We start from the raw sequence: 57,671 nt of genomic DNA, 5'->3' as shown, positions 1-57,671 counted from the left end.
CCAAGAACGCACCCGCGCTGGACGGCTCTTACGATTACAACCTCAAGGCGGCGCGCCTGGCCGAGGATATCGGCCTGGATTTCATCATGGCGATGGCCAAGTATCGGGGCTACGGCGGAGAAACCCAGCACTGGCGCTCGTCGCTGGATTCCCCGATGATGATGGCAGGGTTAGCCCAGGCGACCAGCCGGGTGAAGGTGTGGGCCACCGTGCACACCATCCTGCAGAACCCCGCCGTCACCGCCAAGATGATGGCCACGCTTGACCAGATCAGCCACGGCCGCGCCGGGCTCAATGTGGTGACGGGCGCGTACCGGGGTGAGTTTGCGCAGATGGGGGCATGGCCCGAAGGCGTGGACCATGATGAGCGCTATGTGCTAGCCACCGAATGGATTCAGGCGATCAAGGCCTTGTGGACGCAGGACTCCGTCACGTTCGATGGCAAGTATTTCACCCTCGATGACTGCATGTCCGACCCCAAGCCTTCCACGCCGCCATTTCTGGTGTGTGCCGGCACCTCAAAAGTCGGCATCGAATTCACCGCGAACGAGATGGACGCGCTGTTCCTTTCGGGCGGCGATGTGGACGAACTTGCCGCCGCCAGCGCCAAGGCCAAAGAGGGTGCCGCCGCGCTGGGCGCAAAGATCCGCACCTATTCGATGATGACCGTCGTGTTCGGGGAAACGGACGCGGCGGCGGAAGAAACCGCTGCGCATTTTCGCGCCGGACTGGACGAAGGCGCATTGCACGGCATGATGCGCGCGTACGGCTTTCTCGATAGCGAAATCGGCAAAGAAAACGCCTTTACGCAAAAGGCGCGCTCCACGTTCATGACGCCGCACGTCCTTGGCACCCCCGAGACCGTAATCGCGCGGTTGAGCGAGATCTTTGAAAAGACCTCGCTTGACGGGCTGATGCTGATCTTCCCGGATTATCTCGCATCCCTGCCCATTTTCGGTGAAAAGGTGCTGCCAGTGCTGCGTGAACGCTTTCCCGCGCAGGCAGCGGCGCTGGCGCATGGGTGAACCCTTGCCGCACATCGCCGATCCCGCCGGCATGATCGCGCCTGAATGCACCGCGCTTATAGTGGTGGACGTGCAGGTGGATTTTGCGGCGGCGCACGGGGTGATCGGCCGCTACGGCACGGACATGAGCCCGGCGGAACGCGCGATAGACCGGATCGAAGCGCTGATCGCCGCTGCGCGCAAAGCCGGCGCCACGGTCGGGTTCATGCGGGTCATGACCTCGCCAGAAACCGATTCGAACACCCTCAAGACCTGGATGAAGCGGCGCGGAAGCTCCGGCAGCGAAGCGATCTGCCGCATCGGCAGCGGCGGCGAGGACTATTACCGCGTTGCGCCTGAACCCGGCGACATTGAAATCAGCAAGCTGGCTTATTCCAGCTTTCATGGCACCGATCTGGAAACGCAGTTGCGCGCACGCGGCATCGACACGCTGGTCGTTACCGGGCTGACCACCGAATGCTGCGTGGATGCCACCACGCGCGATGCCTTCCACCGCGATTTCCATACGTTCGTGGTGTCCGATGCCTGCGCCAGCTTCGATGAAGCCGTGCATCACCATACCCTCAAGGTCCTGTCCGAAAACACCTCACTGCTGGTAACGAGCGAGGCCGTGGTGGCGGCATGGGCCCGTGCCAGCCAGGACGCCCAGCGATGAACAGCAAACCGCTCGTATTCGTCGGGTTTCTGACGTTGTGCCTGATGTATTTCCTGCTGTCCGCCGGCACGTTCAATTCGCTGGGCATGGTCATCCCGTCCATGGTCAAGGAATTCGGGATGACCTGGGCGCAGGCGGGGTTCGGCTTCACCTTGCTGGGCACCGCATGCGGCATCATCAGCCTTGCCCCGGCCCTGACCATCCGCAAGCTGGGAGTTGGCCGCACCTTGCTGGCCGGCATCGCGCTGCTGTTTCTGGGCTTCGGGCTGCTATATCGTTCACAAGGCGTGGAAACCTATTACCTGGCCACCACGCTGCTGGGCATCGGCTACTGCTTTTGCGGCACGGTGCCTGCCGTCCACGTCCTGTCCAGTACCTTCCAGCGGCGCTCCACGGTGCTGGGGCTCTATTTCACTATCGGCAACCTGGGCGCCGTGGCGGGCCCACTGCTGTGGGCCGGCACGCAAACGGCGGGGATGGGCTGGCGTTCGTACTGGCTGATCTTCACGATCGCCGTCGTGATCGTCGGAGGCCTGTGCACGCTGACCGCAGGCCGCCTGCGCCTCGAACGCCCGCCGCAGGATCCGCTCATCGGTGGCTTGCACGCGGAATGGACCGTGCGCCGCGCCCTGGGCTCGGTGCAGTTCTGGATCGTCGTGGGCGCCTATACCGCGTGTCTTGCCATCAACACCACGACGCACAGCTTTGCCTACCAGCACCTGATGGAACACGGCATCGCCGCTACCCGCGCCTCGCAGCTCATCAGCTTGTCAGCGCTGGTGTGCGCGATCGGGTCGGCGCTGGCGGGTTTTGCCGGCGAAAAAGCTTCGCCGCGGGCCTTGACGATGTTCTCGCTGGGCTGCCTTGCGGTGTCCGCCGCCACCCTCGCGCTGGCGAACGGACCCTGGACGCTGGTGCTGTGGATGGTGACATTCGGCGGCGGCCTGGGCTTCAGCTATGTCGCCACCGCGATGCTGCTACAGTCCTATTTCGGGCAGCGCGCCTCGCTCGAACTGTATTCGATCATGATGGCCGTATCGACCTCTGCCGCCGTAGGGCCTGCACTTGGCGGGGCGATCAAGGACAGCACCGGCAGTTTTTCCGGTATCTTCATCGGCCTTGCAGCGGTGAGCGCAGTGCTGCTGTGCGCGGTGGCCTTGATGCGCAAACCAGGCGAAGCAATGGAGACGCACGCCCCTCGGCTGGCCGAAGCCGCCGAGGTCTGACGCCGGCCATCACCGCGTGGCGTTATAGGCCAGCTGCGCTTCGTTGAGCTGGAAACCCACCAGCACTTCGAACGAAGAGCGTGCGATGGCCGCTTTCACCTGCGGATCGGCGAGCGGATCGACCGCGGCATCGGCATCGCCCGCCTTGCGCTTGCGGGTGATGCGATCGCGCACGTCCTGCGGCAGCGTGGCTGCGGCGCGATCCACGAACGCGTTGACTTTCGCGGTTGCCTGCGCCCGCTCCTGCCCGTTAGCGAACGTGAGCGTGACCGTGCCCACCCGCTTGCTGATCACGGCGCTGCCGCCCTGCAGCACGCTGACAAAATACGGCAGCGTGATGGTGCGCGCGCCAGCCGTGTCATAGCGGCGGGCGAGAACCTGGAACGACACTTGCGCCGTCACTTTGGGATCAAGGCTCGCCTCGTCGCACGCGCTGCGCACGTCGGTCATCGCGGCCACGACATCAAGGTTGCTGGCGGTGCGATCACCGGCTGCACGGAAAAGCGTCATGTCGCCGGTGTAGTCGGGAATGCCCACAGCGGGGCATTTGGAGCGCACGGCGGTGATACCAACGCTCTGGTCAACCACGATCTCACCTTTGGTCTTGCACCCGCTGAGCCCGCTTGCGGCCACGGCGGAGCACAGGAGGGTCGTGGTCAGGCGGCGTGCATTCATCGTCACTTCCTCGAATGGGGTGCGCTTGCCCTAGCGGCGCACGCGGCAAAGCGCTAGAGGGCCATGCATGAACGCGCCCTTTCCGTCCACGACGACGCCGCTTGCTCAGCCGCTCCAGCCGCTGCGCCTTCTGATCGCAGCCCCGCGCGGGTTTTGCGCCGGGGTGGACCGGGCCATCGAAATCGTCGAGCGGGCGATCGAGATCTACGGCGCACCGGTCTATGTGCGCCATGAGATCGTGCACAACAAGTTCGTGGTCGATACCCTGAAGGCCAAGGGCGCGGTGTTCGTGGAAGAGCTGGACGAAGTGCCCGATGGCGTGCCGGTGATCTTCAGCGCGCACGGTGTGCCCAAGGCGGTGCCGGCTGCGGCCACCGCACGCGGCCTGGAATGGCTGGATGCCACCTGCCCGCTGGTCAGCAAGGTCCACCGCCAGGCCGAACGGCAGATCGATGCCGGGCGCCATATCCTGTTCATCGGCCACGCCGGCCATCCCGAAGTGATCGGCACGTTCGGACAGGTTCCCGAAGGTGCGATGACGCTGGTGCAGACCGTGGAAGATGTTGGCACGGTGCGCGTGCCGGACGGGGTGGAGCTGTGCTACCTGTCGCAGACCACGCTGTCGGTGGACGATACGGCGGCCATCATTCAGGCGATCCAGACCCGGTTTCCCGATGTCATCGCGCCCAAGGCCGAAGACATCTGCTATGCCACGTCCAACCGCCAGGCCGCCGTGAAGCAGATCGCGCCGCAGTGCCAGCTGGTGCTGGTAATCGGCTCGCCCAAAAGCTCGAACTCGCTGCGGCTGGTGGAAGTGGCGCAGCGCGAAGGCGTGCCCGCGCAGATGATCCAGCGCGCCGCCGAAATCGATCCGGCATGGCTGGACGGCATCGATGTGGTGGGGCTGACGGCCGGCGCCTCCGCGCCGGAGGAACTGGTCAACGAAGTGGTCGCGCGCATCAAGGAACTGCGCGAAGTGGGCACCGAAGAGATCGTCACCACGCGTGAGCACATGACTTTCAAGCTGCCCCGCCAGCTGGTGCGCTGAACCGATGGCAGTCTACACCCGGCTGGGTGCCGAGGAGATGGCCGACATCATCGCCGCCTTCAACGTCGGCACGCTGGTTTCGGCAAAGGGCATCGCGGAAGGCGTTTCCAACAGCAACTGGCTGATCGAGACCGAGGCAAGCGGCACGGCGCGGCGGTTCATCCTGACGATCTACGAAACGCGCACCGAGATCGCGGACCTGCCGTTCTTCCTGAACCTGCTGGATCATCTTGCCGCCAAGGGCTGCCCGGTGCCGCGCACGATGCATGATGCGCACGGCGCCAGCTATCGCCTTCACCCCACGCCCGAAGGCGACAAGGCGCTGGCGCTGATCGAATTCCTGCCCGGCGTATCGGTGTCCGAGCCCATGCCCGGCCAGGCGCGCGCGGTGGGCGGGGCGCTGGCGCAGATCCATCTGGCCGCGGCAGACTTTCCCGATTCGCGGGTAAACGCGCTGGCGCTGCCGGCCTGGCGGCGGTTGCTGGACCAGTGCGGGCGCAGCGGCCTCGATTCGATCCACCCGGACCTTGGGAGGCTGGTCGATCGCGAACTGGCGGTGCTGGATGCGCAATGGGCGGCAGACCTGCCGCGCGGCGTCATCCATGCCGACCTGTTTCCTGACAACGTGCTGATGCTGGGCGAGCGGGTGACCGGCCTGATCGACTTCTACTTCGCCTGCACCGACATTCTGGCGTACGACGTTGCCGTAACGCATGCCGCGTGGTGCTTCAGCCCTGACGGCGGGCAGTTCCGCGCCGATCTGTCTGCCGCCCTGCTGGAAGGCTACGATGCGGTCCGCCCGCTGAGCGTGACCGAGCGCGCCGCTCTACCGCTGCTGGCGCGCGGCGCGGCCATGCGGTTCCTGGCGACGCGGGCGTATGACTGGCTCAACACGCCAGCCGGCGCGCTGGTCACCCCTAAAGACCCGATGGCCTTCGCCCGCCGCCTGCAGTTCTACGCCGACCCGGTAAATACGGAGATTTTCGCATGAAGCAGGTGGATGTCTTCACCGACGGCGCCTGCAAGGGCAATCCCGGCCCGGGCGGGTGGGGCGCGTTGCTGCGCATGGGCGACCACGAAAAGGAAATGTCCGGCGGCGAGGCGGACACCACCAACAACCGCATGGAGATGACCGCTGCCATCAAGGCGCTCAATGCGCTTACCGAGCCGTGCGACGTCACCCTCCATACCGACAGCAAGTATGTGATCGACGGCATCACCAAGTGGGTGCACGGCTGGAAGAAGAAGGGCTGGATCAATGCCAGCAAGCAGCCGGTGCGCAATGCGGACCTGTGGCACGACCTGATCGAAGCGGCCGGGCGGCACAAGGTGCAATGGCAATGGGTGCGCGGCCACAGCGGCCATGTAGAGAACGAACGCGTCGACAAGCTCGCCAGCGATGCGGCCAAGGCGGCGGCATAACCACTGCGTCGGCTCGATTCTTGAGCACCCCCCTAACCCGCACCTTGCGCACCGAAGCGCGGGCGCTGGTAACGCCGGGTCCACGCATGGCGGACGAATGGGCCTGCGTCGCCTCGGTAATGCTGGCCATCGTGTTTGCGCACGCGATCGGCGCGACGATGGTGGGGTGGGCGGCGTTCAGCGCGTTCATCCTGCTGAAAAGCGATACCGCAGAAACCCTGCTGCGCGGGACCATGCGGATCATCGGCACGCTGCTGGGTTCGGCGCTTGCCTTGGCCATCGTGCCTTATGCAGCGCAATCCCTGCCGCTGCAGATGATCGCGGGCGCGCTGATCGGCGCGCTGGGGCTGTACGGCATGCTGACGGCAAAGCGCGGCTATGGGTGGCTGCTGTTCGGCCTGACCTTCGAAATGATCCTGTTCGACAAGATCGAGCGAACCGATCTCGATACCTACGGCTTTGCCCGGACACGCCTGCTCGAAGTCATCGCCGGGACCGCCGCGTGCACCCTTGTCAGCGTGGCCGTTGGACTGTGGGCAGGCAGGCGCTGGTGGACCGATCGCAAGCCGGCAGGTGGGCGCATGACCTGGAACCCCACCGCCGCGCGGCATGCCGCGCAAGCCGGGCTCGCCATCGCCACATTGCCCCTGCTGCATGCGCTGGTCGGCCTGCCCCAGCTTTCCCAGGCCGCGGTTACGATCATGGCGGTGATGATCGTGCCAGTGACCGGGATCGGCGCCAGCGGACTGGTGCCGGTGTCCCGCAGGCTGCTTTATCGCGCGCTGGGCTGCATGGCCGGCGGGGCCCTGGCGCTGGGGGTGCTGCTGGCGGCGCAAGGCAGCGTGCCGGTGCTGATCGCCGGAACGTGCCTGGGCATCGTGATCGGCCGCCATATCGAAAACGGATTGCCCGGTGTCACGTATCTGGGCCTGCAATTCACCCTGGCTGTGATCGCGGTGCTGGTGCCGGACAGTTATGCCGACGCGCAGATCGGGCCGGGAGTAGCCCGACTGGTCAGCATTTTCGTGGGCATGGCCGTGCTGGAGCCGGTCCTGCTCACCTGGCATTTCGTTGCCCCGGGCCGCAAAGAGACCAGCCGCGTGACCGACAGTGCGAGCGGCGAGTAGCCGTCAGCCGAAGCGATTGGGCGCGAAAGGCGCCGGGTCGATGGCGCCGGGCGCAGCACCCGTCAGCAGGCGCGCCGCCAGATGGGCTGCGGCCGGCGCGGTCTGGATGCCGAAGCCGCCCTGCCCGGCGAACCAGAAAAACCCGGCATCGCCAGGCGCAAAACCATAGACCGGCAGGCGATCGGGCGCGAACGAGCGCAGCCCCGCCCAACGGTGTTCCACCCGCTCCACACGCCAGTCCACCACCCGCTCGAACCGGTCGATCGCCAGCGCCACGTCCAGTTCTTCGGCTGCGGCATCGCACGGGCCGCTGGGCGTTTCGTCATGCGGGCTAAGCCAGATGCGCCCATTTTCGGGCTTGAAGTAGAATTGCCCCGCCACATCCAGCACCAGCGGGAGGTCGTCACCCACCGGCCCGTCCACCACCAGCTGCGCAATGGTCCGCCGGTACGGCACAATGCCCAAGGGCCTGATACCCGCAAGTCCCGCCACCCGGTCTGCCCAGGCGCCAGCCGCGTTGACCAGGATCCCTGCGGACACCTGTTTCCCATCGGCCAGTGTCAGTTGCCAGCCCGATGCCATGCGCTGCGCCGCCGCCAGCCCTGCCCGGCACCACACTTGCGCGCCCTGCGCCTTGCACGCCGCGAGGTAATGCTGGTGCAGCGCGGCCACATCGATGTCGCAGGTGCTGGGCTCCAGCGCGCCGCAGGTCCATTCCGGGCGCAGGCCGGGAACGCGCCGCGATACGTCCTCCCGGTCAAGCAGGTCTACCGTGACGCCGGCAGCCCGGTATTCCTGTGCGAAAGCCGCCACCTGAGCCTCCTGCCCTGCCCGGCCCAGGGTCAATGCTCCGCGCGGGGTCAGCACGCCCAGCGCGCGCAGGGTGGGGCCTGACGCGCTCGTCAGCGGCTGGACACCGGGGCCGCCATAGCTTTCGGTCCAGAACGCGGCAGAGCGCCCCGTGGCATGGTAGCCGGGCCGATCCTCAGCCTCCAGCAGCACAATAGACGCGCCCGAGGGACCCAGCGCAGCCGCCAGCGACGCACCGGCCATGCCCGCGCCCACGATGGCGATATCAAACGACGAGTCCATGTGGATCAGGCCCTAGCGGGCGCGTGCTGGTTCAGGAAGTCCCTGATGCTGGCAAGCGCGCGATCGCGCACCACATCGACTTCACGCAGGATTTCGTGGCGACATTCCGGGCCGAACGCATCCAGTTTGCCTTGTGGCAACCGGCGCGCGGCGCGTCGGATCGCGGGCCATGAAACAAGCCCGTCTACGCTGGTGCCAAGGATCAGCGTGGGCGCCTGTACCGCCTCCAGCATCCCCGATTGCTCCAGCATCCGGATCGAGGCGAGCGCGCATTCGATCCAGCCCCAGCTTGCCGGTCCCATCGCGATGATAGGGCGCTTCGCCCGCCACCACTGTTCATCGTCATAGCGGCTGTCGTCATGCGTGAGCAGCAGGCTGCGCGATGCGCGCGCGCCGCTCATCTTGGCGCCCGGCTTCTCGCCGCCCTTCCAGGCCGGCCGGCGCGGATCACCCAATCGCACGATCGCGCGCGCGATGCGGTGAAGAACCCGCGTCGGCACCCAGGTGGGATGAATGCCCAGCATCGGCGCGGACAGCACCATCGCGTCGGGCGCCGCCACGCCTTCCGCCACGGCGCGCAGCACCAGATGGCCGCCCATCGAATGACCCACCGCCACGTGCGGCCCGGGCGTTGACGCGCGCCACTGCGCGAACAGCGCCGCATAATCAGCGACCCACACCGCAAAGTCGGAGACATGGCCGGTCGACGCATCGCTACCCAGCCGGCCTGACCCGGCCTGCCCGCGCCAGTCCGCCGCCGTCACCTGCCACCCTTCGCGGTGCCAGCCATCCAGCGTTTCCAGCCATTTTTCGTAAGCATCGCCGCGCCCCGGCATGAACAGGATGGACCCACGTGGACGCTTGGAGACCGGCCAGTCGATCCGGCGCAGCAGGTGCCCGTCAGGCAGGGCCCAACGCGACTCGACCGCCTCCGGCGGGATTGCGCGGCGTGCCGGGGAATGCAGGAGAGCGTTTAGGGCCGAAGTCACGATATGGCGGGTCCGAAATCCTGGTTACCGTTTGGTAGTGATGCTCGATGTACAGCCAACCGCATGACAGGCGCTGCCTTTTCCTACGCACTGCTGGCGGCGCTGGCAACGGCCCTGCTCGTTGCAGCGGTGACCGACTGGCGCAGCCGCACGATCGCCAACACGCTCAACCTCGCCATCGCGCTCGCCGCGCCGCTGTGGTGGCTGGCAACGGACCTGCCGCTGTCCGCCATCGGCTGGCAACTTGCGCTGGCAGCCGGCACGTTCGCGGTGGCCGCGCTGTTGTTCGCCGCCGGACAGATGGGTGGCGGCGACGTGAAACTGCTCACCGCGCTGGCGCTGTGGTTTGCGCCTGCCAGCTTCTTCCAGCTGTTCGTGCTGATGGCGATTCTGGGCGGCGGCGGCTCGCTCGCGATGGCGCTGTTCAACATGCAGCGCGACCGGGAAGCGCGAACAGCAGACACGCTGGCCATGCTCGCCACCGTATTGGCGATCGGCTGTCTGACCGCGATGGCGATCGCCACTGCGACTCACGGGCCGCTGATCCCACCTGCCGCGATAGTCTTCGTCGCCAACACCATGCCCAACATATGGCTCATCTTTGCCGCGCTGCTGGTGCTGGTCGTGCTGCTGACGTGGGGCCTGCGCCGCGTAATGCGCCGGCAGAAATCGCGCATCGAAGTGCCGTACGGCATCGCCATCGCCGCTGCCGCCTTGTGGGTAATCGGTACCGAAATGCTGGCCACGATAACCGCGTGAACGGGGTGAACCCGTTCTTAACCAATTAAGCGCATACCGCCCTGACAGACCGGGGTTATTGCAAGGGGCTTTCCAAGCCATGGACAGGAAAAAGGTGGTGCTGCTTGCGGTTGCGCTGCTCGTTGCGGCTTTCACCGCGTTTGCCGCAAGGTCGATGTTTGCAGGCGGCGCGACGCCGCAGGCGCAGGCGGTAACGGCGCCGACCGGACCCAAGGTTCTGGTCGCTCAGCGCGCGTTGCCGGTTGGCACGATCATCACCGCCGATTCGGTATCGTTCCAGAGCTGGCCTGACAACATGGTGCAGGACGCCTACTTCCTCGATGGCAAGGCGGACATGAGCAAGCTGCTTGGCACCGTGGTGCGCTTTCCGATCACCGCAGGTCAGCCCTTGACCCAAGGCGCGCTGGTGGCCCCGGGCGATCGTGGTTTCCTCGCCGCCGCACTCGGGCCGGGCATGCGCGCTGTCACTATCCCCGTATCGGCCAAAACCGGCGTGGGCGGCTTCGTGTTCCCCGGCGATCACGTCGATCTCGTCCTCACCCAGCAAGTGCAGGGACAAGGCAATGCGCTGCGCGCCGCCGAAACGATCCTGCGCAACTTGCGCGTCCTCGCCACCGACCAGGCCACCACGAGCGACGTGGTGGACGGCAAGACCACCGTTCGCGGATTCGCCACGGTGACGCTGGAAGTAACCCCGCGCATCGCCGAAAAGGTCGCCGTGGCGCAGCAGATCGGCGAAATCAGCCTGTCACTGCGGGCCATTGCCGACAACCAGGGCGAATTCGACCGGGTGCTTGCGAGCGGCCAGGTCAAGGTTCCCGAAGGCGCGACCCGCCAGCAGGAAGAAGCCTTGATGCGCGCCGCGATGGACCGTCCGATCGACGGGCAGAGCACGTATGTGACCGGCGGCGACGTCTCGCGCTTCCAGCGCTCCAGCATTCCATCGCAAGCCGCACCGGCCCAGCCAGCGATGGCCATGGCTGGTCCTGCACCGCAAGCAGCCAGCGGCGTACCCGTCCACACTGGCCCCGTGGTGCGCGTCACCCGCGGCAAGACCACCACTGACGAACCGGTGAGCGGCAAATGATGACGCTCACCATGCCGCGCCTGCGCGCCACACCCTTTCCAGCCTTCGAGGGCACCCCGATGAAGCCTAGCCTTCTCATGTCCATGCTGACCGCCTGCGCGCTTTCCCCGCTGGCCATCGCCCTGCCGGCTTCGGCCGCAGGAACCCTGCCCGCTTCGGTGACACGGCCCACGCAGGACATCCAGCTGTCCATCGGCAACGGCCAGCTCATCAACGTGCCCGGCACCATGACGGACGTGTTCGTTTCCAACGACGCGGTGGCGGATGTTCAGGTAAAGACCGGCCACCAGTTCTACGTGTTCGGCAAAGCCGGCGGCACCACCACGGTGTATGCCAGCAATGCGGCGGGCGCGGTCGTCTGGTCCGGCACGGTGCGGGTTGGCTCCAACTTTGACAGCGTCGATTCGATGCTGCGCCTGGCGATGCCGGACGCGCAGATCGCGGTGTCCACGATGGGGTCGAACACGTTCCTGCTGACCGGCACCGTCAAGGCCCCGGAAGATGCGGCGGAGGCTGAACGTCTGGTGCAGGCCTATGCCGGCAAGGACGCCAACATCATCACCCGCCTGCGCCAGGCGACGCCGCTGCAGGTCAACCTGCAGGTGCGCATCGCCGAAGTAAGCCGCTCGCTGGTCAAGTCGCTCAGTTCCAAGCTGGCAACGCTGGATGGCACCGGCGGATTCAAGTTTGGCGTCGGGCAAGGCGGGGCGATCGGCACCGCATACAATCCGGGCCGCGCTTTGGGCGTGGGCACAGGCGCCGTGACGCAAACTTTCATCAACCCCGTGACCGGCGCAGTTACGACGGTGCCCGGTACCGACGTAACCGCCAGTTCCACCGGCACTACGCTCGGCTTTGCCGGCAAACTCCTGGGCCTCAACATCCTGGGTGCGCTTGATGCCGGTGAAACTGTCGGCCTCGTCAGCACGTTGGCGCAGCCAACGCTTACCGCGCTGTCCGGCGAAACTGCCGAGTTCCTGGCCGGCGGCGAGTTTCCCATTCCGTTGAGCCAGGGGCTTGGCGCGACGTCGGTGGATTACAAGAAATACGGCGTCAGCCTCAGCTATACGCCCACGGTGCTGTCCAATGGCCGCATCTCCATGCGCGTGCGCCCGGAAGTGTCCGAGCTTTCCAGCGAAGGCGCGGTCACGATCGGCGGCTTTTCGATCCCGGCGCTTACCGTGCGCCGCACCGAAACCACGGTGGAACTGGGTTCGGGGCAGAGCTTCATGATCGCCGGCCTGCTGAGCAACAACACGTCCAACGCCATCCAGAAGATGCCGGGCGCGGGCGACATTCCCATTTTGGGCTCGCTGTTCCGCTCCACCAGCTACAAGCGTGGGGAGACCGAACTGGTGATCATCGTGACGCCGTATCTGGTGCAGCCGGTCAACGCGTCCTCGCAGATCGCGCTGCCGACAGACGGCTTCAATTCGCCGAACGAACTGCAGCGCATTCTGGGCAACATGGACAGCGATGGCGTCAGCGGGGCCAAGCGCCCCGAGGCGATGCGCAGCACCACGCCGCCCATGCCCGGCCGGGGGACGACCGGCGCTGCCGATAGCGCCAAGCCCGGCTTCAGCCTGAAGTGAGAGAGGTGACCATGTTCAACCATAATCGCGGCCGCAAGGCCCTTGCCTCCACCGCCCTCACCGCCGGGCTGGCGCTTGCCCTGTCGGCATGCGGCGGCATTCCCACCAATCGCTCGATGTATTCGGTGCACCAGCCGGTAGTGGAAAAGGTGCAGTATGCGATGGACGTGACCACGTCCGGCAGCGGACTTGCCTATGGCGAGCAGTCCCGCCTCGCCGACTGGCTGGAAGCACTAAGGCCCAGGTATGGGGACAAGGTATATCTCGACGATCCCGCGTCCAGCCCCGCTACGCGCAGCGCGGTGGAGGCTGTGGCCGCACGTTATGGCGTGCTGCTGGGCGACGGCGTGCCCGAAACCGCCGACATGATCCCGGCCGGCACCGCGCGCATCATCATCTCACGCGCGAAAGCCAGCGTGCCGGGCTGCCCGGACTGGTCGGCCAAGAACGATTTCAATCCCAACAACGCCACGTCCAGCAACTACGGCTGCGCCGTGAACTCCAACCTTGCCGCAATGATGGCGAACCCGGAAGACCTGCTGCACGGCAACGACGATACCGGCAACACCGTGCGCACGTCCAACAAGGCGATCCAGGCGTGGCGCGAGGCGAGCCCGACCGGCAAGGGCAACATCGTTTCCGGCACCTCCACCAAGGGAAATTGACGCCATGAACGCTCCTTGGAAAACCGGCGGTCCCGGTGGCCGTGACCAGTTCGCCGCTTACATGTGCGACGACGCCTCGCTCGACGTGCTGCGCCCGCTGGCCATCGAAATGGGGCTGCAGCCGGAAAAGTGCTACAAGGGCGGCCTGCGCAACGCGGTCCAGTCGCTTTCCGTAGCGGCAAGTCCGAACATCCTGCTGGTGGACTTGTCCGAAAGCGGCGACCCGCTCAGCGACATCAACGCGCTGGCCGAAGTGTGCGAACCGGGCACGGTCGTCATCGCGGTGGGTCAGGTGAACGACGTGCGCCTTTACCGCGATCTCGTCGCCAGCGGCATCCACGATTACCTGCTGAAGCCCTTGTCCGTGGCCCAGGTGCGTGAAGCGCTGGCACAGGCCCAGGCGACGTTCGCCGCGCCGCGCGTGGCCGATGTCGCAGGCGGAAAAAGCCACATTTCCACCGCCGTGATCGGCACGCGCGGCGGCGTCGGTGCGTCCACGCTGGCAACCTCGCTCGCCTGGCTGTTCAGCGCCGACTACAAGCTGCCCACCGCCCTGCTTGATCTCGACATCCACTTCGGCACCGGCGCGCTGTGCCTCGATCTGGAGCCGGGACGCGGCTTGACCGACGCCATCGAGAACCCCAGCCGCATCGACGGCCTGTTTATCGAACGCGCCATGATCCGCGCGAACGACAATCTGGCAATCCTGTCCGCCGAAGCGCCGATCAACGGCCCGCTGCTGACAGACGGTTCCGCGTTCATGCAGCTTGCGGAGGAGTTTCGCCAGTCGTTCGAGATGACCGTGATCGACATGCCGCGAAACATGCTGATCAACTTCCCGCAGCTTGCAGTGGAGGCGAACGTGGCCGTGCTGGTCACCGAAATGACGCTGGCATCCGCGCGCGATACCATCCGCATGCTCTCCTGGTTCAAGGGCAACGCGCCGCGCACGCAAGTGATCGTGGTCGCCAACAAGGTCCAGACCGCGCTGGCCGAGATCAGCAAGGCGGACTTCGAAGCCTCAATCGAGACGAAGATCGACCTGTTGATCCCGTATGACCTCAAGGCGGCGTCGATGGCCGCCAAGCTGGGTCAGACCTTCGTCGATGCCAACCGTACGGCCAAATCCGGCGCGGTGATCCGCGAACTGGCAGGCATGATCGCCGAGGCCGGCGGTGCAAACCAAGTGACAGGCGCCAAGCCGTCGCTGCTGGGCAAGATCGACTTCAAGGCGATGATGCCCAAGGCCCGCAAGAAGAAGGCGCAGGCCGCAGTCTGATGCGCGCGCACGGGAAAGCAGGACGATGAACGTATTTCAGCTCATCATAATCGCCGCCGGACTTACCGGCGCGCTCCTGCTCGTGTGGGTGGCTATGTCGGGCCCATCGCCAGGCAAGGAATCCGCGCGGCGGCTCAAGTCCGTGCGCGTGCGCCACTCCGACAGCAGCGAGGACCGGCTCGAAGCGCAGATGCGCCGCGCGGTGGCGGCTCGCAAACCGAAAATCCACCAGATCGCCGGCTCCAGTTCGCGCGCCGAGGCGCTGGCCCTGCGGCTTGACCGATCGGGCTTACCGTGGACGATGTCGCAATACCTGTATGGCTCGATCGGCCTTGGCCTGCTGTTCGCGTTGCCGATCGTGCTCAAGACCGGGGCACTGTTCCTGGGCCTGGCATTCGGCATCTTCATCGGCGCCGGCCTGCCGCACATGGTGCTCAACCACTTCATCAAGCGGCGCACGACTGCGTTCACGGTCAAGTTTGCCGACGCCATCGACCTGCTAGTGCGCGGCCTGCGTTCGGGCCTGCCGGTGTCGGAAACGCTGACTATCGTATCGCAGGAAATTCCCGGCCCCGTGGGCGAGGAATTCAAGCTCGTCACCGACCGCATGAAGGTCGGCAAGTCGATGGAAGACGCGCTGCAGGAAACCGCAGACCGTCTGGGGATTGCCGAATTCAATTTCTTCACGATCACGCTGGCGATCCAGCGCGAAACCGGCGGAAACCTTGCCGAAACGCTGGCCAACTTGTCCGAAGTGCTGCGCAAGCGCGCGCAGATGAAGCTGAAGATCCGGGCGATGAGTTCGGAATCGAAGGCCTCTGCCTACATCGTCGGGTCGCTGCCGTTCATCGTCACGGTGATGATCTACTGGGTCAACCCCCACTACATCGGCCAGTTCATGGTGGATGAACGCCTGATGGTGGCCGGCATCGGCGGCGCCATCTGGATGGGCATCGGCGCCTTCATCATGGCCAAGATGGTCAGCTTCGAGATCTGAGCGCGGACCCAAGGAACAGACATGCTCAACCAACCTGCCGGTCCCACGCTCCTTGGCTTTGACGTCACGCTCGTCGGCACCCTGCTGTCGATCGTGGCCGCCGCCGCCGTGCTGCTTGCCATCTATTCGGCTGTCACGATCCGCGATCCCATGGCCAAGCGCGTCAAGGCGCTCAACCTGCGGCGCGAGGCGCTGAAGGCAGGCATCGTCACCACCGCCAAGAAGCGCCAGAGCCTGGTGCGCCGCAACGACACCACCGACCGGATGGGCGCGTTCCTGGGCAAGGCCCGGATGCTGCAGGACAGCCAGATCAAGGTCATCCAGCAGAAGCTGGCGCAGGCGGGCATCCGAAACAAGGAGTGGGCGGTCGCGGTCGTGCTCGCCCGCCTCGTCGCGCCGATCGTGCTGGGCGGGCTGGCCGCTCTGGTGATCTACGGCATCGACTATTTCCCCCAATGGTCCACTTTCAAGAAGTTCGCCGCCTTCGCGATCATGGTTCTGGCCGGATACAAGGGGCCGGACATCTATCTGCAAAACCTGGTGTCCAAGCGCACCGACCTTATCCGCAAGGGCCTGCCGGACGCGCTCGATCTGCTGGTCATCTGTGCGGAAGCGGGCCTGACGGTTGACGCCGCGTTCGAGCGCGTGTCGCGCGAACTGGGGCGCGCTTACCCCGAACTGGGAGACGAGTTTTCGATGACCTCGATCGAGCTGTCGTTCCTTACCGAGCGACGCGCTGCGTTCGAGAACCTGGCCTACCGGGTCAATCTGGACGCGGTGAAGGGCGTGGTCACCACCATGATCCAGACCGAACGCTACGGCACGCCGCTGGCATCCGCGCTGCGCGTGCTCTCGGCCGAATTTCGCAACGAGCGCATGATGCGCGCTGAGGAAAAGGCCGCGCGCCTGCCCGCGATCATGACCGTTCCGCTGATCCTGTTCATCCTGCCGACGCTGTTCGTGGTGATCCTGGGGCCGGCAGCCTGTTCGATCGGCGATGCGTTCTCGGGCGGTGACCCGCACGTGCCCAAGCATTGATCGGGTAACGGCAAGTCGCTTGACGGCCAACGCGCGATGGGCGAATTCGCGCCATCCTTGAACGGCATGATGGCTGAAAACCTATGACCACACGTATTCTTGCCGGGCGCAACGTCCGCCCGGTCGGCCTTGGCTGCATGAACATCGCGTGGGCCTATGGCGAGGCCCCCCCGCGCGAGGATGCGATCGCTCTGTTCCGCCATGCGCTCGACAGCGGCTGCGACCACTTCGACACCGCCAACATCTACGGCGGCGGCACGAGCGAGCAGATACTGGGCGAGGCGATCATGCATCGCCGGGACGAATTCCTGCTTGCCAGCAAAACGGGCATTCTGGTCGACGGCCCCCGGCGCGGCGTCGATTGTCACCCCAACAGCATTGCGGAATCGCTGGATGCCAGCCTCAAGCGCCTTGGCACCGACCATATCGACCTGTTCTACATGCACCGCTTCGACCCCAAAGTGCCGATCGCGGACAGCGTGGGCGCGATGGTGCGGGCGATCGAGGCAGGCAAGATCGGTAGCTACGGGGTGTCCGAATGGTCTGCCGCGCACATCCGCGAAGCCCATGGCGTGCATCCGATGGCTGCGGTGCAGACGGAATATTCGTTGTGGACCCGCAATGTCGAACTGGGCGTGCTGGACGCGACGCGGGAACTGGGCATCGCCTTTGTAGCATTTTCTCCCGTCGGGCGCGGCGCGCTGGCGGGCGAAGTGCGCGACCCCGCCTCGCTGGGCGAAAAGGACCTGCGCCGCATTATGCCGCGCTTCGACGCGGAGAACTGGCCGGACAATCTTGCGTTGCTCGATCGCTATTACGCCCTTGCTGCCGATGCTGGCGTAACCCCGGCGCAACTGGCGCTGGCCTGGGTGCTTGCACAGGCGCCCCATGTGCACGCGATCCCCGGCACCCGTTCGATCGCCCATTTCGACCAGAACCATGTGGCCAACGCGCTGGATCTGGATCCGGGTCTGCTGGAAAAGGCGGGCGCGCTCGTCAACCAGCAGAGCGTCAAAGGGCACCGCTATGCCGATGGCATGCGCCGCGCCATCGATACCGAGGATTACTGATCGGCCCAGCGCCTTTAGGATCTATGCCGTAAATCGACGGTCGTCCCATTGACTGCGCACGCCTGCGCTTGACTCCGAACACCACCCCGGCCCAATCGGCCAGATGCGACGGATGGCACCCTCTACGCTCAAGGCATTGGCCATCCGCCAGCGCCAAAGGCTGCGTGAAAGCGAAATGGCTTTCATCGTGCTGGCCCTTGTCGCCGGTCTGGCCGCAGGCTGGCTGACGAATATCCAGGGGTTCGTCGCGCACGCGATGCAGGGGCTGCTGTACGGCATAACCGACAACCGCCTCAGCGCCCTGGGCGAAATTCGCAATCCCTGGCGATTGCTGGCTCTGCCGTTCGGCGGGCTGCTGCTGGTGGGCATGGCGCATTTCCTGCGCCGCCGCCGCAGGCCGCCGATCGACGTGGTGGAAGCCAATGCGCTGCACAGCGGGCGTATCCCCTTCGTCGACAATCTCGTCATCTCGGCGCAAACCGTGATTTCCAACGGGGCTGGTGCATCGGTGGGGCTGGAGGCCGCCTATGCGCAGATGGGCGGCGGGTTCGCCTCAATACTGGGCCAGTGGTTCAAGCTGCGCCGCGCAGACATGCGTACACTGGTGGGCGCAGGCGCAGGCGCCGCTGTGGGCGCGGCGTTCGGCGCACCGCTTGCCGGCGCGTTCTATGCATTCGAAATCGTCATCGGCACGTATACCCCGGCCGCCATCGCTCCGGTCGTCGCCGCGTCGCTCGGCGCGGCCTTCATCACCCGCTCGTTGGGCGTGGAGCCCTACCTGATCGCCAGCAGCGCCAGCCATTCCATCTCCACCGGCGATTACTTCATCTACACCGTGCTGGGCCTTGTCTGCGCGCTGGTGGGCATCGCGCTGATGCGGCTGGTCACCTTCGCGGAGAGCCACGTCCAGAAGGCAAGGCGCATATCGCGCTGGAAGCCGGTGATCGGCGGTGTTCTGCTGATGCCGCTGGCTATGGTAACGCCGCAGACCCTGTCGGCGGGGCATGGCGCCATGCATCTCAACCTCGCGATGCAGCCCGCACTGCAGTTCCTGGCAACTGTGCTGGTGCTGAAGATCGTGGCCTCGGCCATTTCGCTGGCGTTCGGCTTTCGCGGCGGCCTGTTTTTCGCCTCCCTGTTCCTCGGCTCGACGGTGGGCCTCATCTTTGCCGGGCTGGTGGGCATGCTGCCGCTTGGCATCACCCTCAACATCAACGACGCGGCGCTCGTGGGGATGAGCGCGCTGGCCGTATCCGTGGTCGGCGGCCCGATGACGCTGGCTATGCTGGTGCTGGAAACCACCCACGATTTCACGCTGATGGGCGTGGTGCTGACCGCGTCGCTGGTTTCCAGCGCCCTGACGCGTGAGACGTTCGGGTATTCGTTCTCCACGTGGCGGCTGCACGTGCGCGGATCGATCATCCGCTCACCGCGCGATATCGGCTGGATGCTGACCCTTACCGCCGGGCGGATCATGCGCAAGGACTGGACCAGCGCCCCCGCCGCGCTGACGGTTGCCGACTTTCGCGCCCGGGTGCCCCTGGGCTCCACCAGCAAGGCGATCCTGCTGGACGAGGCCGGGCACTACGCCGGCATCGTGGCCACCGCCGCCGCCTGGAATCCGGAACTGGACCCGGACGAACCGATCGGCACCCTGGCAACGCTGGAGGACAATACCTTGTCACCCGTCAGCGACATCCGCGCCATGCTCAAGGCGTTCGATCTCGTCGCGGCAGACGAGTTGGCGGTGGTGGACGGCGTGGGCACGGTGGTGGGCGTGGTCACCGAACGCCACGCCCGCCGGCGCTACTTCGAGGAAATTGAATCCTCTCAGCGCGAACTGTTCGGCGAAAGCTGATCGCCGCCGGTAACGCCTCGTTGCGCGTTAATCCTGCGCAACGGGCAACCAGACCGCACTGGCCTCATCGCCGCCCCAGTGGATCGTCTCGGTGGCCTTCACGTAGTCGGAAGGCTTGGCGGTCATGATCGAGGGCACCCAGCTTTGCGGGTTGCGATCGTACAGCGGGAACAGGCTGGACTGCACCTGAACCATGATCTTGTGCCCCGGCAGGAACACGTGATCGACATTGGGCAACGACCATTTGAAGTCGTAGACCTTGCCTGGTTCCAGCGCCTGCGGCGTCGAGAAGCCGTTCACGTAGCGGCCCCGGAAGATCTCGATGCCGATGCCCAACTCATAGCCCGCCATCGTCGGATCGGCGGAGTTTTCCTGCGGGTAGACGTCGATCAGCTTGACCACGAAGTCGCTGTCGCGCCCGTTGGTGGCTGCGTGCAGATCGACCTTCGGCGCACCCTTGATGTGTACCGGCTTGTCCAGCACGCCGGTGGTGTAGCTCAGCACATCGGGACGGCCATCGACGAAGCGCTGGTCGTGCACCAGCCAGGTCTTCCACTCCTCGCCCTGCATGTGGATCGGGCGCGGCAGCATGGGCACCGGCTTGGCCGGATCGGACACGTAGCTGTCGCTGCCCGCCTGCCCCTTGGTCCACGACAAGCCCGCGTTAGCGCCCAGGTAAAGCGGCGTGTACGCACCGGCAGGCCATTGCTGCGATACCTCCCAGCCGCCCTTCCCGGTTGCATAAGTCAACACGGGCGGGGTGTTGCAGGCGGGCGGATTGGTCTTGAGGTGGCAATCGAAGAATGGCTTCATGTAGCGCGTGCGGAACTGCATGCCGGTATCGCCTTCCCACTTCAGCGGACCGAGTTCGCGCGCTTCGTAATTGACCTGGCTGTGCCGCCATGGCCCGATCACGAGGCTTACCATGTCGCTTGGCGTGCCGTTGGCCTTCAGCGCCTGATACACCGCAGGCGCGCCGTAGCTGTCCTCCTGATCCCATTGCCCGACGACGAGCATGGTCGGCACCGTCAGCTTGCGGGCGCCCAGCAGCTTGTCCACCGCCTGGCCCTGCCACCACGCATCGTAGGTGGGATGTTCCAGCACCTTGCGAACAACCGGCAGGTCGGTGAGGCCATAGGCCTTGGCATAATCCATGGCGGAACCGGCCTCTAGGTAGGCGGTATATTCATCGCCATTGCCCTTGGGCACGGACCCGCCGCCCTTCTTCACGGTCTGCCCCAGGTCATAGTCGAACCCGAAGGTGCGGAAGGCGCCGTTGTGGAACCAGTCGTCGCCCATCCAGCCATCAACCATCGGGCTTTGCGGCACGGCGGCCTTGAGCGCGGGATGCGGATCGATCAGCGCCATCAGTGATGTGAAGCCAAGGTACGACGAGCCGGTGATGCCGACCTCGCCGTTGCTTTCCTTGACGTTCTTCACCAGCCAGTCGATCGTATCGTAAGCATCGGTGGCGTGATCGACCTTGGTCTTGTTGAGCGGCCCGCGCAGCGGCCGGTTCATCACATAATCGCCTTCGGACCCATCGAGCCCGCGCACGTCCTGATATACCCGGATATAGCCGTCATTGACGAACTCGGCATCGGCGACCGGCAGGATCTCCTCGATCTTCTGGCTGCGGTTGCGGCTGCTGCTCTTGTCCGCATTGTACGGCGTACGGCTCAGCAGGATCGGCGCATCCGAAACGCCTTTGCGATAGATGATGACGGTGAACAGCTTGGTGCCATCGCGCATCGGGATCATCACCGTCTTGCGCACGAAATCGGCCTGAGGTCGCACCCAGTCGTACGACTTCACCTGCTCGTTCATCATAGTATCGGTGGAGGGGGCGCTGTCCTGCGCCAAGACCTGTCCCGCCGCGACGGCGAGTGCGAAAGCGAGCGTTGCGCTCGATGCCCGGAAAAAACGTGTCATGTGCCTATTGCTGCAGCGATGACACGAAGCCGTCAAGCGACGAAATAACAGAAAAATGCCGATGTCAGGCCGTCTGCTCGTCCCCCATGGCGCGGGCCAGGATCACCATGAACTTGTCGTCGGCGTCGCCGAAACCCTGAAGTGGCTCCCACCCGCCAGCCAGCAGCAATGTGTCGGCGCTGCGCGGGTCATACTTGTGGCTGTTTTCGGTATGGATCGTCTCGCCCCGCTTCATCGCGAAGGGCTGCCCGCAAACATCGAACGCGATATCGCGCGTTGCCGCGATGTGCATTTCGATCCGCGCGCGCTCATCGTTCCACACCGCCTTGTGCGCCAAGGCATCCAAAGGAATAGAGCCATCCAGTTCCGCGTTGATCCTGTTTGCCAGGTTGAGGTTGAAGGCTGCGGTGACGCCTTGCGCGTCGTCATAGGCTGCAACCAGCTCAACCTCGGCCTTGATCCTGTCAAACCCAATCAGCAGCAGGCTTCCACCGCCCAGCGTTTCGCGCATGGAGCGCAGCAGGTCGGTGGCAACCATCGGCTCCATGTTGCCGATCGTCGATCCGGGAAAAAAGCCCAGCCGGGGAAACGCGTTCAAGTCTGCCGGCAAAGCCACGGGCCGGGTGAAATCCGCCTCGACCGGGTGGATCGGCAGTTCGGGATAACGCGCGGCCAGCGCGTCGCACGACTCGTGCAGGAACGCACCGGAGATGTCGATGGGAACGTACCCGGCGGTCCAGATCGCATCGAGCAGCAGCGGTGTTTTCGTGGCGCTGCCCGCGCCAAACTCCACCACCACATGATGCTGCGCGCCGACCATCCGACCGATGCGCGTGGCGTGCGCCATCAGGATGCCGGTCTCCGTGCGCGTCGGGTAGTACTCGGGCAGGACCGTAATCGCTTCAAACAGTTCGCTGCCCCGATGATCGTAGAACCAGCGCGCGGGAATCGCCTTGCGCGGTTGCGACAGCCCGGTCAGCACATCGTGGCGAAATTGCGCCCGCAAAGTATCCCGGGACGTATCGATCAGGTCGCGAACGGCAGCCGCCATGGGTTCAGGCATCCTTTGCCAGACGAACGCCGGTAAACTGCCAGCGCTTTTCGGGAGGGAAGAAATTGCGGTACGTTGCGCGCGAATGACCGCGCGGCGTGGCGCAGCTGGCGCCCTTCAGGATGCACTGGCCGGACATGAACTTGCCGTTGTATTCGCCCACCGCCCCTTCCGCCGCGCGAAAGCGCGGATACGGCAGATAGGCAGACCGCGTCCATTGCCAGCAATCGCCGAACAATCCGGGCGCGCCCAAGGGGTGGACGCCGATGGCGCCGTCCAGCTGGTTGCCCAGCGCAGGATCGCTGCCGCTGGCGGCAACTTCCCACTCGAATTCCGTGGGCAATCGCGCCCCGGCCCAGGTCGCGTAGGCATCGGCTTCGAAGAACGATACGTGGGTGACGGGCGCGTCGGGATCGAGCGCTGCCATGCCGAACAAGGTGAACGCGGTATCATCTTCGCGCCAGTACAGCGGCGCGTCGATACCTTCCGCCTGTGCCCAAGCCCAGCCGTCCGACAGCCACAAGGCGGGATTGCGATACCCGCCGTCGGCCATAAACATCTGCCATTCGCGGTTGGCAACGAGACGATCGGCCAAGGCAAACGGCTCGATCATCACGCGGTGCGCCGGGCCTTCGTTGTCGAACGCGAACCCGGCCCCTTCGTGGCCGATGCGGGCGATGCCGCCGGGGTGGTCGGTCCACGTCATCGACCCGGCCACCGCGCGCGCATCGCCCTTGGGCGCATATGCAGGTAGCAGCGGGTTAAGCGACAACGCATGCTTGATGTCCGTCAGCAGCAATTCCTGGTGCTGCTGCTCATGATTGAGGCCAAGCGTGATCAGTTGAGCCAGTTCGGGCCGATCCAGCACATCTTCCAGATGACGATCGACATGCGCCCGGTACGCCAGTGCTTCATCGAGGGAGGGGCGGGACAGCATGCCGCGCATAGGCCGGGCGTGCCGGGGGCCTTCGGCTTCGTAATAGGAATTGAACAGGAACGGCCAGCGCTCGTCGAACAGCTGGTAACCGGGCAGATCGCGCAGAATGAAGGTTTCGAAAAACCATGTCGTATGCGCTATATGCCACTTGGCCGGCGACGCATCGGGCATCGACTGGATAGTTGCGTCCGCATCCGAAAGTGGCGCGGCAAGCTCAGCACTGAGGCTGCGAACGGAGCGAAACCGCTCCACCGCCGATGAAGCATGCCATGACGGCTGACGGCTGGTAGCGGATTCCATCACGACCAAACCAACGAAGCGGGCGCAGGATGCACCGGGAAGCAAATAATCCCCGCGTCAGGCAGAGCCCGGGCGCGGGGATTGATACAGGTTAGCTCAGGCCGCTTGGCGCCGCCCTTCGGTGGCTTCCAGGTTCAGCAAGTCTGCCATTTCGAACGCCAACTCGATTGACTGCGCGCCGTTCAGGCGGGGATCGCAGTGGGTGTGGTAGCGATCCGCAAGTGCCTGATCGGTGATGGCGATGGCGCCGCCGGTGCACTCAGTCACGTCCTGGCCGGTCATCTCGATGTGGATACCGCCGGCATGCGTGCCTTCCGCGCGGTGCACCGCGAAGAAGCCGCGCACTTCGGACAGGATGCGATCGAAGGGCCGCGTCTTGTACCCGCTGTCGGACTTGATGACATTGCCGTGCATCGGGTCGCACGACCATACCACCGGGTGCCCTTCGCGCTTCACCGCTCGCACCAGCTTGGGCAGGCCGGCTTCCACCTTGTCATGGCCATAGCGGCTGATCAGTGTGATCCGGCCCGGCTCGCGGCCGGGGTTGAGCGTATCGAGCATGCGCAGCAGCGCGTCCGGCTCAAGGCTGGGACCGCACTTCATGCCTACGGGATTGCCCACCCCGCGCAGGAATTCGACATGCGCGGACCCTTCGAAGCGGGTGCGATCGCCGATCCACAGCATGTGCGCGGAACAATCGTACCAGTCCCCGGTCAGCGAATCACGGCGGGTCAGCGCCTGCTCGTACGGCAGCAGTAGCGCTTCGTGGCTGGTGTAGAATTCCGTGCCCTGCAACTGCGGAACGGAGGTGGGGTCGACTCCGCACGCCGCCATGAAGTCCAGCGCCTCGCCGATACGGTCGGCCATCTGCGCGAACTTTTCGCCCCAAGGGCTGCGGTCGATATGTTCCAGCGTCCACTGGTGGACCTGACGCAGGTTCGCATAGCCGCCATGCGCGAACGCGCGTAGCAGGTTCAGCGTGGCGGAAGACTGGCCGTATGCCTTGAGCATCCGCTCCGGATCGTTGCGACGCGCCTCGGCGTTGCCTTCGATACCGTTGATGATGTCCCCGAAGTAGCTGGGCATTTCCACCCCGCCGATCGTTTCGGTGGGCGCGGAGCGCGGCTTGGCGAACTGGCCGGCCATGCGGCCCAGCTTTACCACCGGCTGCTTGCTGGCGAACGTGAGTACGACGGCCATCTGCAGCAGCACGCGAAAGCTGTCGCGGATGTTGTCGGCGCTGAATTCGGCAAAACTTTCCGCACAGTCTCCGCCCTGCAGCAGGAAACCGCGACCAGCGGCCACTTCCGCAAGGTCGGCCTTGAGCGCGCGGGCTTCACCGGCAAAGACGAGCGGCGGGTACTTTGCCAGCGTGGCCTCGACCGCGCCCAGCTTAGCCTCGTCGCCATAAACCGGCAGATGGCGCGCCTCGTGCGCTTTCCAGCTTTCCGGTGTCCAGTTACTCGCCACGTCACATACTCCCGATGCTACGGACACAATGCCCGCAACCTGCCGCAATCGCGGACAAGAGGCGCCCCTTACCCGCTACGGGCAATTTATGCAAAGTGGCTTTGCCCGATCAGCGTGATCGGTTGCGCAAAGCGTGCCCTGTAGCGCGCCGCCGTTAGCGGCGCGTCACTTGGCCTTGCCTTCCGGCATCACTTCGAGCCGCCAAGAATTGTCCTTGCCCAGATACCGCGCCGCCAAGGCCTGCATCGCCTGCGGGGTGGTGACAGTATAGTCCCCCAGCACCGTGCGCACAGTGCCGATGCGCGAGGGATCGCTGGTCGCACCTTCCAGCTGGCTCATGAAGAAGGCCGTGCTGGACGCGGCGCGGGTGACCTGCTGGCGCAATGGTTCAGTGACAAGCGCCAGCTCGTCCGTGGTGGGCGGGCGGGCGATGAGATCCTGTGCGATTTCGTCAGCGGTCTGGAAGAACACGTTGACGGACTTGGGATCGACTTGCGCCACCGCCGTAATCGCACCGCCGGCGGACAGATCGACCGGCCAGGTGGAATAGACGTACGGCGCATACGACACGCCCAGCTTTTCACGCACTGCGGCCATCAGCCGGTTGGTGAAGATCTGCGTCAGGATTTCCAGCTGGCGCGATTCGCGGATACCCATCGCACCGCCCCCGGTAGGCCAGGAAATGACCGCCGCCGCCTGATCGGGATCGCCATGATGGACCAGCACGATCGGCTTGTCCGAAGGCTTGGGCACATCCATCTTCGCCATCGCACCGCTGACCGGCGCGGGCTGCCTCGCCTTGAGTGCGCCAAACGTCTTCTCCAGATCGGCGATCGCGGCTGCCTTGTCGAAGTCTCCGAATATCTGGACTTCGACCGGCCCTTCCTTGAGCGCCTCGCTCCATACGCGCTTGAAGCCTTCGGGCGTCGTCGCCTCGATCTGTGCCGGCGTCGGGGTGGCGAAGCGCGGATCCTGCCCGCGCTGATAGAACTGCAGATCGCGCGTCAGCACGCCTTGGGGCGAGGTGGCGAACGTCGTGTACTGGATCTTCGCCGCCTCCTTGGCGCGAATGAACGGCGCCACGTCCCAGCGCGGCATGTTGAGCTTGGCGGCGAACAGGTACAGCTGATCAGCGAGATCCTGCGGTCGGGTTTCGGCGGACAATTCGAATGCGGCGTCCTTCACGTCGAAATCGAAGCCCATCTTGCGGCCAGTGGAAATCCGGTCAAGATCCTCCTGCCCCAGAGGGCCGACGCCCGACCCGACCAACGCAAAGTTGCCCAGCGAGATATACGGCGCGTCCTTAGGGTCGAACGAACGATACCCCCCGCCGAAGCGGACCTTGACCATGACGCGGCCCGGCTCTTCGGCCACTGGCCACAGCATAACTTTGACGCCGTTGGCAAACGTCAGCTGTTCGATTTCGAGCAGGCCGGTGGGCGCATCGGTAACCGGCTTTTGTGGCGCGCCGATCGGCGGCAACGTTGCGAACGAAACCGGTGGGAGTGTGGCCTGCTGCGCTCCGGCGTCCGCCTTGACCGGCTTCATGAGCGCGTCACGCAGTTCCTTATCCGTGGCGACGCCCGGCTTCTGCACGGTGAACAAGGCGCGAGTTACAGTGCCGGTAAACAACTGGCGGGTGTGCTTCAGCACCGCGTCAGGCGTGAACAAGAGTTTGGAGCGCTGGAAGATGCCCAGCACGTCATTGGGCGCCGCAACCGTCTCGCGGATATCAAGCGCGTTGACGAGGTCGTCGGCGATCTTGCCGCCAGGGGCAATGCGCTGCTGTTCGACCGGAACCTGGAAAGACACTTCCATTTCCGCAACCTCGCGGTCAATCTCCGCCTGCGTCGGCGGACGGGTCAGCGCCTCGGCGATCACGCCGCGCACATCGCGCAGGGCCGCTTCCCAATTGTCGCCAAGTGGCGTAACCGAAACGAACGTCGCGTCAGCGGAGCGGGACACGTCCTGTTGGTTGACCGAGGCTGACAGGAAACTGCCGCCTGCCCGCGCCTTGGATTCCAGCCGGCGATTGATGATCGCCTGCGCCAGCGAATCGGTCATCAGGCCTTGGTTGTAAGCGATATTGTCGGTCACCTGACGCCAGGGCCGCAGCACGGCATACATCAGCGACGGCGGGAGATCGGGCTCGACCAGCACGCGCGTTTCGCCAACCGGGTTCCTGGCGTCCGTTCCCGCCGGGGCCACCGGATCGCCAAAGCTGGGTGCAGAGGCCTTTGCCCCCTTGGCCCGCCAGTCGCCGAACCACTTCTTCACGTAGGATTCCAGCATCGCCGGATCGGCGTCACCCGCCACGATCACCGCCACATTATCGGGCCGATACCAGCGCGAATAGAACGCGCGCACGCTTTCGGGCGTGGCGGACGTGAGCGATTGCATGGTGCCGATCGGCTCACGATCCGCCAGGCGCTGGCCGGCGTACAGCACCTTTTGCATGGCATCCGAAACGCGCTTCGATGCGCCGCCCCGTTCGCGCATTTCGGACAGCACGATCGGCAGGTCCTGTTTCAGGTTGGACGCGGACAACGTGGGCGCGGTGACCATGCCGCTCATCAGCTTGAACGTCTCGTCCAGCGAAGCCGCCGTGGCATTGGGCAGATCGAGCTTGAACACCGTCTGGGTGGTGGAAGTGACAGCGTTTGTATCGCTGCCGAACGTGGCACCCAACCGCTGGAATGCGGCGATAGCGGTACCTTCGGGGAGGTATTTGGACTGGCGGAACAGCATATGCTCCAGCAAGTGCGCGTACCCACGCTCCGCATCGGTTTCGTACAGCGAGCCGGCATCCACGCGAATGCGGATCGAAACCTGACCCGGCGGGACGCCGTTCTTGCGCACCGCATATTTCAGGCCATTAGGCAGTTCGCCGAAATGCCATTCAGGATCGTGGGGAATGTCGCTGCCGCGATACAGCCAGGCATCGGACTGGCCGATAGCAGGCGTGGCCGCCGGAGCCGAAGCCTCCTTGGCGAGCACTGACGGAATCGGAGCCTGGGCAAGAAGAAGCAGGCAGGCGAGCGAGCGAGCGGCGCGCGGAGAAGGTGTCATCCCGACCGATATAGGGGCTGCATAGCTTAAGGGCCAGTGAATAGCGCCGATTTACGGCGCAGTCTGCCGCACCTGCTCTTGACCCTCGGGCCACTTCACCTAAATCGGAAGTCATCATGTTTATCGAAACCGAAACCACGCCCAACCCCGCAACGATCAAGTTTCTGCCGGGCAGGCAGGTGATGCCTGCCGGCACGCGCGAATTTACTTCGCCCGAAGATGCGCAGGCTTCCCCGCTTGCCGAAGCGTTGTTCGATCTGGGCGATGTGACCGGCGTGTTTTTCGGCAGCGATTTTGTATCGGTCACCGCTGCGCCTGGCGTGGAATGGCACGCATTGCGCCCGCAAGTGGTCTCCATCCTTTTAGACCATTTCGTGTCGGAAGCACCGCTGTTTGCAGGGGGCGATGCCAGCGGCTTTTCCGTCCCGGCCGAGGACGAGGATTTCGGCGACGATCCGGCGGATGCGGATATCGTGGCGCAGATCAAGGATCTTATCGAAAGCCGGGTCCGCCCGGCCGTGGCCAATGATGGCGGCGACATCGTCTATCGCGGGTTTCGCGAGGGCATAGTCTACCTCTCCATGCAGGGCGCATGTTCGGGTTGCCCCAGTTCCAGCGCCACGCTCAAGCACGGCATCGAAAGCCTGCTTAAGCACTACGTTCCCGAAGTGAGCGAAGTGCGCGCGGCGTGACACGATCCTGACGCCTGCGATCGGACCCAGGCTGTGACGCCCGACACGCTGCAGGCACCTTCGTTTTCAGACCGAACTCTCGTGATCGACAGCGCTACCGGTGCGTGTTCGGTTGCGCTGTTTTCCGACGATTTGCTGGTGGACGGCGATTTCCGAATGCTCGGCCGGGGCCACGCGGAAGCGCTGGTGCCGATGATCGCCCGGCTGCCGGATCGCGGACGCGCGGCGCGCATTGCGGTGGCTCTTGGCCCCGGCAGCTTCACCGGCGTGCGCGTCGGCCTTGCCGCCGCCCGGGCCCTCGCCCTCGCCTGGGGCTCCGAATTGGTAGGCTATCCAACGCTGTCGCTGATCGCCGCCATCGCCCTTCACAGCGAAGGCGCGGGGGATCTGGCCGTGGCGACCACGGGCGGACATGGCGAATGGTTCGTCCAGGGCTTTGATGCCGGCGGCGCCCCTTCCCGGCCCCTCGCATCCTTGCGACCGGACACAGCCGCCGAAACTACAACCGAACAGCTTGTCGTCGGAGACCAGGCCAAGGCGCTGGTTGGAGCCCGTAAGTGCGGGCGCGCCGCAGCGATCTGGCCCGATGCACGCGCGTTTCTTCATCTATCGCGCGATGCACTGATGACGCAGGCTCAACCGCTTTATGGCCGCGCGCCCGATGCCAAGTTACCGGCGGTACAGGCATGATAGACGACGTGGACCGGATCATGGCCGTCATGGCGACCGCGTTTGACCCTGCCTATGGCGAGGCATGGAGCCGCAAACAGGTCGAAGACGCGCTTGCTTTTGGGAATTGCCATTATGCCCTGCTGGACCGGGACGGCCACAAGCCTGCTGATGAAGACATGGCAGCGGCGTTCTTCCTGTCTCGCACAGGTTACGAAGAAGAGGAACTGCTCCTGCTAGGCGTAGACCCGCAATTAAGGCGGCGGGGGCTGGCGCGGTCCTTGCTCGACGTCCTGCGCCAGGATGCGGTCGGGCGCGGCGCGCGTCGTCTGCTTCTTGAGATGCGGCGCGGTAACACAGCTGAAATACTTTACCGAAATTTCGGGTTTTATTCAATTGGTGAGCGCATAGACTATTACCGCACCCCTGGTGGTGAACGATTGGACGCCCTGACGTTCGCCTGCGATATTTCCCCTGAATTGATTCAGGGTTGAACCTCACTTCCAAAACAACAAGATATTTTTGTTATGTTCATAATTTAACTTGCACGTGCGTGTAAATTGAGCCACTAGGCCGCGCACGCACTTTAACAAGTGCGAAGCTCATTAAAGAATACGGTCGCACCGAAGGATTATACACATGGATACTATCCAGAACGACATGAACGAGACGTTGATCACGCTCACGTCCGATATCGTCGCCGCCCATGTCAGCAACAACAATGTTGCGGTGGAAGACATCTCGACGCTGATCTCAAACGTCTATGCGGCGCTTGTCGGTCTGGGTGAGCCGGTCGTCGTTGTCGAAGAAAAGCCTGAGCCCGCCGTTTCGGTACGGTCCTCGGTAAAGCCTGACTACATTGTCTGCCTTGAAGACGGCAAGAAGCTCAAGATGCTCAAGCGTCACCTGATGACTCACTACAACATGACCCCGGACGATTATCGCGCGCGCTGGAACCTGCCGGCCGATTATCCGATGGTCGCACCCAATTACGCCGAAAAGCGCCGCGAACTGGCCAAGAAGATCGGCCTGGGTCGCAAGACCACTACGCGCCGTGGCCGCAAGCCCAAGCCTGTCGCAGCCTGACTATAAAGATGGGTGGCCGTGCGCCTGTGCGCGCCGCCGCCCATCCGGGTTGTGGTTAAGGGCAGACCGTCCTATCTGAAGGGTCTGCCTTCCCACCCATAACGACAGGTCCGACGTGAGCCAGCCCATCGACATCGAAGCCCTCTGCGCCGAACGGGGCCTGCGCATCACCGAACAGCGCCGGGTGATCGCCAAAGTTTTGTCGGCAAGCACCGACCACCCTGATGTCGAAAAATTGCATGCGCGGGCAACGGCGATCGATCCGGGCATTTCGATCGCCACGGTTTACCGTACCGTGCGGCTGTTCGAAGAAGCCGGCATCCTCGATCGGCATGATTTCGGCGATGGCCGGGCACGGTATGAAGCCGCACCGGAAGCGCATCACGATCACATGATCGACGTCGAATCGGGACAGGTTCTGGAATTCGTGGATCCTGAACTGGAAGCCCTGCAGCGCCAGATTGCCGAGCGCCTGGGCTTTCGCCTCGTTGACCATCGCATGGAACTGTTCGGCGTAAAGCTTGAGCGCGACGACGGAGACCTTGCCGTCTCACGCAAGTGAACCCAGCGCCCCCCGCGCATCGGCCTTTTCGCGGCGGCATACCGTGGTGGGGCTGGCCCCTGATCATCACGCGGCTTTTGGCGATGCTGGCGGCGCTCGTGCTGGGTGTGATATTCTACTACACGCTGGCACCGTTCATCCGGCCTAATCCTGTACCACCCCGGTTTTTGGCAAGCACAGGTGCAATCGCCGGGCTGCGGGTACAAGTGCGCGGCACGCCTTGCCCGGGGCGCGCGTTCTTTCTGGCCAACCATGTCAGTTGGCTCGATATCCTTGCCATCGCAGGTACCACCGGCAGCGCATTCGTCGCGCATGACGGTTTGGCCGGGATCGGCCCGTTGCGCTGGCTGTGCGACATGAACGGTACCGTGTTCGTTGCCCGTCACGATCGGCGCAGCATCGCGGAGCAGGTCGAGGCCGTCCGCCGTTCAATGGATGACGACCGGGCCCTTACGATCTTTCCGGAAGGTACGACCTCCGACGGCACCGGAACGCTGCCGTTCAAGTCCTCCCTACTATCCGCGCTGACGAACTACCGCGATGTTCCGATCCAGCCGATCCGCCTGGATTACGGCAAGGACACGCAAGAAATAGCGTGGGCCGGCGAAGAGAGCGGGTTGAAAAACGCCTTTCGCATACTGGCGCGCCTGCGCCCCGTGCGGCTGACCGTCCACTTTCTTGCGCCACTGTCCGGCGACGCGCTGGCAGACCGCAAGCGCATGGCGGCAGCGGCACGCGCGGCGATCGACATCACCGCGCCGCGCTGAGGTACTGCTGCCCTGTGCGCGTGCCGTGCCTGGGTCAGAACTTGTAGCCCACCGAAAGGATCGCCTGGCGTGGGGGGATATACGTGTCGGAAATCTGGGCGCTGCCATACGGGTCGGTAAAGCGCTGGTTGATGCCATCGACGTTGAACAGGTTGGTTACCGTTGCCGATATGCTGATCCCGGTATCGGCGAACGCATAGCCCGCGAACAGATTAACCTGCGAATACGCCGGTGTGCGATCCTGTGCGCCGTTGCTGAACAGCCGCGAATTGAATTTGCCCCGATAGATGTATTGCGCGCGCGCTGTAAATTCGCCGGGCCCGACCTCTCCGGTCCACGAAACCGCCGTGGAGCCCTGCACCGCTGGCATCTTGGGCACTTTGTTGCCGTTGATGTTCTTGCGGGCTGCTTCACGTGCCAGCGAAGCGGCGTAGAAGTTGCCGTAGAAATTACCTACGCCTGCATAGCCTGCTGCAATTTGCGCGTTAGTGGCCGCTGTGGAATCCAAAGCATAGTAGTCCGAAGTAAACTCGCCGTGCAGTAGCGACAAGGAGCCTTCCAGACGCAGATGCGATGTGGCGCGCCAGTCCGTCTCCAGCTCAGCACCATATATCTCGGCCTTGGGGGCGTTACCGATCCCTTTTGCAAACAGGATCGCATCTTCCTCGATGTACTGCATGTTCTTGTAAAAATAATAGAACGCTGATGCATTGATCTGCAACGTATCCCCGAAAAATCGGTTCTTCGACCCGATTTCAAAAGCATCGACAGTTTCAGGCTTGAAGGTGGGCCGCACGCCATCCTGCCAGCCGAATACCGTGTAGGAACTGTTGCCTTGCGCTGCCGAACTGTTGATGCCTCCCGGCTTGAAGCCGCGCGTGTAGCTGGCATAAACCATGTTCCGGGGCGTCAGCTGATAATCCAGGGCGAACTTGCCGGTCAGCTTGTTGGTGCTCGTACCCAGCCCGAGCTTGGGCTGCAGATAAGCGCCATAAGTGTTCGCGCTTGCCCCGCCCGACAGACTGTCGCTGGTACCAGTATACTTGTCATGATTATAGCGCAGGCCAGCGGTAACCGTAAAGGCGTCAGTCAATGCATAACTGCCTTGCGCATACCCCGCATAAGCCTCGCGCGTGATGCTGGATAATTCGGCGTATGTCAGCGCGGCGACTTGCGGATTATTGTAAGCGGTGTTCACACTCAGTGGCGCTGCCAGCGGGTCGCCATCCGCAGAACGGTATTCGTTGATGTAATTGACGTTCTTGGAATGCAGGTACACCCCACCAACGATCCAGCGAAACGGGCCGTTGCTATCGGACGCAAGGTTGTATTCCTGCGTCCATGACGTGGTGTGCTGTTCCCACAGCGCCACGTGATCGTATCGCACGCCCGTGCCCGGCTGCTGCGCGTCTGTCAGCGCGAAGAACAGATCCTCGTTCAGCCCGTCCGCATCCCAGGACAGCTTGCTATGCAACTTCTGATAGCTGGTGATCGAACTGAACACGGCGCCGCCCATATCGAATTTGACCAACCCGTAATACAGCTGCGTGCGGATATACGTTTTGCCGGGGAAGTCCTGCGTCAGTTTGCGCGGATCGGGGTTGGGATCAAGGATGTTCTTCTGCGCGGCCGCGTTGTTGTCGCCCTTATACTGGATCGTGCTCAGCAGTACGGAAACACGGTCATTTGGCGTCCATTTGACGGCCAGCTTGCCGCCCCATTCATCCGCATCGTCCAGTTGGTAATCGGGCTCACCGGCAACGTCCGTCGCCTTGGCGTAGCCATCGTGGCGAAGGAGGGTTCCCGCTGCGCGCACCGCCAGCGTATCTGTGATGGGTATGTTGATCGCCGCATCGGCTTTCAACAGGTTGTAGTTGCCGTAGCCCACGTTGGCCGAGCCAGACAGCGCGCTGGCATCCGGCTGCTTGGACACCACGTTGATGGTGCCGCCGGTAGACCCCTGCCCGTACATCGTGCCTTGCGGCCCGCGCAGTACTTCGACTTGCGCGACATCGATGAATGCCGCGTTCGCCGCGATGGAGTTGAAGATGTATACACCGTCGACATGGAACGAAACGCCAGGCTGTGTCGAGGTGTTCTCCGGCGTTTCCGACCCGATGCCACGGATCGATATAGCGCGCTCGCCACCGCCGCTCTTGGCGACGACAAGGCCTGGCACTGTCCCGTTAAGACCGGTGATTTCGGTGATATTGGCCTTGGCGAGCGTCTCGTCGGTAATGGCGGTTACCGAAAGTGTTGCCTTCTGGAGCGTTACGTTGGTGCGCTCGGCTGAAACGACGATCTCGCCGATGGGTTCGCCGCCGTCCACTGCATTGGCACTCGCGTCGGCTGTGGCCGCTGCCGGGCTGGCTGCAGAAGCATCTGCCGCCCGCGCATTGATCGGGCTGGTCGCAACCAGCAGGGCCAGCATGGACGCACCCGTCATTTGTGCAAATCGAGCTTCCGTCATTACAATAACCCCCATCGTTCGCCACCGCGCCACACAGTGCACGTGCGCTTTCACCTCGCCTCTTGCCGCTTATCCTCTCGAAGACGTCACGCGTTACCGGCGTCGCCTCGATCATCCCTCATCGTGCCCGCATGCACGTGAAGCTCGTCCCTGAGTTATTTTATGTCGTTTGCAGACCGGTCGCCGCGCGGCTTATATCGTTACGCTAATGTAAAATGAAAGAGCAGCTGCCGATGGTATCGTCCGCCGCCTCTTCGTTGCTCAAGGTTCTGCCAATTGCCGCAGGAGGCAAGCGCCAAGTCGCTGCGTGCGCCCGCGATCAAACCGGGGGGCATCCCGCGCAAAGAAACCGCTGCACGCCAGAACACCATAGCGGACGAAATACGCGGAGTGCCACTTATGGCTTGTCGATGCCACCCGACGGAGCCGACTCCGGGGCGCGGGACTCGCTACCTATTCGCAGGCCCTGCCCATCCAGCCTGACATCAAGCGGCGTGCCATCCACGCTGGTGCGCAACACCGCCTGCCCGTTTTCGATCCGGACGTGGCTGTCATCCCCCACCGGGATGTCGTCGACGTCGGGCACGTCCAGCGGCTGCACCGGCCCTTCGGGATCGGCCACGGCGCGCGGTTGCGGACTGGGCCGCTCGTGCAGGGCATCGCGCATGAAATCACGCCAGATACGCGCAGGAATCGTTCCGCCGGACACGCCATTAAGCGGGGTGTTGTCATCCTTGCCAACCCACACGCCCACCACCAGATCGCCGGAATAGCCCACGAACAGCGCGTCGCGATTTTCCTGGCTGGTGCCGGTCTTGCCGAAATTGGGCGCGCGCAGCATCGCCGCGCGTCCGGTGCCCTGGTTGATAGTGGCGCGCAGCAGTTCTTCGATGCCGTCGTGATTGCGGGAAGAGAAGCTGCGCTTGCCATCCAGCAGCCAGTCGAACCACCCCTCTTCCGGCGCCGGGAACGCGCGCGGCGCCACGGGGAAGCTGTTTGCCGCCACGCCCGCGTACGCCGCCGTCAGTTCCATCAGCGTCATGCTGGCGGTGCCCAGCGCCAGACTGGGGTCGCCGGACGGCAGCGGCGAAGTTACGCCCAGCTGGCGCGCCATCTCGATAACTGCCCCGTCTCCCACCTGCCCCATCAGCCGCACCGCCGCCACATTGCTGGAATGGGCGAAGGCATCCTTGAGGGTGATCGTGGGAGAATAGCGGCCCCCTGCGTTCTGCGGACGATAGGATCCGGTCTCGATCGGCATGTTCGAGATGGTGTCTTCGGGCTTCCACCCGGCCTTGAGCGCGGCAAGATAGACGAACAACTTGAACGTAGAGCCTGGCTGGCGGCGCGCCTGGGTCACCCGGTTGAACGGGCTGGCCGCATAGTCTCGCCCGCCCACCATCGCCACGACCTCACCGTTGCGGCGCATCGCCACCAGCGCCACTTGCATCCCGGGGCCAACCTGCTGGATCGCGCGGTGCGCGGCAGCCTGAAGGCGCGCGTCCAGCGTCGTGCGATAGCTTTGCCCTGCGTAGCCCGCCGCCTCGATCTGGCGGGCCTGTGGCAGCGCCCAGTCGGCGAAATACGTGCCGGTCGGAAGTTCGGTGCGCGTGCGCACATCAAGACGCGGTGTGGGCACTGCGCTCGCTTGTGCCGGGGTCAAGTATCCTGCCTCCACCATCGTGTGCAGCACAACCCGCATCCGCTTTTGCGATAGCGTAAAGTTGTTCGTCGGCGCCAGCCGCGATGGTGCTTTCATCAGCCCCGCCAACAAGGCGGATTGGCCCAGGGTCAGCGTCTCCGGGCGACGGTGGAAATAGTGCAGCGATGCGGCGCGCAGGCCATAGGTATTATCGCCGAAGTACGCGTTGGACAGATACCGCTCCAGGATTTCGTCCTTGGTCAGCCAGGTTTCGAGCCAGAACGCGATCAGCACCTCGCGCGCCTTGCGCGTCAGGCTCCGCTCAGCAGTCAGGAACGTGAACTTGGCAAGCTGCTGGGTGATGGTGCTGCCGCCCTGCGTGCTGCCACCGGTCATGTTGCTCCACGCAGCGCGCGCGATGCCGCGGGGATCGATGCCCCAGTGGCTATAAAAGCGGCGGTCCTCGATCGCGATAAACGCCTGCGCCACATGCGGAGGCAGATCCTTGATCCGCACCGGCGCTGCGATCACCGCACCGTTTCGCGCGATCGGCGTCCCGTCAGCCGCCAGCAGTGTGATTTCGGGCGGCGCGATCGGTTGCAAGGACTTTGACAGCGGTGCGGTCACGGCCAGGTAGCCGATCATCACAACCAGCAGCGCCAGAACAACGGCGACAACGCGCCCGATTCGCCGCAACCGGGAGCGCCGGCGGGGCGGCACTTCGTCGGGCGCCTGAGGCGCGGGCGGCAACCCCATGTCGTACGACGGGTCCGCTACGGTCTTGCGTAAAAGCTGCATTTGCAGCTGCGATTACCGCATTCGGACGCCAAACGCATCCCGCCTTTCGACGAACCCTCGTTGAGACAGGGACAAGCGACGTCGCAAGCGTCAATCACCTGCAACGGTAGTCGCATACGGCATGATCATCGTGCCGTCAGGCGCGGCGGTGAAGGTCGTCTGCGTGGGATACGGGATTGCGATCCCCTCCTGCGCAAACCGCTCGACAATCGACACCATCAGCCGATCGCGCAGCGGATGCGCCACGCTCCAGTCCCGGCCGGGCACGTCGACCAGCAGCGAGAAGTCGAGCGAGCTGGCGCCGAAGCTTTCAAACCCGGCGCGCGCCGCCTTGCCGCCCTGCGCTTCTACCAGCTCGGTCAGGATCGCAGGGATGCGCGCCAGCTTTTCGGGCGGTGTTTCATAGGCCACGCCGATCGTAAACGGGAGGCGGATGTGCCCTCTCCCGCTGACGTTGAGGATTTCCTTGTCCAGCAGATTCTTGTTGGAAATGATCCGCAGTTCGCCTGTGTAGGCACGGATGCGGGTGGACTTCAGGCCAATGGATTCGATTGTGCCGGAACTGCCGCCGTAGCTGATCTGATCGCCCTTGTTGAAAGGCCGGTCGAAAATGATGGCAAGCGCGGCGAACAAGTCCGCGAAGATGCCTTGCGCCGCAAGCCCGATGGCGATCCCTCCCACGCCAAGACCGGCCACCAGCCCGGTGACGTTGACGCCCAGATTATCGAGCAAGACGACGATCGCCACCGCGAACACCACTACGCTTACCAGCAGGCGGATGAGCCCCATCGCGTTGATGATCGCATCGCCGCGGAAGTGCTCCGCCGAAGTCTTGTGTTCGATCGCGCCAAGGATGAACTCGCGGGCCCAGATGGCGCCCTGCAACACGGCGGCCAGCGTGAAGAAGAACGTGATGAACTTGTCCAGCGCCGGTGGTGTCTGCGCATAGCCATCGACCACGCGCACTGCGACCATGATGATGAAGAAATTCGTGGTCTTGGTGACCACCCTGCCCAGCACGGTCAGCCAGTTACCCCGAGCATGCCCGGGCCGGCAAAGCCGTCCGCCCAGATGCCGCACGGCGTAGAGCGCGGCTACGATCGCGGCGCCGATCACGACCGCGATCAGGATTTGCAACCAGTAGGTTTGCAGCCACGCCTGACCCGCCTGCCACAACTGGCTGATCTCGGTAGCAGGTTTCAACGCCGGGCGAGCACCGCCTGCGGCTGCGGGCGAAGATGTAAGTATGTTGAGGCTCATCGCGAGCGGAATATCCTGCATCTGCTGCAGACGCTGGCACGAGGGCGCGTCCGCACATCGACAAAGACAAGGCCGATCAGTTGGCTTTGCTGGCGAACCGCTTCAATTCGTTAGCCAGGCATTTGTTCCGGATCGCTGAACACGATTGGTATCTCATCGTGTAGCAGATCGCGGTGCCCGAAAATGGAATGGCGCTGGCATACCGGTAATGGTATAATGATGCTCTATTAGCTATACAATCCGTGTTTTCGTATTGTTTTCAAAGGATTTTTCAGACTCTGGATGCTGGTTGGAGATCATCTTGGCAGGGTTGAGACTGAGGCGCTTCTGGAAATGGGGCGGCTCGACGGCGCATTGATGTATTGCATGGGCGCACCGGAAAGCATTTATGCAGGATTGGCCCTGCGCCAGACTTTGATCGGCGCCCTGCGCCAGGAAGGCCACGCCTTTACCGAAACCCGGTTCCAGGCCTGGTTCGCCGGGCTCACGACTCTGTCGGACGATCCATCCCACAAAGCCAGACCACCCCGCGCCGTGTGCGAGGCTATCCTCACGGAGTTGACCCACAGCGCGTGGCCCGTTCTTGCGCGAACCGCCGCCAGTTTGATTTCGGCGCTGCTCGCCCCGCACGACTTGCAATCGCCTGACGCGGCGGTGGAACTGCACACTGTCAACGCGCACGCACGCGCAATGGTGGACGCGCTTGGCGCAGCGGCACTCACCCCCCTGCCCGCGCTTGATGCACTGCACCACGCCGTCGCGCAAAGCACAGTGTTTGCAGCCGTGGAAAGAGCGGAACCGGCCCTCAAGCTGGTGAGGGCTGACATGCGCTCCGATCCGCACCAAGCCCCACGGTGGGCCGTTGAGATGCTTTATGGCAGTTGCCTCCAATCTGCGGGCGCGCTGCACCACCCCATTCCGTTGGTCGGTCTGATCCGGCCTGACACGGCAGGTGACATGGAGCCTGGCGAGGCGCGCATCATCCGTGCCGCTACGCTATGCGAGATCATGAGCACGCAATTGGCTATGCTGGCACACGCATCGCGGCAGTCCAAACGCGCCGGCGCTCTGGACACGCGCAGCACGTCGCGCGCGCCTGACGTCCTTGCCCTGCTGAGCGGGTTTGGCGCGATGCGCTCCGCGCAGATCGAGCGGGTGCTGAAAGCCACCCGCCTGGGGGTTCGTGGCATGGTCCAATTGCTGCTGACTGCCGGTGAGATCGAACAAACGACTGTGTCCGGCGCGCACCTCTACGCCGTTCGAACACATCCTTCAGACCGCCTCGGCATCACTGCCCCCCTGGAAGAGGCGTTTTCGGACGATGCCATGGATGAATACGACGCCTCGATGGCGCAAATCGATCGGCTGCTGAATAACGCCGCATCCCTGCAACGCTGATCAGCCATTGAGCAGGCTTCGGATGCTTTCAATGACTTCGTCCTGCGACGCGCCCGATTTCGGCAAGATCCGCAAGCTCAGCCCGCTGCGCGGCGATCGCGCATAGCGCAGCATCGGCTTGCCGTTTTTGCCGATAACGACCTGCTCGTCCGCGCCGCCCTTCGGCTTGGCTATCGTCGCTTTCACCAGACGCTTAGCAACTTCGGGCCCCTTCAACGCAACACCCAGGTCATGGCGCTCGGCCTGAATGGCGCGGCTTTCGGCGATCATCAGCGGCAAGGCTTTCCCATCGCCCGTCAGCGGCTTGATGTCGCGCGTGACACGCACGGTGATGTCATGCTTGTCGGCGAAGGCATCCACGACCTCGGCCGGCAATCGCGCCACGTCCAGCAACCGACTGAGCCACGATCGAGAGATCTTAAGGTGCTCGGCCATTTCGCTTTGCGAGCCACCGTAAAACTCGTCGAGCGCGCGCATGTATTCGTTTGCGCGTTCCCAATCCGAGATATCCTTGCGTGATCGGTTCTCGATATCGGAAACGCGAAACGCTTCCTCGTCCGACACGTGCTGAATGGTGACGAGGTATTCGAAGTCGGGGTGATGATGCGCGCGAAGCCACCCCACCGTCCACCAGCGGCGGACGCCGGCAATGATCTCGAAATCATGGTGAGGGTCGTTGGGCAGCCGCCGCACGATCGCGGGAATGCGCTGCTTCTTGGCGGACAGGAACGCGTCGATCAGGTCGCGGCAGGTATCCTCGTTCAGATGATCCAAGTCGCGATTGTGCAGGCGCCACGGGCGGCAGCGGGCGGGGTCCACCCATTCCGTCCTGTCGGTCACGACCTTGCCCGTTGCCAGTCGGGCTAGCGTCTGGCTGCGACTTGCCATGATCGCCTCGGACGGCGCGCTGGCATCCAGTTCTACATCGTCCAGACCTTCTGTCAGGCTGCTGCCAAACCCACGATTTCCCTTGCTCATATCAAACGCCTGTTAGTGTTGAGGCTTGCCCTGCAAGCGCCGGTTGCCACGTGGCAACCCAATCGTCAGTTCGATCAGCGAAGGCACGCTTACCGCCAAATGGGAGCTGCCGGGCGTGACCTTTATTGCGCAACCAGAGCCCCGTTGCCACGTGGCAACGCGTCACGCGAACTGCCCTGCCCGGCTCGGCCATGTGCGCAAAACGTCCTGTTCGATCTCATGGCAGACATCGCCCATGAACCGCATACAGCGATTATGCACTTCATGCGATGTTACCGGTTTGTCGAGTTCATACACGGTCTTCATCCGCGAACTGGCATTGTCTATCTCTGCGCTGACCTTGAGCACGGAGTTCAGCATCGCGCCCCCGAACACCTGCCGCATCATCGCCAGAATCTCGCGGTGCATGGACTTGCTGTCGTCCACCCGGCTGCCGACCAGCCGCACGAAATTGTACGCCGGCTTGATCCTGCCGCCCAACTGCTCCAGTTGCTTCATGGTGGTTCGCGCCATATCGATGAACGACACCGTCGAGGCAAAGTCGATGACGCTGGGCGGGGCAGGGATCACCATCGCGTTGGCCGCCTGCAGCACCGCCATCGAAACCATCCCCAGTGCCGGCGGTGGATCCATGACGACCACGTCATAGTCATCTACCACCGTATCGATCGCCTGCGCGATCAGATCGATGACATCGAAGCTCTGGTTCTGGGCCAGGTAGCCGGCGATTTCGTATTCCAGATTGTATAGCTTCAGATTGGCGGGAATCAGATCGAGCCCAAAAAAATGCGTCTTGCGAATGATCGAGCGCACGCCCAGCAATTCCGGATTGTGGAAGTGTCCATACAAGGTGTCATCTTCGCCCAGATCGACGTCGGGCCGATAACCGAACATCATCGTCGAACTCGCCTGACTGTCGCAATCGATGAACAGCACCCGATAACCGCGGATCGCGAAGTGTTGGGCCAAGTGCAGGGCAAGCGTGGATTTGCCGACGCCGCCCTTGAAATTGGAAACCGAAATGATTGCCGGCGGGTCTTCCGGCGCGCGCCACGGACGGGTGCCGAACACCCCCCGCATATGGTCAAGCTCTTCCAGCGTATATTGCACCCGGTGTCCCGACGCGGTGCGATCACGCGCAGCAAGCCTGCCATCGCGTTCCGCTTCGCGAATGGCGGATGCCGTGCGGCCAACCAGCGCCGCCGCCTTGGAAATAGCGTAGGATGGGCCGACCTTCTTGCCAGTCTCCGGATCAAGGGCACCGTCCCGGATGCGCTTAAGGATCGTCAGAGCCTTACGGTGAAGCAGCCCCAGCGTATCGTCCAGCAGTTCATCGCTCGTGTCGGACAATGCTTTTTGCGCAGGTTGAACGGCCATATACCCCATCTTGTCAGCTTCGCGGACGTATCTAGCGGTGTTGGAGGTTTGGAGCAACGATTGGTCTATCCACATTGCAATTGGACAGATGATCTCCGAGCCGAAAAGGAATTTCGAAGGTCCTGGCGATCACCGCCACCACACGGCTACCGATGATCTCGGTGCCGTTCAGCGAGCATCCTGCTTGTGTTGGGCGGGCGAGGGCCATGAACACCGGCCGCCGATGATCTCGGTGCCGACCGATGATCTTGGAGCAAAACCACCGATGATCTGCGTGCTATCAGCGCCAATGATCTCGGTGCGCAAACCTATAATAGAATCTCCTAAACATAACCGATTGCGGATCGGCTTTTCAGAGTTTCAAGCCAAGCATCTTTGCCCCGCAGTTTGGCACCGAGATCATCGGTTATTTTGTAGGTGTGAGCCCCGATAGCGGCCCGAAACTGCCAACCTCCTTGCCATACCATCTCAAACCTGTTGTTTAGATGGCAGTGGAAAGCCCCTGATTCGGGCAAGGCAGGGCGATATGACCGGAGATAGCAGCAAGCCGATCGGACACCAGTATGCACTCGCGATGCTGGATGGCGGGGAAGCGCAAGTGCGCACACTAGCCAAAGCTGCAGGCTCTCAGATCACCATGGACGCTTTCTTGCGTGTTCACGACGAGGAACCGGCGCCCGCGTTTTTGCATTCCGCACTATGCGCCATGTCGCTGCCCACCAAGCGACCCAAAGATGAGACGGCCCCGATCCTGCGGGAGGATGGCAAATATGCGCTGGCGATCAATCCGCGCCCGGTGCTGCAAACCGTCGATGGCAAGCCCGTGCTTAAAAGCCTGGGCGTTCCTTACGGCGCGTATCCCCGCGTCGCGCTGATCTACCTTTTGTCGCAGGCCGTGACCAAGCAATCGCGCGATGTCTATCTCGGGCGCAACTTCACCGAATGGATGCGCAAACTTGGCTACCAGACGGTATCGTATGGTCCGCGCGGCACCGCCAACCGTATGCGCGAGCAGGTCGACCGGCTGCTCGCGTGCGAATGGCAGATCCGTTGGGAAGGCAGCGACACCGGCGATAGCGCGTTTGCTGTTCGTGACGTGAAGATATCGAATGAATACGCCGGATCGCTGGACAAGAACGGCGCTTTCGCCCGCGAAATCCGCATGTCAGAGGGGTTCTACGCTCATCTGATCGATCATGCCGTTCCGCTGAACGAAGTGGCGATCAGGGAACTGAAAGGCACGCCGACTGCGCTCGATCTGTACACGTATCTTGCGTATCGACTGCCGCGCATTGGCGCTGACAAGGGCCAGACGATATCGTGGGAGCAACTCGCGCGTCATCTGGGGAACGACGCGGACAGCAAGCGTTTCCGACAGACCGTGCGCGAGACGATGCAACTGGTGTCCTCGGTTTATCCCAACGCCAACGTCGACATGAGCGGGCGCAAAGTCGTTCTGTTTCCCTCGCCTGCACCGCTCGAACGCAAACTGGTGGGGCCGCATTTGCGGCTCATCGGTTCTTCAGGTGGCCAAAGCGCACCGAGATCATCGGTTTCTGGCGAACGTTTGGGGCATGCGAAGGGCGTTGATGTAACCCTAGAGGCAGCGCAGATGCTTGCCTTTCCAAGCGGCAGTTTGAGCTTTGGCACGCGCGAAGCCGCGTTCCGAAAGATCGGTCTGGACAAGGGTCATCCCTGGTCCGTCGACCAGATGGCCGACGCGTTCCGGGCGGGTTTCCCGGGTTTGTCGCGCAAGCGCACCGAGCACGAATGGCTGCGCGTGTGGGATGCCTTCGTGGTCAGCTATGCCCGGCGCAGGTCCGAAGCGCAGGATGCGTGACCGATGATGTCCGAGCGTTTCCAAGGATCCCGTCGCTGAGGCTTGGACCGATAATGATCGGTGAGGCCCGAAACGCTGCTCATTTTTCAAAACCTGGTTAGCGCCATCGCGTTCGCTTGCTAGAGGGTGCCGGCCCTCAGGAGACAAAGCCCATGAAGACTCGCGCCGCCGTCGCATTCGAAGCCAAAACGCCGCTGGAAATCGTCGAGGTGGATCTGGAAGGACCGCAGGCTGGCGAAGTTCTGGTTGAGATCATGGCGACCGGCATCTGCCACACCGACGCCTACACGCTGGATGGTTTGGACAGCGAAGGGATATTCCCGTCGATCCTGGGCCACGAAGGTGCAGGGATCGTGCGCGAAGTGGGCGCGGGCGTCACCAGCGTGAAGCCGGGCGACCACGTCATTCCCTTGTACACGCCGGAGTGCCGGCAGTGCAAATCGTGCTTGTCGGGAAAGACAAACCTTTGCACGGCGATCCGTGCAACACAGGGCAGGGGGGTGATGCCCGACGGCACGAGCCGGTTCAGCTACAAAGGCCAGTCGATCTTCCATTACATGGGCTGCTCGACTTTCTCGAACTTCACGGTTCTGCCCGAAATCGCAGTGGCCAAAATCCGTGAGGACGCGCCGTTCCAGACCTCGTGCTACATCGGGTGCGGCGTCACGACCGGAGTAGGGGCCGTGGTGAACACCGCAAAAGTTCAGGTCGGTGACACGGTCGTCGTGTTCGGGCTTGGCGGCATCGGCTTGAACGTGATCCAGGGGGCCAAGCTGGCCGGTGCAGGTCTGATCGTCGGGGTAGATCTCAATCCCGAACGCGAGGACTGGGGGCGGCGCTTCGGCATGGATACGTTCATCAATGCCAGCGGCCAGTCACGCGAAGACCTGATTGCGCAAGTGATGGCGCTGACTGACGGCGGGGCGGACTACACGTTCGACTGCACCGGCAACACCGAAGTCATGCGCACCGCCCTTGAAGCATGCCATCGGGGCTGGGGCACGTCTATCGTGATCGGCGTGGCGGAAGCCGGGAAGGAAATCTCGACCCGCCCGTTCCAGCTTGTCACCGGGCGCAACTGGCGCGGCAGCGCATTCGGCGGGGCAAAGGGCCGCACGGATGTGCCCAAGATCGTGGACTGGTACATGAATGGCAAGATCCAGATCGATCCCATGATCACGCACGTGCTGACGCTGGACGAGATCAACAAGGGGTTTGACCTTATGCACGCCGGTGAATCCATCCGCTCGGTAGTGGTCTATTGATGGAAACCGTTTCTGAAAATCGCTGCCACGGCGGCGTACAGGGCGTGTATCGGCACGCCAGCGTGCAGACCGGTACGGAAATGACGTTTTCGGTGTTCGTGCCGGACCATGCGCCCGGCGCAAAGCTGCCGGTGGTGTGGTACTTGTCCGGCCTCACTTGCACCCATGCAAACGTGACCGAGAAAGGCGAGTTTCGCCAGGCCTGCGCGGAACACGGGCTGATCTTCGTAGCGCCCGACACCAGCCCGCGCGGCGAGGGTGTGCCCGATGATCACGAGTACGATTTCGGGCAGGGCGCCGGGTTCTACGTGGATGCTGTGCAGGAACCCTGGTCTACCCATTTCAGGATGCGGTCCTACATCGAGGACGAACTTCCTGCGCTGATCGCCGCGCACTTCCCCGTGGACATGATGCGCCAGGGCATTTTGGGGCATTCCATGGGCGGACACGGCGCGCTGACGATCGCGTTGCGCAACCCGTCCCGGTTTGCCTCGGTCAGTGCGTTTTCGCCGATCGTATCTCCGCTAAACTGTCCGTGGGGCGAAAAGGCCTTGGGCGGATACATCGGCGCTGATCGAGCGGCATGGCGGCAATACGACGCCTGCGCCCTGATCGAAGATGGCGCGCGATTGCCGGACCTGCTCGTCGATCAGGGAACGGCCGACGGCTTTCTGGACGAGCAGCTCAAAACCGCGCTGCTGGTGGAGGCCTGCAAAGCGGCCGAACAGCCGGCGCAGATCCGCATGCAGGACGGCTACGACCACTCCTATTATTTCATATCAACCTTCATGCCCGAGCATATCGCGTGGCACGCGCAAAGGCTGAAACCCTATAAACCGGCGCCTGGGATCAGATGAACGCGCGCTTTTCGTAGACTGTGGCAATCGCGGTGCCATCCCACACATAGCACAAGTGGCGTTCCTGCCGGCAGTCGGACAGCAGGCGAGGGCGGAATACTGCCGCGCATTCGCCTGCAGGGTGGCGCACGCTGCGATACACTATGCCGTCCGCGTTGTCGGCGCGAAGTGTCAAGGACATCGCTTGCGATGCCACGTAACTGTCGGGGGCATAGACTGGCGCGTCGTCAGGGAGCCCGCGCACATCGTGCAAGCTGGCATCAAGCACAACGGTGTAAACACGCATATCCAGTTCCTGCGCCGGCTCAGCCGTTGCGCGCATGAAGCGTTCACGATGGTAGCATGTCTCCGCAACCGCAGTGTCGATGGTTTTGGCGGCGTAGAACACACCGAAGCTCCCATCGCTGAACCGGCTTCCTTCGGGGTTCAGGTGGGTAAACGCGGCCATGATCGCCGTCGTACCTGGCCCCGACACGCGATCCGCCAGCGGCACCAACGACAATTCGCCCAGTTCCTGGCGGAGCCGGTCATTGGTCATCGCTTCCAATGCGAATACGGCATCCAGATCGGCCGGGTCCGCCACCTGGTCGAATACCGAGACGGGCGGAAAACGGCTCGGTACGATGCGGTAGCACGGCGTCCAGCGGACATGGCTCAGGGGGACGTCCATCACGCTGCGGCGTCAGCCGCGCTGCGCGTCGATGTACTGGCGCACGACGTAAAGGTCAGCCACATTCCCCGACATCATCCGGCTCAAGGCAGACGTGCCACCGAAAACCGGGCTTTGGTTGGGTTTGCGGACCCAATCGTCGGCAGTCTTGGGAAGCAGGATCTGCAAGCCCTTGTAGATGCCCAGCACGTAGGAAATACGCTCAAGCGCATCCTTGGGAATGACGGTCACGCCGCCGCGCTTCCAGGACTGGAACGTCGAGCGGCTATCAAGCCCCAGCAGGCGCATCTGCTCCTGCTCCTTGAGTCCCCAAGCGTCGGCAATACGGAAGAAGGTGCGCAGGGCAGGGGCCGTAAGCGCCTTGCGGGCAGGCACTTTGATCTTTTCTGCGACGGAAATAGGCATCAGCGAACCTTTCTGCACGGATATGTGCGGAAAGCAATCCAATTTCAAGTTATGGATTATATAATAGACATAAAGCAGCTTGTCGGCATGGGCTTTCGTGGTCGCACGCCGTTGCGACCTTCAGCTCCAGCCCAGGCCCAACGCTTTTTGCAATGACACATAATCCGCAGTCATAGTCGCCGTGGCCTGCGACAATGACTGCGCGGCGGAAAGCCTTTGCCGTTCTGCGTCCAGCAACTGAATGCGTGTGGCGGTGCCCGCCGCAAACCTCTGCTGCATCAAGCCAACGGTGCGATCGGCAGATGTCAAAGTGCGCTGCGCGCTGGCCACCGTCTTGCGCCGCGCGCCATAGCGAGAGAGCGAGTCCTCGCTGTCCTGCAACGCTTTGAGTACGGCACCGCGATACTGCGCGGCGGCTTCATCCTGCGCGCCCTTGCTGCGTTCCACTTGCGCTGCCGTTCGCCCGAAATCCAGGAAGTTCCAGCTAAGGCGGGGCAGGGCGATTGCGGAAAGGTTGTCCGGATCGACCACGTCGCCGATGTGGGTGCCGCCGATGCCGATCAGCCCCATGAAGCTGATACTGGGAAACCGCGCTGCCTCGGCAACGCCGATCCGGGCAGTGGCGGCGGCATACTGACGCTCTGCGGCGCGGATGTCGGGGCGGCGGCGAATCATCGCCGCCGGATCGCCTACAGTCACCGACGCCGGGGGCAAAGGGACCGCCGCAGGGGCGCTCAATGCAGCATCCAGGGCACCCGGAGCCTGTCCAGTCAGCACCGCCAGCGCGTTGAGGTAGGCATCGCGCTCCGCCGTCAGCGGCAACCGGGCGGCAGCGCTTTGCTCAAGCACGTTGTTCTGCTGCTCTACGTCGAGGTCCGATGCCGTCCCGGCGGCCCGCCGCTGGCGAGTCAGGGCCAGGGTTTCGCGCTGCCGCTGGGCATCCTGCTGCGCCAAAATCAAGCGCTGCTGCCTGTCGCGCAAGTTGACGTAGGCTTGCGCGATTTCCGCAGTCAGGCTGACCTGCGCATCGGCTGCATTAGCCTCTGCCGTGCCGAGTTGGGCTCTTGCAGCCTCAACGCCGCGGCGTTTTCCGCCCCACAGGTCGATCTCCCAGCTGGCGTCAAACCCCAGGTTGTAGACATTAAGCGATGTGATGTCGGACTGGCTTGTATCGCCGCCGTCGCCAGAGCTGCTGGAGCCCAGGTCAACGCCGGGAATGTTCGCATGCAAGGCCAGCACGTTGGCACTGACGCCGGGTGCGGCGTTGGCGCGTTCAGACCGCAGGGAGGCGCGCGCCTGGCGCACGCGCGCTTGTGCGATAGCGACATCGGGATTGGCGGCAAGTGCCTGCTTCTCCAGCCAGTCTAGCGTAGAATCGCCCATGGCCAACCACCATTGGGAAACCGTTGGAGCTTGCGCCGATGCCTGGTTGCCCGCGCGAACGAAGCCTTGCGGCGGTGCGACGGCGCCCGCTTGCGCCGGCCCCTGATAATTTGGGCCGACCGTGCAGGCTGCCAGTCCAATCAGCGGAAAGGCGAAGGCGGAAACAAGGGCAAGATGACGCATGGTTTCCCGCCTAATGCATCGCGCGGGCTTGCTCAACCGCGCAAGCTGAGCTGGACGGGTTGCGCGTCATTTATGCGGCAAGCTCGATCGTCCAGGAAAATCGCTGCCCGTCCAGTTCGCGCTGTACAACAAGTGCGCCATCACGCTCTGACAAGCGATAGGTGCCGTGGGTGAACAGGCGCGGGGCGGCGCTGCGTTCGGCGAGCAGGGTGCGGGTGAGGGCGAGTTTGCGGGCGGAGAGGCTGTCATCCCCGGTTACCGAACGCAGTGCATGCCAATCTACCGGTCGCCGGTTGTCCGGATCAGTAAGCGCAACCGCCAGCGCTTCGGTGCCTTGGTAGATGTCCGGTATGCCCGGCGCGGTCAATTGCAGCGCCACTTGCGCCAGCACGACCGCCGAGATGGCGCCAGCAAGCTGGTGCGCATCGTCGTCTGGCAGCAGCCCGTCATCCAACGCATCCATCAAGGACAGGCATAGGTCGGTAACGGCAGACTCGGCTTCCTGGTTGGGAGATTCGTGGAAGGACACGTCCTTGGCTTCCCGCATCGCCTTGGCGACATGATCGGCGATGCGGGCCTGCGCATCAGGTTCACCGCGCAGCATCAGTGCGGTCTGCAACGCATAGAGCCCCCAGCGTTCCGGCAGGTTTCGATCGGCTGCCCGCTGGCGCGCCTGCCCGAACACTGTGCGGGCAAGATCGGGGAAGCGCGTCAAAGCGATGAGGGTGGCGCGCGCGTCTGCCGATCGCTTGGTGTCGTGGGTCGATAGGGCGTTCAAGGCCAGAGGCGTTTGCGCCGCCCGCGTTGCCATTTGCGCCTCGAACCAGGAGGCGGTTTCAGCACTCAGATCCGGCTCCGCCCCCACTTCGCACAACGGCAGAGAGGCAACGCTGCGGAAAAACACGGTGTCCTCTTCGGATTTCGCCGTAAGCGCACCGGTTAACTGCTCGAAGCGCATGGCAAACACGCGCGCGGGCGGTGAGGCGGGGTGTTTAAGCACGCGCAGCAAATCATGTGCTCGCGTCTCGTCGTCTGCCGTTGCCACCGCATCGAGAATGGCAGGATCGAGTGGGCGCATGTCCGCCGCGTAGGAACGATACACGGGCCAGCGCGCCGCCAGGTGGATCATGGCGGCCCGAACCGCCGATCGCTCGGTTTCGCTGGCATCCAGCGCGTGCATCGCCGCCTCGGTAACGCGCGCCACTTCGGGTGTGAAGACGTTCGCCAGCATCTCCATGCGCACAGCCTGGATTTCGTCGCCGGTGGACGCAGGCACCGCGCCTTGCGCGGCGGTACGCATGGCGGCAAGGCCGGCCGGTTCGGTGAGCAGACGTGTCACCGGGCCCATGAATTCGTAGCCGCTCATCCCCTCTATCGGCCATGCGGCGGGAATCTGCTCGCCAGCCTTGACGATCTTCTCGATCCAGATGGGAGCGCTTCCCACCGCCGCGCGCAGCCGATCGAGGTAAGCGCCGGGCTGCGCCAGGCCATCGATATGGTCGACCCGCAGCCCCTGGATGCGCCCGGCGTCGACCTGCGCAATGATCCAGGCGTGGGTGAGATCAAAGATCGCCGGGTCTTCCTGGCGCACGCCGATCAGGTCGGTGATGTTGAAGAAACGGCGATGGATGATGCGGTCCGCATCGTCTCGCCAGTGCCCTAGCGACCAGTGCTGTTCCTCCAGCAGCGCCTGCAGGGCGGGCGTATCCAGTTCATGAGGCGCGGCAGCCAGCTGTTTGGCAAGGTCTGTAATGCGCAACGGGAAATCTCGATCGTAGACCCGCAACATAGGATCGGCCGGCATGCCGGACATCGCGATGTCACCGGCGGTCAGCAGGTCAGCCGGCGACCCATCGAGCACGGGAAAGTGCAGTCGTCCCTTCGACCAATCGATGTCGAACACAGGCGCGTACTGGCTGTCCGGGCCTGCGCGCATTACATAGGCCAGCCACGGATTTTCCGGCGTGAAGCCCATATGGTTGGGCACGATATCCACCACGATCCCCACGCCCGCTTGCCGGGCGGCATCGCTCAGGCGTTCGAACGCGTCCTGCCCCCCCAGCGCCGGGTCGATACAGGTGGGGTCGATCACGTCGTAGCCGTGAGTGGACCCGCTGGCGGCGCGGAACGGTGGCGCAAGGTAGAGGTGGCTGATGCCCAACTCTGTCAGCCACGGCAGCAGCGCGCGCGCGCCGTCCAGGTCCATGCCGCCGCGCAGTTGCAGGCGGTAAGTCGCGACGGGGGCGGGCGCGGTGTCGGGGTTTGGCATCGCAATCACTCCGGCGAAAAGGTGGCTGACAGCGCGAAGGGGCTCGACCCGTCGGTAAGCAGCAGGGCAGGGTCGGGATGGGGCACAAACGCCGCGTTCGGCCCGAATGCGCCGCGCATGTGAATGGTGCCGGGCGCGAAGGACCAGCACACGTCGATCAGGTCATCCCGGCGATCGACGGTGGCTTCGGGGCTAGGCACGCGCGCCAGCAACGGCGTTACATGCCGCGCCCGCAGCGTCAGCAGGTGCGTGACGAACTCCAGGTGGTCGCGCTGAGCCTGCGTTTCGGGTCTGCCGATCTTGGAATCGCGGAACGTGCGCGCACTTACGGGATCGGGCACGGCGCCGCCGAAGCTGCTGAAGCGGGCAAATTCCTGCGCGCGCCCTTTGCGCACCGCTTCGGCCAGGTCGCCGGTAAAATCGACGAAGAACTGGAAGGGGGCGCTGGTGAGAAATTCGTCGCCCATGAACAGCATCGGCGTGAACGGGGCGAGCAGCGTCAGCGCGGTCATGACGCGGTAGGCATGGCCATCATCCACAAGCTGATGCAGGCGCTCGCCGCGCGCACGATTGCCCACCTGATCGTGGTTGCCGAGGAAATTGACGAAGGCGGTGCCAGGCAGCTGGGCAGACGGCTCTCCGCGCGGATGCGCGTCGCCGTTCACTCGGGGCTGCCCTTGCTCGACGTACCCATCGGCCAGGGCCGTGGCGATATCACCCACGGGGTCGTGTGCGAATGGCGCGTAGTAGCTCTCGTCCTCACCGGTCAGCAGGCAATGGACGGCGTGGTGCCAGTCATCGTTCCAGGTGGCGTCGTACGGCGCTTGCGGGGTAAAATAGCGGGTAAGGTTGCGTTCGTCCTCGGTCACCAGATGGATCGGGCGATCATAAGCACGGGCGCGAATCTGCTTGCCCAGTTCATCCAGAAAGTGGGTGGGGGAATGATCCTCTATGGCATGGACCGCATCCAGACGCAGACCGTCGAGTTGGTATTCCTCCAGCCAGTGCTGGGCGTTGGCGATGAAATAGGCGCGCGCGGCGGGGGTTTCGAATGCGATTCCGGCGCCCCAGGGTGAGGCGCGTTCGGGGTGGAAGAACGAAGGGCACCATGCACCCAGATAATTGCCGGAGGGTCCGAAGTGGTTGTAGACCACGTCTAGCAGAACCCCAATGCCGTGGGCATGCGCCGCATCGATGAACGCGCGCATGTCGTCTGGCGAGCCGTATGCCGGATGGGGGGCATAGGGCAGCACCCCGTCATAACCCCAACCGCGATCACCCTCGAACTGGGCTAACGGCATCAATTCGATCATGGTGACGCCAAGCTCGCGCAGGCGGGGCAACTCCTCAGCCGCGGCGGCAAAGGTGCCTTGGGCGGTGAACGTGCCGACATGCAGTTCGTAGATCACTGCCTCGGGGATCGACCGCCCGCGCCATTGTGCTTGCCAGTTGTACGCGGGATCAACGAGGACCGAGGCGGCATGCACGTCGCCGGCCTGCGCTCGCGCGGCAGGGTCTGGGTAAGCGGCGCCATCCAGCACCCACATGTAGTGTTGCCCGGCGTGCGCGGGAGCGGACAGGTGCCACCATCCGTCCGGCGCCGAGCGTGCCGAAAGTCGCGTGCCATCAAGTTCGACCTGGGCGCTCTTGACGTCCGGCGCCCATAAGCCGAATTGCCACATTCCATCCCCGGCGGGGTGGGCGCCCCATCGCACGTCGCTCACGATCAGGCCGGACGAAACAGGCAGACGCCGGCCGGCGATATCGCCGCAGCCTCTTCGGCAATGGCCTCTTCGGTAAACGGATCGTCACGCGCGGTGTCGAGGATGCGGACCCATTCGCCCTGAGGCAACGTGAATTCCAGACCGTCTCCGGCATTGACCACCACGAACAAGGGCCGTCCGCCCTCAAGGAAAGCTTCGCGCGTGGAATAGTCCATCAGCATGCCCAGAACCCGCAGAGAGGCCTGGTTCCACAATTCCTCGTCCATCGGTCGTCCGTCGGGCTGGAACCAGGCGATCTCGGTGCGCTCGTTTTCGCCGGTGTCGCCGTGCAGGAAGTTCTCCTGCGCCAGCACCGGGTATTCATGGCGCAGCGCGATTATCCGGCTGCAGAAGTCCGCAAACGCATCGTCGCGACCCGGCCAGTCGATCCAGCCCAGTTCGTTATCCTGGCAATAGACGTTGTTGTTGCCCTGCTGGCTGTTGCCAATCTCATCACCGGACAGCATCATCGGCACGCCCTGGCTGATCATCAGCGTGGCCACCATGGCGCGGCGGCGACGGGCACGCGCGGCGTTTATGGCTTCGTCGTCCGTTACGCCTTCGAAGCCCATGTCGTCGGATAGGTTGTTGTCATGCCCGTCGGCGCCGCCTTCGCCGTTCGCCTCATTGTGGCGCTCATTGTATGAAACCGTGTCCATCAACGTGAAGCCGTCGTGCGCGGCCAGAAAGTTGATCGAGGTATTGGCGCCGCGATCGGAATGGTTGAACTGCACCGGCGAGCCGATCAGGCGCTGCGAGATGTCTCCCACCAGCCCCTCGTCGCCGCGCCAGAACGCGCGCACATCATCGCGGAACTTGTCGTTCCATTCGCGGAAAGGGTAGGGGAAGCCGCCGACCTGATAGCCGCCCATGCCCACGTCCCACGGCTCTGCGATCAGCTTGACGCCAGCCAGGATCGGGTCCTGCCGGATGGCATCGAAGAAGCCGCCCTCGCGGTCGAAGCCGTCGCCTTCCCGCCCAAGCGTGGATGCCAGATCGAAGCGGAAGCCGTCGACGTGCATCACCTGCACCCAGTAGCGCAGCGAATCGAGCACCATGCGCAGCACTATCGGGTGGGCGACGGCCAGCGTGTTGCCGGTGCCGGTGGTATCGAAGCTGTGACGCGGATTTTCGGGCGACAGCATGTAGTAGCTGGCGTTGTCGAGTCCGCGAAACGAAAGGGTCGGCCCTTTTTCGGAACCCTCGGCGGTGTGATTGTAGACCACGTCCATGATCACTTCGATCCCGGCCTTGTGGAACCGCTTCACCATGTCCTTGAACTGGCGGATCGCGCGCGGCGCGCGTTCGCCGCCTTCCAGAAAGCGCGGCTCCGGCGCGAAGAAGCCCAGCGTCTGATAGCCCCAGAAGTTCGACAATCCCTTGTCCAGCAACATCCGGTCATCGAGGAAGAACTGGCAGGGCAAAAGTTCGATCGCGGTAATACCAAGTTTGTGCAAATGGGCGATGATCGGCTCACTCGCCATGCCGGCATAGGTGCCGCGCAGATGTTCGGGAACATCGGGGTGCAGCATGGTGAGGCCGCGCACGTGCGCCTCGTAGATCACTGTTTGCGTCCAGGGGCGTGACAGCGACTTGTCGCCCTCCCAGTCGAAATCCGGGTCCTGCACCACGCTCTTGACCATGAAAGGCGCGGAATCGCGGTCGTCAAATGTCGTATCGTCGCCGGTTTGCAGGTCGTAGCCCCACAAGGCATCGTCCCATGTCAGCGTGCCGGACACTTCGCGCGCGTAGGGATCGAGCAGCAGCTTGTTCGGGTTGAAGCGGTGGCCGTTTGCAGGATCGTACGGTCCGTGGGCGCGATACCCGTACAATTGCCCCGGTCTGACGCCGGGGATGTAGCCGGAGAAGATCGAGCCTTCGCGCGATGGCATCCCCAGTCGGGCGATCTCCTGCGCGCCATCCTCGGAAAACAGGCAAAGCTCCATGGCTTCAGCATGCTCCGAAAATATTCCGAAATGCGTGCCGTCGCCTGTAAATTCCGCGCCCAGCTCGTGCATCAAGCGCTCGGGCTTGGCGAAAGAAAAGCTGGCTGACCCCTGCGACATTCGCGAAACTCCTGGATGATGCTGCACCCGCTAACTCGCAGTCCTGGCGGGCGTTCCCATCCGGGCTGCGGAGTTGGCAAGGAATGGCGTATCGGCCCAGCGCATACGAAAACGGCCCACCCGTGAGGGCAGGCCGTTTGCAGGCGGTTTGCGATGCCGGTCAGCCGACGAAAGCGCGCTCGATCACGAAGTCCGCCGGCTTGTTGTTCGAACCTTCCTCAAAGCCCATGCCTTCCAGCATTGCGGCAATGTCCTTGTTCATCGCCATCGAGCCGCACAGCATGACCCGGTCGGTTTGCGGATCAAGCCGGGCATCCCCGGACAGATCCTGGAACAGCCGCCCGTTTTCAATCAGCGCGTTGATGCGGCCGGTGGTGTGGAATGGCTCACGCGTAACGGTCGGCACGTAATGCAGCTGGGTCCGGGCCTGCTCGTCCACCAACGGATCGTCCGCCAGCCTGCTTTCCAGTTCCTCGCGGAATGCCAAGTCAACGACGGTGCGCACCGAATGGACGACCACCACCTGCTCGAACCGCTCATAAATGTCGGGATCGCGGATCAAGGACAGGAATGGCGCGAGCCCGGTGCCCGAGCCGAACAGGAACAGCCGCTTGCCCGGCGTCAGCGCATCGGCCACCAGCGTGCCGGTGGGCTTGCGGCCCAGGAATATGTGATCGCCCGGCTGGATCTTTTGGAGCCGCGAGGTGAGTGGGCCATCGGCCACCTTGATCGACAGAAATTCGAGCGTCTCGTCCCATGCAGGGCTGGCCACCGAGTAGGCCCGCAGCAAGGGGCGCCCATTGTCGCCCATCAGCCCGATCATCACAAACTCGCCGGACCGGAAGCGGAACGAGGCCGGGCGGGTGATCTTGAAGCTGAACAGGTGCTCGTTCCAGTGCCGTACCGACAGCACTTCCTCGACGGTTAGCGCAGCGGTAGGCTCCAGAACGGTGTTGGGCGCCAGGTCTGCGGCGGGTGCCTTGGGGTCGCTCATCAACTTTCAATCCTCGATAATCATCATGTCGATGTGACCGCGCCGAAACCGGCTGCGGTCAAGGCGGCAAGATGCGCATCATTGCCGGGCCGGCTGGCAGCCTTGATCGTAAAAAAAACATACGCGCGAAAACCCGCGCGCGCATTTTTCGCCGCGCCTATACCCGCCTGCAGTCAAAGTGCAACCCGCATGGAGGCGGGGCGGTGGTGCATGGGCGAGATAAGGGGTGAGCCTGGTTCAGAATTTTCACCTGCGTTCGTAGCGTGAAATTAACCTCAAAGACGTCATAAGGGAATTCATGGCAAACCTCAGTCGTCCAGAACACGTTCGGGAAAGCGAGCGAGTCGAGAAGCTGAAAGCGTTCGGTATCCTCGATACGCCGCCCGAGCCGGAGTTCGACACCATCGTGGCGCTCGCTCAACGCCTGCTGGACGTGCCGATTGCGCTGGTCTCCCTCGTCGATGATCATCGACAGTGGTTTAAGGCCAAGTGCGGCCTTTCGGTTTCGGAAACCGAGCGCGAACACGCCTTTTGCAGTCACGCCATCGATCTAAACGATGCGATGATCGTGGAAGATGCAACGCGGGATTCGCGATTTGTCGATAACCCGCTCGTTACCGGTGAACCGGGCATCCGGTTTTACGCCGGGGTGCCGCTACGCCCCGCCGCAGACGGATTTGCCGAAGATTTGCCAGGCATCGGCACGTTGTGCGTGATCGATACCAAGCCCCGGTCCTTTTCCGAACGCGAAATCCGGTCGCTGAAAGACCTTGCCAACTTGGTAAGCGCGCTGATCGGCGCGCGCGCTGCAGAGGCGGCGGCGGTGGGTTTGTCGCGGTCGGCGCGAACGCATGTCGCGATGCTTGAGCGCCAGCACCTGCAACTGCGGCAGGCCGAACGCATGGCGGGAATCGGGTCATGGCGGCTCGATCTCAACGATCAGCGTTTGTATTGGTCGGAACAGGTCTACGTGATTCATGGGTTGCCGCATGGGCAGATGCCTTCGCTGGATGAAGCGTTGAAATTCTACCGGGCCGACGATCGGGCAGAGATCGACAGACTGTTGAAACGGTGCGCCACTCATGGCGAGCCGTTCGATTTCGAGAGCGATTTTTTCACCGTCGATGGCCGGGAAAGGCGCGTCCGCAGCATGGGCGAAGCGCAAGTCGTGGACGGGCGCGTCGTAGCGATCATCGGCGTGTTTCAGGACGTGACGGAGCGCCATGCGCGCGAACAGTCGCTGCGCCGCGATGCCGACACCGATGCGCTAACCGGCCTTGCGAACCGCTCATGCCTCAACAAGCACCTGAACGATGCCCTAGAACGGGCGCGGGCCGCCAACGATCCGGCCTGCCTGCTGCTTCTCGATCTCGATGGGTTCAAGGGCGTCAACGACACCTTCGGCCATGCGACCGGAGACGACGTTTTGCGCGGGATGGCGCAGACCCTGCGTGGGGTAGTGCCTCCCAAGAGTGTCGTGGCAAGGCTGGGCGGGGATGAATTTGTCGTTCTGCTTACCCGGCCCCGCGATTGCGGCGATGTGGAAACGGTTGTCGGAGCGGTGCTGGCATCGTTACGCGATAATGTGGAGAAGGACGGCATACGACGCACTGTCTCGGTCACCGTTGGTGCTGCGCTGCTCGATAGTGTAACCAGCAGTTCGTCCGAGTGGCTGCATCGGGCGGATGTGGCTTTGTACGAAGCCAAGCGCGTGCAGCGCGGCACAGGCAGATTGTATGGGTCCGACATCGTTGTGTGCCCGACAGAGCAAGGTCGCCTGAAGGCGGCGGGATAAACCTTGCCGACGCGTCAGGTTTGGCGTGCGCTGTGGATGGTATGATTGAGTGGTGTCATTTTTCTTTCATTGGGGAGTTGACCGACTCGGTTTGTGGTTTTAGAGGGCGTTTCACCACG

The 57,671-nt window shown here is 63.5% G+C and carries 48 protein-coding genes (1 of these 48 running past the window's edge); 28 read left to right on the top strand and 20 right to left on the bottom strand.

Annotated features, from left to right (window positions below; all coding sequences use genetic code 11):
* The 3 genes in view from ASE49_RS05785 to ASE49_RS05775 are tightly spaced (each overlapping or abutting the next) and all read left to right on the top strand, a layout consistent with a single transcriptional unit that may run on beyond the window.
* Positions 1-1,025, top strand: the 3' portion of a protein-coding gene (locus tag ASE49_RS05785) for an LLM class flavin-dependent oxidoreductase (RefSeq protein ID WP_056769268.1). 106 nt of this gene lie to the left of the window's left edge; the window shows 1,025 of its 1,131 coding nt (coding positions 107-1,131); its start codon lies beyond the left edge, outside the window; it ends in the stop codon at positions 1,023-1,025.
* Positions 1,018-1,680 (top strand): cysteine hydrolase family protein, encoded by a 663-nt coding sequence (locus tag ASE49_RS05780; protein WP_056769266.1) that lies wholly within the window; start codon positions 1,018-1,020, stop codon positions 1,678-1,680. The genes ASE49_RS05785 and ASE49_RS05780 overlap by 8 nt, the downstream gene beginning before the upstream one ends.
* Positions 1,677-2,906 (top strand): MFS transporter, encoded by a 1,230-nt coding sequence (locus ASE49_RS05775; protein WP_056769264.1) that lies wholly within the window; start codon positions 1,677-1,679, stop codon positions 2,904-2,906. Before ASE49_RS05780 ends, ASE49_RS05775 begins: the two co-directional genes overlap by 4 nt.
* A 9-nt stretch (positions 2,907-2,915) precedes the next feature.
* On the opposite strand, the gene ASE49_RS05770 is transcribed toward ASE49_RS05775, so the two are convergent.
* The gene (locus ASE49_RS05770; protein ID WP_056769262.1) at positions 2,916-3,581 is read right to left on the bottom strand and encodes a hypothetical protein; all 666 of its coding nucleotides are present in this window, start codon (positions 3,579-3,581) and stop codon (positions 2,916-2,918) included.
* A 67-nt stretch (positions 3,582-3,648) separates the two neighbouring features.
* On the opposite strand from ASE49_RS05770, the gene ispH reads away from it, so the two are divergent.
* The 4 genes from ispH to ASE49_RS05750 are packed head-to-tail and all read left to right on the top strand — an operon-like array spanning position 3,649 to position 7,178.
* On the top strand, positions 3,649-4,629 hold the full coding sequence (gene ispH / locus ASE49_RS05765) for a 4-hydroxy-3-methylbut-2-enyl diphosphate reductase (RefSeq protein ID WP_056769260.1): 981 nt from the start codon (positions 3,649-3,651) through the stop codon (positions 4,627-4,629).
* Positions 4,630-4,633: 4 nt separating this feature from the next.
* Complete coding sequence (gene thrB / locus ASE49_RS05760; protein WP_056769257.1) at positions 4,634-5,620, top strand: homoserine kinase; 987 nt, start codon at positions 4,634-4,636, stop codon at positions 5,618-5,620.
* Positions 5,617-6,051: a ribonuclease HI gene (gene rnhA, locus ASE49_RS05755; RefSeq protein WP_056769255.1), complete on the top strand. Its 435-nt coding sequence runs from the start codon at positions 5,617-5,619 to the stop codon at positions 6,049-6,051. Before thrB ends, rnhA begins: the two co-directional genes overlap by 4 nt.
* Before the next feature lie 20 nt (positions 6,052-6,071).
* Positions 6,072-7,178, top strand: coding sequence for an FUSC family protein (locus ASE49_RS05750; RefSeq protein ID WP_235522855.1), 1,107 nt, complete (start codon positions 6,072-6,074; stop codon positions 7,176-7,178).
* Positions 7,179-7,181: 3 nt separating this feature from the next.
* Here the strand turns inward: ASE49_RS05750 and ASE49_RS05745 are convergent, their stop codons facing one another.
* Both ASE49_RS05745 and ASE49_RS05740 read right to left on the bottom strand, forming a co-directional pair.
* Positions 7,182-8,270, bottom strand: a complete 1,089-nt coding sequence (locus tag ASE49_RS05745; RefSeq protein WP_056769252.1) for an NAD(P)/FAD-dependent oxidoreductase — start codon at positions 8,268-8,270, stop codon at positions 7,182-7,184.
* 5 nt (positions 8,271-8,275) lie between these two features.
* Positions 8,276-9,259 (bottom strand): alpha/beta fold hydrolase, encoded by a 984-nt coding sequence (locus ASE49_RS05740; RefSeq protein WP_056769250.1) that lies wholly within the window; start codon positions 9,257-9,259, stop codon positions 8,276-8,278.
* Between the two features lie 63 nt (positions 9,260-9,322).
* Here ASE49_RS05740 and ASE49_RS05735 point away from each other — a divergent pair, with 63 nt between their 5' ends.
* The 9 genes from ASE49_RS05735 to ASE49_RS05695 all read left to right on the top strand — a co-directional run bounded on the left by ASE49_RS05735 (position 9,323) and on the right by ASE49_RS05695 (position 19,604).
* Complete coding sequence (locus tag ASE49_RS05735; protein ID WP_056769246.1) at positions 9,323-10,018, top strand: A24 family peptidase; 696 nt, start codon at positions 9,323-9,325, stop codon at positions 10,016-10,018.
* A 79-nt stretch (positions 10,019-10,097) separates the two neighbouring features.
* On the top strand, positions 10,098-11,105 hold the full coding sequence (cpaB, locus tag ASE49_RS05730; protein ID WP_056769244.1) for a Flp pilus assembly protein CpaB: 1,008 nt from the start codon (positions 10,098-10,100) through the stop codon (positions 11,103-11,105).
* 59 nt (positions 11,106-11,164) lie between these two features.
* The gene (locus ASE49_RS05725; protein WP_156370144.1) at positions 11,165-12,697 is read left to right on the top strand and encodes a type II and III secretion system protein family protein; all 1,533 of its coding nucleotides are present in this window, start codon (positions 11,165-11,167) and stop codon (positions 12,695-12,697) included.
* 11 nt (positions 12,698-12,708) lie between these two features.
* On the top strand, positions 12,709-13,362 hold the full coding sequence (locus ASE49_RS05720; protein ID WP_056769241.1) for a CpaD family pilus assembly protein: 654 nt from the start codon (positions 12,709-12,711) through the stop codon (positions 13,360-13,362).
* Positions 13,363-13,366: 4 nt separating this feature from the next.
* Entirely contained in the window at positions 13,367-14,641 is a 1,275-nt protein-coding gene (locus ASE49_RS05715; protein ID WP_056769239.1) for a pilus assembly protein CpaE, read from the top strand.
* A gap of 25 nt (positions 14,642-14,666) precedes the next feature.
* Positions 14,667-15,638 carry a type II secretion system F family protein gene (locus ASE49_RS05710; RefSeq protein ID WP_056769236.1) on the top strand — a complete coding sequence of 324 codons (972 nt, stop codon included), beginning with the start codon at positions 14,667-14,669 and terminating at the stop codon, positions 15,636-15,638.
* 21 nt (positions 15,639-15,659) lie between these two features.
* Positions 15,660-16,676, top strand: coding sequence for a type II secretion system F family protein (locus ASE49_RS05705; RefSeq protein ID WP_056769234.1), 1,017 nt, complete (start codon positions 15,660-15,662; stop codon positions 16,674-16,676).
* An 83-nt stretch (positions 16,677-16,759) separates the two neighbouring features.
* Positions 16,760-17,746: an aldo/keto reductase gene (locus ASE49_RS05700; protein ID WP_056769232.1), complete on the top strand. Its 987-nt coding sequence runs from the start codon at positions 16,760-16,762 to the stop codon at positions 17,744-17,746.
* Between the two features lie 112 nt (positions 17,747-17,858).
* Positions 17,859-19,604: a chloride channel protein gene (locus ASE49_RS05695; RefSeq protein WP_442945944.1), complete on the top strand. Its 1,746-nt coding sequence runs from the start codon at positions 17,859-17,861 to the stop codon at positions 19,602-19,604.
* A 27-nt stretch (positions 19,605-19,631) separates the two neighbouring features.
* Here the strand turns inward: ASE49_RS05695 and ASE49_RS05690 are convergent, their stop codons facing one another.
* The 5 genes from ASE49_RS05690 to ASE49_RS05670 all read right to left on the bottom strand — a co-directional run bounded on the left by ASE49_RS05690 (position 19,632) and on the right by ASE49_RS05670 (position 28,363).
* A complete protein-coding gene (locus ASE49_RS05690) occupies positions 19,632-21,536 on the bottom strand; it encodes a CocE/NonD family hydrolase (protein WP_056769227.1) in 1,905 nt (634 codons plus the stop codon).
* A gap of 64 nt (positions 21,537-21,600) precedes the next feature.
* Positions 21,601-22,587, bottom strand: coding sequence for an L-histidine N(alpha)-methyltransferase (gene egtD / locus ASE49_RS05685; protein ID WP_056769225.1), 987 nt, complete (start codon positions 22,585-22,587; stop codon positions 21,601-21,603).
* Between the two features lie 4 nt (positions 22,588-22,591).
* Positions 22,592-23,824 carry an ergothioneine biosynthesis protein EgtB gene (gene egtB, locus ASE49_RS05680; protein WP_056769329.1) on the bottom strand — a complete coding sequence of 411 codons (1,233 nt, stop codon included), beginning with the start codon at positions 23,822-23,824 and terminating at the stop codon, positions 22,592-22,594.
* A gap of 96 nt (positions 23,825-23,920) precedes the next feature.
* The gene (locus tag ASE49_RS05675; RefSeq protein WP_056769222.1) at positions 23,921-25,294 is read right to left on the bottom strand and encodes a class II 3-deoxy-7-phosphoheptulonate synthase; all 1,374 of its coding nucleotides are present in this window, start codon (positions 25,292-25,294) and stop codon (positions 23,921-23,923) included.
* Positions 25,295-25,459: 165 nt separating this feature from the next.
* Complete coding sequence (locus ASE49_RS05670) at positions 25,460-28,363, bottom strand: M16 family metallopeptidase (protein WP_056769220.1); 2,904 nt, start codon at positions 28,361-28,363, stop codon at positions 25,460-25,462.
* 116 nt (positions 28,364-28,479) lie between these two features.
* Between ASE49_RS05670 and ASE49_RS05665 the strand changes: the two genes are divergently transcribed.
* The 6 genes from ASE49_RS05665 (at position 28,480) to ASE49_RS05640 (ending at position 32,139) form a co-directional block, all read left to right on the top strand.
* The gene (locus tag ASE49_RS05665) at positions 28,480-29,055 is read left to right on the top strand and encodes a NifU family protein (protein WP_056769217.1); all 576 of its coding nucleotides are present in this window, start codon (positions 28,480-28,482) and stop codon (positions 29,053-29,055) included.
* A gap of 33 nt (positions 29,056-29,088) precedes the next feature.
* Positions 29,089-29,745 (top strand): tRNA (adenosine(37)-N6)-threonylcarbamoyltransferase complex dimerization subunit type 1 TsaB, encoded by a 657-nt coding sequence (tsaB, locus tag ASE49_RS05660; RefSeq protein WP_235522854.1) that lies wholly within the window; start codon positions 29,089-29,091, stop codon positions 29,743-29,745.
* Positions 29,742-30,218 (top strand): GNAT family N-acetyltransferase, encoded by a 477-nt coding sequence (locus tag ASE49_RS05655; protein WP_056769215.1) that lies wholly within the window; start codon positions 29,742-29,744, stop codon positions 30,216-30,218. The genes tsaB and ASE49_RS05655 overlap by 4 nt, the downstream gene beginning before the upstream one ends.
* Positions 30,219-30,363: 145 nt before the next feature.
* On the top strand, positions 30,364-30,810 hold the full coding sequence (locus tag ASE49_RS05650) for a MucR family transcriptional regulator (RefSeq protein ID WP_056769212.1): 447 nt from the start codon (positions 30,364-30,366) through the stop codon (positions 30,808-30,810).
* A 115-nt stretch (positions 30,811-30,925) separates the two neighbouring features.
* Positions 30,926-31,372 carry a Fur family transcriptional regulator gene (locus ASE49_RS05645; RefSeq protein WP_056769210.1) on the top strand — a complete coding sequence of 149 codons (447 nt, stop codon included), beginning with the start codon at positions 30,926-30,928 and terminating at the stop codon, positions 31,370-31,372.
* 83 nt (positions 31,373-31,455) lie between these two features.
* Positions 31,456-32,139: a lysophospholipid acyltransferase family protein gene (locus ASE49_RS05640; protein ID WP_082456323.1), complete on the top strand. Its 684-nt coding sequence runs from the start codon at positions 31,456-31,458 to the stop codon at positions 32,137-32,139.
* A 34-nt stretch (positions 32,140-32,173) separates the two neighbouring features.
* Here ASE49_RS05640 and ASE49_RS05635 read toward each other — a convergent pair whose 3' ends face one another.
* The 3 genes from ASE49_RS05635 to ASE49_RS05625 all read right to left on the bottom strand — a co-directional run bounded on the left by ASE49_RS05635 (position 32,174) and on the right by ASE49_RS05625 (position 38,309).
* A complete protein-coding gene (locus ASE49_RS05635; protein WP_235522853.1) occupies positions 32,174-34,609 on the bottom strand; it encodes a TonB-dependent receptor in 2,436 nt (811 codons plus the stop codon).
* A 397-nt stretch (positions 34,610-35,006) separates the two neighbouring features.
* Entirely contained in the window at positions 35,007-37,049 is a 2,043-nt protein-coding gene (locus ASE49_RS05630) for a transglycosylase domain-containing protein (protein ID WP_056769203.1), read from the bottom strand.
* Positions 37,050-37,139: 90 nt separating this feature from the next.
* Positions 37,140-38,309, bottom strand: a complete 1,170-nt coding sequence (locus ASE49_RS05625) for a mechanosensitive ion channel family protein (protein ID WP_156370140.1) — start codon at positions 38,307-38,309, stop codon at positions 37,140-37,142.
* Positions 38,310-38,591: 282 nt separating this feature from the next.
* On the opposite strand from ASE49_RS05625, the gene ASE49_RS05620 reads away from it, so the two are divergent.
* Positions 38,592-39,707 (top strand): hypothetical protein, encoded by a 1,116-nt coding sequence (locus ASE49_RS05620; RefSeq protein ID WP_056769201.1) that lies wholly within the window; start codon positions 38,592-38,594, stop codon positions 39,705-39,707.
* Here ASE49_RS05620 and ASE49_RS05615 read toward each other — a convergent pair whose 3' ends face one another.
* Both ASE49_RS05615 and ASE49_RS05610 read right to left on the bottom strand, forming a co-directional pair.
* Positions 39,708-40,685, bottom strand: coding sequence for a ParB/RepB/Spo0J family partition protein (locus ASE49_RS05615; RefSeq protein ID WP_056769199.1), 978 nt, complete (start codon positions 40,683-40,685; stop codon positions 39,708-39,710).
* A gap of 162 nt (positions 40,686-40,847) precedes the next feature.
* On the bottom strand, positions 40,848-42,062 hold the full coding sequence (locus ASE49_RS05610) for an AAA family ATPase (protein WP_056769323.1): 1,215 nt from the start codon (positions 42,060-42,062) through the stop codon (positions 40,848-40,850).
* A gap of 526 nt (positions 42,063-42,588) precedes the next feature.
* Between ASE49_RS05610 and ASE49_RS05605 the strand changes: the two genes are divergently transcribed.
* The 3 genes from ASE49_RS05605 (at position 42,589) to fghA (ending at position 46,024) form a co-directional block, all read left to right on the top strand.
* Positions 42,589-43,902, top strand: coding sequence for a replication protein RepA (locus tag ASE49_RS05605; RefSeq protein WP_056769197.1), 1,314 nt, complete (start codon positions 42,589-42,591; stop codon positions 43,900-43,902).
* 152 nt (positions 43,903-44,054) lie between these two features.
* Positions 44,055-45,167: an S-(hydroxymethyl)glutathione dehydrogenase/class III alcohol dehydrogenase gene (locus ASE49_RS05600; RefSeq protein ID WP_056769194.1), complete on the top strand. Its 1,113-nt coding sequence runs from the start codon at positions 44,055-44,057 to the stop codon at positions 45,165-45,167.
* The gene (gene fghA, locus ASE49_RS05595; protein WP_056769192.1) at positions 45,167-46,024 is read left to right on the top strand and encodes an S-formylglutathione hydrolase; all 858 of its coding nucleotides are present in this window, start codon (positions 45,167-45,169) and stop codon (positions 46,022-46,024) included. Before ASE49_RS05600 ends, fghA begins: the two co-directional genes overlap by 1 nt.
* Here the strand turns inward: fghA and ASE49_RS05590 are convergent.
* The 7 genes from ASE49_RS05590 to ASE49_RS05560 form a co-directional block, all read right to left on the bottom strand.
* Positions 46,017-46,694, bottom strand: coding sequence for an RES family NAD+ phosphorylase (locus tag ASE49_RS05590; protein WP_056769189.1), 678 nt, complete (start codon positions 46,692-46,694; stop codon positions 46,017-46,019). The genes fghA and ASE49_RS05590 overlap by 8 nt on opposite strands.
* 12 nt (positions 46,695-46,706) lie before the next feature.
* A complete protein-coding gene (locus ASE49_RS05585; RefSeq protein ID WP_056769187.1) occupies positions 46,707-47,099 on the bottom strand; it encodes an MbcA/ParS/Xre antitoxin family protein in 393 nt (130 codons plus the stop codon).
* Positions 47,100-47,219: 120 nt separating this feature from the next.
* Positions 47,220-48,665: an efflux transporter outer membrane subunit gene (locus tag ASE49_RS05580; protein WP_056769183.1), complete on the bottom strand. Its 1,446-nt coding sequence runs from the start codon at positions 48,663-48,665 to the stop codon at positions 47,220-47,222.
* 70 nt (positions 48,666-48,735) lie between these two features.
* Positions 48,736-50,934 (bottom strand): malto-oligosyltrehalose synthase, encoded by a 2,199-nt coding sequence (gene treY / locus ASE49_RS05575; protein ID WP_056769181.1) that lies wholly within the window; start codon positions 50,932-50,934, stop codon positions 48,736-48,738.
* Positions 50,935-50,939: 5 nt separating this feature from the next.
* Complete coding sequence (treZ, locus tag ASE49_RS05570; RefSeq protein WP_235522852.1) at positions 50,940-52,658, bottom strand: malto-oligosyltrehalose trehalohydrolase; 1,719 nt, start codon at positions 52,656-52,658, stop codon at positions 50,940-50,942.
* Positions 52,659-52,660: 2 nt separating this feature from the next.
* Positions 52,661-54,763 (bottom strand): glycogen debranching protein GlgX, encoded by a 2,103-nt coding sequence (glgX, locus tag ASE49_RS05565; protein WP_056769177.1) that lies wholly within the window; start codon positions 54,761-54,763, stop codon positions 52,661-52,663.
* Between the two features lie 160 nt (positions 54,764-54,923).
* Entirely contained in the window at positions 54,924-55,757 is an 834-nt protein-coding gene (locus ASE49_RS05560; RefSeq protein ID WP_056769174.1) for a ferredoxin--NADP reductase, read from the bottom strand.
* A gap of 71 nt (positions 55,758-55,828) precedes the next feature.
* Between ASE49_RS05560 and ASE49_RS18120 the strand changes: the two genes are divergently transcribed.
* Together ASE49_RS18120 and ASE49_RS05555 are read left to right on the top strand one after the other, a co-directional pair.
* Entirely contained in the window at positions 55,829-55,987 is a 159-nt protein-coding gene (locus ASE49_RS18120; RefSeq protein ID WP_156370138.1) for a hypothetical protein, read from the top strand.
* A gap of 68 nt (positions 55,988-56,055) precedes the next feature.
* Positions 56,056-57,552: a diguanylate cyclase domain-containing protein gene (locus ASE49_RS05555; protein WP_056769171.1), complete on the top strand. Its 1,497-nt coding sequence runs from the start codon at positions 56,056-56,058 to the stop codon at positions 57,550-57,552.
* Positions 57,553-57,671: the final 119 nt, after the last annotated feature.

This window comes from Novosphingobium sp. Leaf2, assembly GCF_001421325.1.
In the GTDB taxonomy this organism is placed as follows: domain Bacteria; phylum Pseudomonadota; class Alphaproteobacteria; order Sphingomonadales; family Sphingomonadaceae; genus Novosphingobium.
The sequence above is the reverse complement of the archived record's forward strand: the minus strand, read 5'-3'. Positions and strand labels throughout refer to the sequence as shown.

Coding starts and splice junctions, on each gene's coding strand:
- ASE49_RS05780 (WP_056769266.1), top strand. CDS start 1,018: ATGGGTGAACCCTTGCCGCACATCGCCGATCCCGCCGGCATGATCGCG.
- ASE49_RS05775 (WP_056769264.1), top strand. CDS start 1,677: ATGAACAGCAAACCGCTCGTATTCGTCGGGTTTCTGACGTTGTGCCTG.
- ASE49_RS05770 (WP_056769262.1), bottom strand. CDS start 3,581: ATGAATGCACGCCGCCTGACCACGACCCTCCTGTGCTCCGCCGTGGCC.
- ispH (WP_056769260.1), top strand. CDS start 3,649: ATGAACGCGCCCTTTCCGTCCACGACGACGCCGCTTGCTCAGCCGCTC.
- thrB (WP_056769257.1), top strand. CDS start 4,634: ATGGCAGTCTACACCCGGCTGGGTGCCGAGGAGATGGCCGACATCATC.
- rnhA (WP_056769255.1), top strand. CDS start 5,617: ATGAAGCAGGTGGATGTCTTCACCGACGGCGCCTGCAAGGGCAATCCC.
- ASE49_RS05745 (WP_056769252.1), bottom strand. CDS start 8,270: ATGGACTCGTCGTTTGATATCGCCATCGTGGGCGCGGGCATGGCCGGT.
- ASE49_RS05735 (WP_056769246.1), top strand. CDS start 9,323: ATGACAGGCGCTGCCTTTTCCTACGCACTGCTGGCGGCGCTGGCAACG.
- cpaB (WP_056769244.1), top strand. CDS start 10,098: ATGGACAGGAAAAAGGTGGTGCTGCTTGCGGTTGCGCTGCTCGTTGCG.
- ASE49_RS05725 (WP_156370144.1), top strand. CDS start 11,165: ATGAAGCCTAGCCTTCTCATGTCCATGCTGACCGCCTGCGCGCTTTCC.
- ASE49_RS05720 (WP_056769241.1), top strand. CDS start 12,709: ATGTTCAACCATAATCGCGGCCGCAAGGCCCTTGCCTCCACCGCCCTC.
- ASE49_RS05715 (WP_056769239.1), top strand. CDS start 13,367: ATGAACGCTCCTTGGAAAACCGGCGGTCCCGGTGGCCGTGACCAGTTC.
- ASE49_RS05710 (WP_056769236.1), top strand. CDS start 14,667: ATGAACGTATTTCAGCTCATCATAATCGCCGCCGGACTTACCGGCGCG.
- ASE49_RS05705 (WP_056769234.1), top strand. CDS start 15,660: ATGCTCAACCAACCTGCCGGTCCCACGCTCCTTGGCTTTGACGTCACG.
- ASE49_RS05700 (WP_056769232.1), top strand. CDS start 16,760: ATGACCACACGTATTCTTGCCGGGCGCAACGTCCGCCCGGTCGGCCTT.
- ASE49_RS05695 (WP_442945944.1), top strand. CDS start 17,859: ATGGCACCCTCTACGCTCAAGGCATTGGCCATCCGCCAGCGCCAAAGG.
- ASE49_RS05690 (WP_056769227.1), bottom strand. CDS start 21,536: ATGACACGTTTTTTCCGGGCATCGAGCGCAACGCTCGCTTTCGCACTC.
- egtD (WP_056769225.1), bottom strand. CDS start 22,587: ATGGCGGCTGCCGTTCGCGACCTGATCGATACGTCCCGGGATACTTTG.
- egtB (WP_056769329.1), bottom strand. CDS start 23,824: ATGGAATCCGCTACCAGCCGTCAGCCGTCATGGCATGCTTCATCGGCG.
- ASE49_RS05670 (WP_056769220.1), bottom strand. CDS start 28,363: ATGACACCTTCTCCGCGCGCCGCTCGCTCGCTCGCCTGCCTGCTTCTT.
- ASE49_RS05665 (WP_056769217.1), top strand. CDS start 28,480: ATGTTTATCGAAACCGAAACCACGCCCAACCCCGCAACGATCAAGTTT.
- ASE49_RS05655 (WP_056769215.1), top strand. CDS start 29,742: ATGATAGACGACGTGGACCGGATCATGGCCGTCATGGCGACCGCGTTT.
- ASE49_RS05650 (WP_056769212.1), top strand. CDS start 30,364: ATGGATACTATCCAGAACGACATGAACGAGACGTTGATCACGCTCACG.
- ASE49_RS05640 (WP_082456323.1), top strand. CDS start 31,456: ATGCTGGCGGCGCTCGTGCTGGGTGTGATATTCTACTACACGCTGGCA.
- ASE49_RS05635 (WP_235522853.1), bottom strand. CDS start 34,609: ATGACGGAAGCTCGATTTGCACAAATGACGGGTGCGTCCATGCTGGCC.
- ASE49_RS05630 (WP_056769203.1), bottom strand. CDS start 37,049: ATGCAGCTTTTACGCAAGACCGTAGCGGACCCGTCGTACGACATGGGG.
- ASE49_RS05625 (WP_156370140.1), bottom strand. CDS start 38,309: ATGAGCCTCAACATACTTACATCTTCGCCCGCAGCCGCAGGCGGTGCT.
- ASE49_RS05620 (WP_056769201.1), top strand. CDS start 38,592: ATGCTGGTTGGAGATCATCTTGGCAGGGTTGAGACTGAGGCGCTTCTG.
- ASE49_RS05615 (WP_056769199.1), bottom strand. CDS start 40,685: ATGAGCAAGGGAAATCGTGGGTTTGGCAGCAGCCTGACAGAAGGTCTG.
- ASE49_RS05610 (WP_056769323.1), bottom strand. CDS start 42,062: ATGGCCGTTCAACCTGCGCAAAAAGCATTGTCCGACACGAGCGATGAA.
- ASE49_RS05605 (WP_056769197.1), top strand. CDS start 42,589: ATGACCGGAGATAGCAGCAAGCCGATCGGACACCAGTATGCACTCGCG.
- ASE49_RS05600 (WP_056769194.1), top strand. CDS start 44,055: ATGAAGACTCGCGCCGCCGTCGCATTCGAAGCCAAAACGCCGCTGGAA.
- fghA (WP_056769192.1), top strand. CDS start 45,167: ATGGAAACCGTTTCTGAAAATCGCTGCCACGGCGGCGTACAGGGCGTG.
- ASE49_RS05590 (WP_056769189.1), bottom strand. CDS start 46,694: ATGGACGTCCCCCTGAGCCATGTCCGCTGGACGCCGTGCTACCGCATC.
- ASE49_RS05585 (WP_056769187.1), bottom strand. CDS start 47,099: ATGCCTATTTCCGTCGCAGAAAAGATCAAAGTGCCTGCCCGCAAGGCG.
- ASE49_RS05580 (WP_056769183.1), bottom strand. CDS start 48,665: ATGCGTCATCTTGCCCTTGTTTCCGCCTTCGCCTTTCCGCTGATTGGA.
- treY (WP_056769181.1), bottom strand. CDS start 50,934: ATGCCAAACCCCGACACCGCGCCCGCCCCCGTCGCGACTTACCGCCTG.
- glgX (WP_056769177.1), bottom strand. CDS start 54,763: ATGTCGCAGGGGTCAGCCAGCTTTTCTTTCGCCAAGCCCGAGCGCTTG.
- ASE49_RS05560 (WP_056769174.1), bottom strand. CDS start 55,757: ATGAGCGACCCCAAGGCACCCGCCGCAGACCTGGCGCCCAACACCGTT.
- ASE49_RS18120 (WP_156370138.1), top strand. CDS start 55,829: ATGCGCATCATTGCCGGGCCGGCTGGCAGCCTTGATCGTAAAAAAAAC.
- ASE49_RS05555 (WP_056769171.1), top strand. CDS start 56,056: ATGGCAAACCTCAGTCGTCCAGAACACGTTCGGGAAAGCGAGCGAGTC.